This window comes from Exiguobacterium sp. s192 (assembly GCF_018618795.1).
In the GTDB taxonomy this organism is placed as follows: Bacteria; Bacillota; Bacilli; order Exiguobacteriales; family Exiguobacteriaceae; genus Exiguobacterium_A; species Exiguobacterium_A undae.
The window spans coordinates 854284-909444 of sequence record NZ_JACSMS010000001.1; the positions used below are offsets into that span (position 1 = coordinate 854284).

Genomic DNA, 55161 nt, shown 5'->3' on the forward strand with positions numbered 1-55161 from the left:
ACATTGATCTGCTGTTGTATCCGGAAGGCTATTGCCGACACACGGATCTTGAGACGCTTTGTCAACTCGCCAAACAGTATGCGACCATCATCGTCACCGGTTACCGTAACGCGGATCGTTTGGATCAGGCATTGATCATCGATGCAGCCGGCGACATCGTCCTCGACCGGGCAAAAACGCCGGAAGCCGGTCCGCTTTATACACCGTCGACTGCCGTCATTGACGGTCAATCAACCGGTTATCTGCTCTGCCGCGAGATTTTTCTCGGACTCGATGGTCTGAAGAACGACAACGTTGATCTCATCTTTAATCCGATTGGGGTCGGGATGTTCAGCGAGGAACAATATGCGGACTGGTCGGGGGAAGCCCAGAAAATCAGCCGCCAGCAATCAGCACTGTTCCTCGGAACGAGTCACGCCGACGGCTCTTACCGCAATTGCGGCTTCTCGATTCCGACGGCATTTGCGTTTGACGCGACCGGTGAAGCCATCTTCCTTTCAAAAGATGATCCGCGGACACGAATTCTTGATACCGTGACGAAAACGGTTGAAATCGTAGATGTTTCTTCCGTCGAGCAGACACTTTGATCAGAAAAACCCCCAATCCGGTTCGCCGGATTGGGGGTTTCGTCTCATTGATGCTGTTTATTATTGTACTCCGAACCTTGACGCATCGTGACGTACTCGTCACGTAACAGCGAATACATCTTAACGTCATGGAATGCTTCTTTGATAAAGATCAACCGGCGCAACGTTCCCTCGTACGTCATGCCGACTTTTTCCATCACCCGTGCTGAACCGATGTTGCCTTCCATGCACCGGGCCTGGATCCGTTCGAGTTTGAGTTCTTCAAAACCGTACGCCATGACGCATTCGACCGCTTCCGTGACGATGCCTTTGCCCCAGAACTGACGCGATAACGCATAACCGAGTTCCGCTTGTTTATTCTCATCCAGCAACAGATGAATGAAATCGATCGTTCCGATCATCTTGCCGGTTTCTTTCCATTCAATGGCCCACGGTGCTTCTTTCCCTTGCGTGTAGTTTGACAGTACATAGTTCAAAAACTGTTCGGCCTGTTCGATCGTCTGATTGGCATTCCAGGTCACATAACGAGCAGTTTCCTCGTCTTGTGTATATTCGAATAAGTCATCACGATCGCTTGCTTGAAGCGGCCGCAGGATCAATCGTTTTGTCTCAAGGACCGGTAAGTGCTGGTAAAATTCCGTTGTCGTCATGTCAGTTCCCCCATTTCTTTTTACCATTATATAGAAAAAGTATCAGGAATGCGATACAGTGAAGACAGAATCTTTTAGGGAGTGTTTTGAAATGATCCGTAAATGTACAGCCTGTCAATCGGATATGGTTGAAGATTGTGAAGTCCATGTCAAAGGAGCCATGTACGGCTTAAAAATTAAAATACCAGGATGGCTGTTCAGCAAAGCATCAGCCGAAGCAAAAGCTGCTGTCTGCCCCCGTTGCGGTCATGTTGAGTTGTATGTCGAAAATCCCGGTGACTTCCTCATATCTTAAAGGAGATGAACTATGCCAATTACAACCCGCATCGTCAGTCTCATTACGATGAGTTCAATTTTACTGCTTCTTTTATGGACCACGGAGATCATTTCACCGACACTATTCGTATTGGGGTTTATTCCTCTTTCCCTTGCCATGTTATTCATCGGTCTCTTCGAACTGAAACAAGTACTTACGTCATAACGAGGTGAAAAAATGAGCAAACACCATCTATCAAGCATCCGCTTGCTGGTTATAATCGCGATTACTACTCTTGTCTGTGTCTATGGCTTTGGTATGGAGCTCGGATACGGCATCGTCATCATTCCGGTCACGGTCGGCTACACGATTTACTTGAATTTCAAAGCAGCACAAGCCGAAAAAATCGAGTCCGAACAGAACTAGGAGGCAGTACATATGCATCTGCAAGTCACATCCCTGACGTTCGATCAGGCAACAACGATCCTGCACTGGATCTATCCATCCCCCTATGACTTTTACAATATGGAAGTGTCGGACGAAGCGTATGCAGAATTGCTCGACGGTTCCTATCAGGCAGTGGTCGATCAAGCACAACTGGTCGGCTTCTTCTGTACCGGTCGTTCGGCTCAAGTTCCGGCCGGTCTTCCGCTCGGTCTGTATGCTGACGATTGTCTCGATCTCGGACTTGGCAGACATCCTGACGTCACGGGTCAAGGTACGGGATTCGCGTTTTGTTCGTTTGTCCTTGAAACAGTTAAAGCCGAATCATCTTTACCAATTCGTTTGACCGTCGCGACCTTTAATGAACGGGCGATTCACCTGTATGAACAGCTCGGATTTCGACAGCAATCAACTTTTTCTACAGCTCACGCCACTTTTATCGTCATGACGCAATTTCATGCATAAAACGCCATTCCGATTCTATGCCGGAGTGGCGTTTTTTTGTTACTTCTGTGTTTTGTTCTTTACCGTTTCCACCGTTTGAAAGACATTCGAATACATGGCGGTAATGTGTCCCTTCGTTTTAACATCGTTGTATAACCCGTATGTCCAAAACATGGTCGTTTTCCCATTCAAGTAACCGGCTGCATAATCCGTCGTTTCACCTGCTGCTTCCTTATAAGAAATCCAGTCTGCGATGAACGGCACGTGGCCCTTGTTCGATCCGATGAAAAATGTTGGAATTCTCATCTTCAGATATATGTCAGCATACTCCCCTTGATCCGCTTCCAGTAACTTGTTCGGCATGATCAGTACAGCGTCGAACGTTGAAGCGATCTGCTTGCGATTCTTTAATTCATCGAACGAAATCTTCTTTAGACGGACGTTATCTTCCCGGACTTCCGGTGTTTTTCCGATATAGGCAATGTTCAACGGTTCACCCGTATACTGAGGAACGTTTGGCTCGTTTGGCTGTCCGATCCCACATCCACCGAGCATGAGGGTCAGCGGAATCGAACAAAGAAGTCGTTTTTTCATATTGCCGCTCCTTTAAATAAATAACGGAAGATACTCGTCAAAAATCCGTGTCATGACTTTTGGTGTGTTTTCGATGTAGACATTGATCTGTTCCTGATTCGACTGAAGCGGATCAAAATCCGTCTCATCCGTCGGAACGTCCGAAATCCCCTTGATGATGATGCATTCGACTTCATTTTTCCGACAGATGTAGGCGATTGCCCCGGCTTCCGTATCAGCAACCGTGATGCCGTTTTCCTGCAGTTCCAGATAATCGCGCCACATGACGACGGCGCGGTCCGCCGTTCCAATCGTCCCGGTCCGACAATCAATCCCGTATTTCGTGACATCGATTTCAACGATGAACGACGGTTTCAGCAACGGTTCGACTTCCTTCACCGTACAGTCATATTGAACGGCACGATCCGGAATAATGATGTCGAGCACCTCAAACCGTTCATCGATCCCGGCGCACGTTCCGACGACGAGCACTTTTGTGATCGGAAAATGTGACAGCATGTACTGATTACCGCCGACACCGTTCACTTTCCGGACACCGGTGCTGTAAAAAATGACAGGTTTCCCGTTGATTGTCCGGCAAAAGTATTCCCCGTACGGGTACGTAATCCGTTCCGTTTCTTGTACATGAAAGTAATCCAGCGTCGCCTCAAATTCCCAAACCGTCGCGATGCTGATACCCACCATCAAGCGATTCTTGGCAACCGTCTCCGAACTCAATCCCATTTTTCCTCTTCATCCATCCAAATCTGCCGCTTCAAATCAAACGTTTCTCCTTCATCGTGGACATTAAAATAAGCTGGCAGTTGAACCCGCTCTCCACCGGCTTGTTGCCAACACGTGCTGAACCACTCCGTAAAGAGTCGTCGTTCCTGCTCAATCAAGATTTCTTCATGTTCCTCGTGGAATACATCAAAGTCATCTGATGACTTTGATGTAACGTGATAATACACCGCCTCATCGAGCATCGATTCACTGCCGGCAAACCCCGGTGTCCCGGCTTCTTCAAACACTTCATTGGCTTCCCGGTCCATCGAAAAGAACATGATGGATAGATCATGCCGCGACGGTTCGATAAACGCAGAAAAATCCAGCAGTTCGACATCCGGTGCAAAGGTTGCCCCCGCGATTGCCTTCAAATTGTTGACCAGCACGTCTGTGTGCTGCGCAAGATTCGTTTTAATTGAAGCTAAATACTCATCCACTGTAAACATAGTTATTACCTCCATTACTGTTCTGAACCATCCTGTATTTAGGATGATATTCGACTATCCATACAAATACTGGATGCTATCTTCTTTATCATACGTCTTTTCGTTGTTCAAGCAAGCCTTTTTTAGACTCAAACAACCTCCACCCGATTCGGATGGAGGTCTGTTTGATTGATTAACGTTGTGTTGCTTTGTCATATGCCAAGTCTTGTCCATTTGTCGCAATGACCTGTTTGTACCAGTCGAACGAATCCTTTTTCATCCGTTCCATTGAACCGTTGCCTTCATTGTCCCGGTCAACGTAAATCATGCCGTAACGTTTTTTCATCTCACCCGTCGTAAACGACACGATGTCGATGATGCCCCATGGCGTGTAGCCCATCAATTCGACGCCGTCTTCCGTGACCGCTTCCGTCAACGCCTCGATATGCGTCTTCAGATAATCAATCCGCGCTGCGTCATGAATCTTACCGTCTTCAATCGTATCGACGGCACCAAAGCCATTTTCGACGATGAAGAGCGGGAGTTGGTACCGGTCATACAGACGGTTCAGGACGTAGCGGAGTCCGACCGGATCAATCGCCCAGCCCCAGTCGCTCGACTGGATGTACGGATTCTCGACACCGTTCGCGAGTCCGCCGTTGACGATGTTGCCTGTATTGTTGACCGTCGCGTCGTGCTTGACGGTCGTCGACATGTAGTAACTGAAGCCGATGTAGTCGACTGTTCCGTTTTTCAGGATCTCGTCGTCACCGTCGAGAATCGGAATCTGATACCCTTCGCGCTCGAACTCTTTTAAGGCATAGTTCGGATAATAACCGCGCGCCTGGACATCCGGGAAGAAATAGCGCTGACGCATCGATTTTTCCGCCAGCATGACGTCTTCCGGATGCGACGAGTACGGATAGATTGGGACGTGTGAAATCATCGCTCCGATTTGGAAATCGGGATTGATTGCTTTTCCTTTTGCGACGGCAAGAGCACTGGCAATCAACTCGTGGTGACCGGTCTGATACATGACTTCCATTGCGTTTTCATCCGGCTCGACTTTGACACCGGAGTTCGTCCAGAGGAACAATGGGTTTTCCACATCCATCTTGTTGTTGATTTCGTTGAACGTCATCCAGTACGTCACTTTGTCTTTGTAACGCGTGAAGCAGACTTCAGCGAACCGCTCGAAGAACTCGGCGACTTTCCGGTTGCGGAACCCGCCGTATTCGCGGGCCAGATGCAACGGCATCTCGAAGTGCGACAACGTGATGATCGGTTCGATGCCGTGTTTCAACAATTCGTCAAACACATCATCATAAAACTGCAGTCCTGCTTCGTTCGGTTCCGTTTCGTCGCCGTTCGGGAAAATTCGGCTCCAGCCGATTGACGTCCGGAGACATTTCAGACCCATCTCGGCAAACAAGGCGATGTCTTCTTTATAACGGTGATAAAAATCGATCGCTTCATGGTTCGGGTAAAACGTCCCGTCTTCGATCGTATCGGTGATCCGGCGGGCCACCCCGTGTTCACCTGCCGTCATGACGTCGACGACGCTTGGTCCTTTGCCGCCGGCGTTCCAGCCGCCTTCAAATTGATGGGCAGCCAGTGCCCCGCCCCATAAAAAATCGTTTGGTAATGTCTTCATCTTCGTTTCCTCCTTGTATCTCTCTGTTATTTAACGATCGTTAAAATCGCTGTATTGGTTTCGACCGTTTCGTGTTGTCCGACGATCACTTCCGCATAACTCGACGCGTTCGTGACGATGACCGGTGTGATGGTCTGTAAGCCGTGCTGCTCGATGGCAGATGCGTCAAACGTCAATAACGTTTGTCCGGCATCGACACTCGCTCCGTCTTCGACATGTAACGTAAACGGAGTCCCGTCTAAGCCAACGGTTTCCAGCCCGACGTGAATCAAAACTTCGACACCGCTCGTCGACCGCAGACCAATCGCATGTTTCGTCGGTGCAATCATGACGACCGTACCGGTGAACGGTGCAACGACCGTGTTTCCGGTTGGACGAATCGCGACACCTTGCCCCATCGCTCCCGATGCAAAAACTTCATCCGGTACGTCCGACAGTGGCACGACTTGTCCGGCAAGTGGTGCTTGAATCGTTTCTTCATTCGTCAACGTTGCACTGACTTCTTGTGCCGGAACAGGTGCTGCCGGCGTCGTCGTCACCGGGACGACTTTCTCTTCGCCAAAACCGAGAATTTGAATCAAGACGATCGGTAAAATCAAGGCAATCGCCGTTCCGATCAATAATCCGACGATCGAAGACGGATAGTCGGAACTGATACCGTTGACGAGCGTCAATGGTCCCGGCAGACCGGCGTAGGCGAAGTAATACGGTTTGAAGAAACTCGCGACGACGGCTCCAACCGCGCCCGAGATACAGCCGTAGATGAACGGTTTCTTAAAGCGTAACGTCACGCCGTAAATGGCCGGTTCCGTAATTCCGAAAATCCCGGTCAGACCAGCTGAGACACCAACCTTTTTCGTTTCCTTGTTGCGCGTTTTTAAAATGACACCGATGACGGCACCGACTTGAGCGATGACGGCAATCGTCTGATAGGCTTGGAACGAATCCCGCCCGTACTGTTCGAAGTTTGCCAGTACCATCGGCGTCACGCCCCAGTGAACGCCGAAGATGACGATGATTTGCCAAAAGCCGCCGATGATCAGTCCGGCAAGTGCCGGTGCATTTTCGGCCAGATAATTGTATCCGTTTGCAATTCCTTCCGCTCCGAGTGTCGTGATCGGACCGATGACGAGAATCGTCAGCGGCACCATGATGACCATACAGAAGAACGGGACGAATAATGGTTTGATGACGTCATTGATTGTCCGGTTCAGGAATTTTTCAAGATAAGACAGCAACCAGACGAGGAACAACGGTGGTAAGACCGATGACGTGTAGGTCGTTCCCGATAAGGCGATGCCGATGAATGAAATTGATTCACCGGACGTGATCCGTCCGGCCATCTCGGCCCACGTCGGACTGACGAGTGCCGCACTACAGGCAACAGCGATGAACTGATTGACTTTAAAGTGATTCGCTGCCGTGATCGCAATGAAAATCGGCAGAAACGTAAACGGTGCCCAAGAGATAAAGCTGAACACTTCATATGTTCCCGTCGCGGCAAAGTCTTTAAACACAAGTGAAATTAAGATGAGTGCCCCTTGCAGGATACCGGCTGCTGCCAAGATATAGACGAACGGTGCAAAGACGGCTGACATCGTTGCGATGATCCGGTTCAAGATGGTTCCTTTGGGTGTTTCGGTTCCCTGATCCGAATTCCCGTCTTCTAATGAAACAAGTGGTCGAAACGCTTCATAGACTTCCCCGACATGTTGCCCGATGACGACCTGGAACTGACCGCCTGATTCGACGACCGTGATGACACCCGGTAACGCAGCGACCTGGTCTTTCGCCTTTGCATCCGATCGTTTCAACACCAACCGTAGCCGGGTCGCACAACGCGCGACACTGATGATATTGTCCTCGCCACCGACCGCTTCCAAAATCGAATGCGCCAGTTGCTGATAATCCCGCACTTTACTCATCCCTGAACCTCCTTTATTCTGTTGACCCCAAATCGTACATCCTCATTATAATTGTACATGTACAATTTATCAATCCATATTTAATTTAATTATTCGTATGATTTAGTTCAAATCAGTCGTATGCTATAGTAAAAAAGTAGAACAATTACTGGAAAATGAGGGTGAACCATGCTGAAATACCAACAGACGGCGACGGAAATCGAAGCCTATATCGAACAACACGCATTACAGCAAGGCGATAAACTACCGGTCCTCGATCAACTGATCCGTCAATTTGCAGTCAGTAAAACGACGATGACGAAAGCACTGGAACTATTGGAGCGAAAAGGTACCATCTTTCAAGTCCGCGGCAGCGGGATTTTTGTCCGGAAGACGAATCGGAAAGGCTATATCGAGCTGTTTTCGACGCAAGGATTTAAACAGAATCTCGTCGAGCACGACATCCAGTCCAAAGTCCTGTCGTTCGAGCTGATTCCCTGCCCGGACGAAATCATCGAAAACCTTGGTAGTGCTCCCGGGGAAATGGTCTATGCCATCAAACGGATCCGCTACATCGACGGGAACATCATGTGCCTTGAAGAATCGTATTACCGTCAAGCAATCGTGCCCTATCTGAACCGGGAAATCGTCGAACAGTCGATTTTCGAGTACCTCGAGACGGCGCTCGGACTGAACATCGGGTTTTCGGACATGTACATGCATGTCGGTAAGTTACCTGACTCGATTGCAAAACACTTGGAGCTTAAAGCCGGTGATCCGGCATTGACGGTCGAAACGATCTTCCACTTGACGAACGGCCGGCCGTTCGACTATTCCGTCATCACCTATCATTACGAGCACTCGCAATTCGTCGTTCAGGCGAACGGCTTGTATTTATGAGGGGACTTCGCACATGAATGAAGAAGTGCTTTTCTATTACGCGATTCTCGCAGGCGGTATCATCTGTATGGTGCTGAGTGTATTGTTATATTTCTGGCTCCGTGAAGATAACGGAATCGAATTTCCCCTGTTTTTCCGACTCGTTTTACTGTGTTTATTCGGTGTGGGACTGGTCTGGTATTCGGCGCCGAGCCTGAAATATGTCGTCTATCATGACTATGTGACGACTAAAGGAGTCTGTACGGTAGAGTACAATGATGAATCCAAACCGCGGACGATTGATCTTTATTATGATGAAACAGGTGACTACTTCAGTTTCTTTGATCGTGCCGAACTCGGCGCATACGGACCGGACGTCCCGTATACCTGTCACGTGACGACGACAAAAGATCATGAATTTGAGAATTCTTACCAGATATACGATTTCAAGACGGATAAGTTATTGTATTCATCTGAATGACCGAAACTACTTCGAGGGTAGGAATGTGACCATGACCATCCAAACTAACCGATTGACGATTGTACCGTATACGACTGAATGGGCAACGCTCGTTTTGAAACAATGTTACGAGAACGGTCCTGAACTTGAGAATCACTTAATTGAACTGGCAGAAACACCTGCCCTGCTCCTCTGGGGCAGCTGGCTCGTCATCTCCCAAGCTGACGGCAACATCATCGGGGACATCGGCTTCAAAGGAAGACCATCCGCCAATAAGAACGTTGAAATCGGCTACGGCTTATTGGAACGTTATCAGAACAATGGTTATGCGACAGAAGCCGTCGGTGCTCTTGTCGATTGGGCTTTGTCCCGCCCGGACGTTGCCACTGTCTCTGCTGAAACAATAGCGACGAATCGTGCTTCGATCCGGGTCTTGGAGAAAATCGGATTCCAAAAAACTTGTGCATCCGATACCACCTTTCATTGGTCCCGCCATCAGACGGACGTATCCAGATGAATGCTGAAATCATCACTTACTTTTTTATTTTCTTGTTAGGTGTTTCATTTGTCTTACCGGTCTGCTATTTTCTTGTCCTTCATTTTGACAACAAACAGTATTCCTTTTTCAAAAAACTCAAATGGACAGGGATCCTATTACTCGGATTGTTATGTCTCTGGGTAACGGTACCGAGCTTTACCGAGATGGTGTTTCGTGATTATCGTGTAATGGAAGGTTCATGCTTTCTAGAACCGTCTGAATCAAAAGGAACATCCGTCGAAATCACGTTAACGGAAACCAACAACACGTTTTCCTTCCGTGACGCACCTGATCTTGATGCTTATGGTAAAAAGATTCCGTACTATTGTCAGGTAACGACGACACGAAACGGAGACTTCGAAATCGATTATCGTGTCTATGATCAAGACACGAAAAAGCTGCTCTATGCGAATTGAGGATACAAATAAGCGGAGTTCCTGTGAATAGGAATTCCGCTTATTTTACTGTTCGATACCCGCTCGCACAGCCGGTTCAAGAAACAGTTCATCATCAAATGTCGTCAGCTCAATCATCCGGCCGTCTTTTTCATACCAGGCGGCCAGACCTTCCCGATCGACCACGTTCCAGCCGTCTTGTCGAATCCGCATCACGTACAATACGCCGGGTCCATCGACTTCCGATACGAGGTGCGTCTTGATGAACAAGCCGTCCGGCTTTTCCTGAACGGTCCCTGTCCGTGGAACCGGAAAACCATTCACTTCCGACGTCTCAAACAGATAATACCAACCCGTTCCACTGATGATTAGCACCCCCAATAAAACAGCCATCCACTTTCCCATGCGTCGTGTGTTTATGTCATATTGCCCCTCCGTAAATCATCTATGTATCGATTTAACTTTACCAATCATTTCCTTACCTTAACCTCCTGCTTAAGGCGGATTCTTGGCAAACAGAGGGAATGAAAACGAATGAAAAGCATGTCATTTTTGTGAAAAGAACTGAAAAAAATTATTATTTTTTCATAAATCTTTACGACAAGACGTCCTGCTTAGAGCATCAACGGTTTGACAACTCCCGGCATAGAGCCGTTTTTACCTGTTATCAAGTCATTAAGTCGCTTAACGACTTGACTTCATTTCCTGCTATGTTACGATACGAACTTATTAAAGGGAGTGAATAGAACTTATGAAATTCAGAAAAGAAAAAGTCAATGTCGTCGACATGAAGCAAACCAAAAAAAGTGTCTACGCGACCGGAATTGGGAATGCGATGGAATGGTTCGATTTTGGTCTTTATTCGTATCTCGCAATCATCATCAGTCAAAACTTCTTTAGTGCCGTCGAGAACGATGAACTGAAGCTCGTCTTTACCTTTGCGACGTTTGCGATCGCTTTTTTAATGCGACCAATCGGCGGAATCGTCTTTGGACGCATCGGGGATCGGCTCGGACGAAAGGTTGTCTTGACGACGACCATTGTCATGATGGCCGGTTCGACCCTCATCATCGGATTATTACCAACGTATGATCAAATCGGGATTTGGGCACCGATTTTACTGTTACTGGCCCGGATTTTACAAGGTTTTTCAACCGGCGGTGAGTATGCCGGTGCAATGGTCTACATCGCTGAATCGTCACCTGATAACAAACGAAGCGCCCTCGGAAGTGGTCTTGAAATCGGGACACTCGCTGGTTATATTCTGGCGTCAATTCTGGCAACCGTCTTGTTCGTGACGTTATCCGATGATCAAATGGCATCATGGGGATGGCGGATTCCGTTCATTTTAGGGGCACCGCTCGGACTGTTTGGTCTGTACTTGCGCCGCCATCTCGATGAGTCACCGATCTTCGAAAACGAAATCAACGAAAATACGGAAGAACCGGCGTCGTTCCGGGAAATCATCCGGGACCATAAACGCGATATCATCGTTTGTTTCATCGCCGTCGCGTTCTTCAACATTACGAACTACATGTTACTGTCGTATATGCCGTCTTACCTGAATGAAGTCATGGGCATCTCCAGTTCAACGAGTACGATCTTGATTACCGGTGTCATGGTCATCATGATTCCACTCGCTTACTTCTTCGGTAAACTCAGCGACAAAAAAGGTAACCGTAACATCGTCTTGTTTGCCTTGGCAGGTCTCTCGATTCTGTCGATTCTCTCGTTCTACCTGATTGGTCTGAAACCACTCTTGTTCGTCGGAATCGGAATCTTCATTCTTGGCTTCTTCCTCGCAATCTTTGAAGGCACGATGCCAAGTCTGTTGCCAAGTATCTTTTATACGGATGTCCGCTACCGGACACTGTCTGTCACGTTTAATGTCTCCGTCTCGATTTTCGGCGGAACGACGCCGCTTGTCTCGACCTGGCTCGTCCACGCGACACAAAACCCGCTCGCACCGGCTTATTATTTGACGGCGGTCAGCGTCATCGGCTTCATCACGTTCTTCTTTTTCTTCAAGAGTACGTCAGGCAAGGCCTTAAAAGGTTCGCACCCGACCGTCTCGACAGAAAAAGAATTACACGCTGTCGCGAAAAAACCGGAAGATGCCTTATGGTGGGCAGAATAATTCCATTTCAAAAGACCGGCGTCGCTTTTGCGATGCCGGTCTTTTGCTTACTTAGCGATCGAGGTGTTGGTCAGTGCTGCACCATTTGTCGCAATGACCTCTTTGTACCAGTAGAATGAATCTTTCCGCGACCGGTCAAGTGTCCCCGAGCCGTCATCCTGCTTGTCGACATAGATGAAACCATACCGTTTGCTGTACTCACCGGTTGACGCACTGACGAGATCAATGCAACCCCAGCTCGTATACCCCATCATGTCAACGCCGTCCTGGATCGCTTCCATCATCGCTTTCAAATGACTTTCGAGATAGGCGATCCGGTACGAATCATGAATCGATCCATCTGCTTCCACCTCGTCATAAGCACCAAGACCGTTTTCGACGATGAACAACGGAATCTGATACCGGTCGTACAGTTTATTTAAAATGATCCGCAATCCGTCCGGATCGATCTCCCAGCCCCAGTCGCTCGCTTTCAAGTACGGATTTTTGACACCGCTCATGATATTGCCACCGGCATCGTCGCCGTCTTTTTCCGCCTTCTCGGTCCGAGACATATAATAACTGAGTGAGAAGAAATCAACGGTGTAGTCTCGTAACAGATCAAGATCGCCGTCTTCCAAGACAAGCTGAATGCCGTTTTCAGCGAAGAAACGATCGGCAAATGCCGGATAGGCTCCACGGACATGAACATCCCCGCAGAAATAGTTCATCATCCGTTCTTCTTCTAGCGCATACTGAACATCCATCGGATTTGAACTGTAAGCATAGACCGGTGCAGCAATCAACATACAACCGATCTGCATCGTTGGATCGATTTCGCGTGCCGCTTTCGTCGCCAGGCTGCTCGCAACGAACTGATGATGCAAGCCTTGATAAGTCGATTGCAACATGTTTTCCCCGTCCCGAATCGCCATGCCGAGACTGAGCATCGGCATGAACTGTGCCCCGTTGATTTCGTTGAATGTCAGCCAGTACTTGACCTTTCCTTTATATCGCTTGAACAGGACACGACTGTATCGTTCGAAAAATGTTACGAGCCGGCGGTCGCGCCAGCCGCCGTATTCTTTCGCAAGATGGAGCGGCAGTTCGTAATGGGAAATCGTCACGAGCGGTTCGATATCGTGTTTTAACAGTTCATCGATGACGCGGTCATAAAAGCGGAGACCTTCTTCATTTGGTTCCAACTCGTCCCCGTTCGGGAAAATCCGGCTCCAGGCAATCGACATCCGGTACGTCTTGAAGCCCATTTCGGCAAATAGGGCAATGTCTTCTTTATAGTGGCTGTAAAAATCAATGCCGTCATGATTCGGATACGTAAACTCTTCTTTTAGCTCAAAATCAAACTGTGGATCGTGGATGACCTGCATCCGGTGTTTTCCGCCCGGCATGACATCGGCAATCGACAATCCTTTCCCGCCCGTCGCGTAGGCCCCTTCGAGTTGATTCGCAGCCGTTGCGCCGCCCCATAGAAAATCGAATTTGATCTGTTTCATGAATAACTCCTCCTCTGATTGGTTTTAGACTAAAATGCGTAAGACGTCACGTCACGTGACGGTTCGACCGTTCCTTGATACGTCGGCAAGACATCGAGATAACTTGCTGTATTCGTCACGATGATCGGTGTGACGACATCATAACCAGCCTGCTTGATCTGCTCGATGTCGAAGCGGATCAACGGATCACCGACCCGGATCGCCTGGCCGCTCTCGACGAACGACTCAAAGTGTTGTCCGTTCAACTGGACGGTGTCGAGACCGATGTGGACCAAAATCTCGACGCCGGTGTCCGACCGTAAACCGATGGCGTGTTTCGACGGATAAACCGTCACGACTTCCCCGTCAAACGGGGCATAAACGATACCTTCATCCGGAATGATGGCCAACCCTTTCCCCATTGCACCGCTTGAGAAGACGGCATCATCGACTTGTTCCAGCGAAATGATTTCGCCTTTGACCGGTGCGAGGACCGGTAAGCCGACTTGTTCACTGATGACCGGCATATCTTGTGTCACCGGCTGTTTTTCATTGGCGAAGAAATACGTCAGTGTGAAGGCGACGGCCGCTGCGACAGCTAGTCCGATGAAAGCCCCCCAAAACGTCAGGCTGATGCCATCCTGCGGAATCATGACCGGAATACTGAAGACACCGAGTCCGCCCATCGCATAGGAAGCAGTACCGAGCCCGCCACCGACGAGTCCGCCAGCTGCTCCACCGACGACACCAAAAATAAATGGTTTTTTACGCGGCAACGTCAAACCGTACATCGCCGGTTCCGTGATCCCGAAGATCCCGGCAATCGTCGAAGACGTTCCGAGTCCTTTGATTTTTGGATCCTTCGCCCGCAACGTGATGGCGAAGACGGCACCGACTTGGCCGAACGTTGCCATCAGGACACCGACCGTGATTGTGTCGAATCCATTGACGGACAGGTTGTTGATGATAATCGGGACCAGTCCCCAGTGGAGACCGAACATGACGAAAATTTGCCAAAAGGCACCGATGAAGGCAATCGCGATGACCGGGCTCAAGTTATAGAGGAACGAGTAACCGGCTGCAAGTCCCTGACTCGCATATGTCGCAAGCGGTCCGATGGCAAGGAACGTTACCGGAACGACGATCATCAAAACGAGCATCGGTGTCGTGAAGTTCTTGACCGCTTCATGGGAGTGACGATTGAAGAATCTTTCAAGTTTCGAAGAGACATACGTCGCCAGAATAATCGGGATGACGGATGAGGCATAACTCATCAGAACGACCGGGATCGTCAGGAATGTCAGACTTTCACCGGAAGCTTGCAGGGCGACGATCGACGGATAGACGAGCGCCCCACCGATAATCATCCCGATATACGGATTGCCGCCGAATTTTTTCGCTGCCGAGTGACCGAGGACGACCGGCAGGAAGTAAAACAGGGCATCGGCTGTCGCGTTCAAGACGATATATGTGCCCATCGTCGGTGTCAACAAACCGGTCGCGACCAGTATCGCAAGTAATCCTTTTAATAGTCCGCTCCCTGCCATCGGTCCAAGAATCGGTGTGAAAATACCGGCAATCGTGTCGATAAAGCGGTTGAATAGACTGGTCTTTTCCGTTTCTTCTGCGACGTCCTGACCGATTCCGTTCAGTTCGTTATAGACCTCTCCAACATGATTTCCGATGACGACCTGAAATTGTCCGCCACTTTTAACGACGGTGATGACTCCGTCCGTCTGTTTCAGCGTCTCCGCATCGGCTTGTTGTTCATCTTTTAATTTAAATCGCAGGCGTGTCGCACAATGAAATACCGTTTTCACGTTCTCTTCTCCTCCGACCAGCCGGACGATGTCTTGCGCGAGTGTTTGATACTTGCCCATCTGTCTCACTCCATTCTGATTTTTGGAATAAAAAAACCTAAACGACGACAAGTGAAAAACACTTGTAATCATTTAGGTTTGGCCCGTCGATGCGGTAACCATCCTTTAGGATTGATTCTGTTTCATCAAGTTCTCGATATGAATCATCAAGTAAAGCCGTTCATCTTTCGAAACCATGTAGTCATACTTCCCGGTAATCAGATTGGCGATCTTTTCGACACATTCAAAAGCTTTCGGATAGCGGGATTTCACCATTTCATACAGTTCTTCATCTCCGCCGGAGTTCAGCTTTGTCTTTGAGACAATACGTTGTACAAAAAACTTAAGATGGGTTAAAAACCGGGCGTACGCGTGTGACTCTTCATCCAATTCCACTTGGAAGTGGTAGGTGATGATAGTCAAGATGGCTTGCGTTGCCTTTGTCATCTCGGTGACGATGTGCAGGCTTTCACCTTTAACCCCTGACATGGAGGCGTTCACAAGATGCAAAGCAATCGAAACGGCTTCTTCTTCCTCAAGTCGGACAGCGTGACGTTCATTGATCAGACGAACGGCTTCTTTCCCGATTGCGAACTCTGGTGCATAAAATCGTTTAACTTCCCAGACCAGCGGATTTCGAATGAGGACACCTTCCGCATAACGTGATAATGCATAGTGAATGTGATCAGCAAGTGTTACATAAATCGTGTCGTGCAAGGACTTGTTCAGTCTGTGTTCCGCCACCTTGACGATTTCCTTGACCGTTTGATTCAATCGCCACGACATTGTTGTTGAATACCTTCACGATCTGCACGGAATCCTTCACCTCCATCCCTGAGAATTCATGAAAAGAAAAAACCTAAATTCATATCCATCGCCGCAACACGCAACAGATATCAATTTAGGTTTTGCCTGCTTTCGCAGTAACAATCCTGAATGGTTTATTCTTTTCATTATTAGAATACGATGTAAAAGGGTGGTCGTCAATCTTTTTATGAAGCGCTTTCAAAAAAATCTGATTATTCTGGAGTATAAGAAAAACGCTCCTCCCGCAGGAGAAGCGCTTGTTGCATTAAGACGTTTGTTTCAACACAAGTTTGACTTGCTGGATTTGGTAGTTCTCGACGTGCAACAGTTCAAGATCATACGTCTCCGTCTCAAGTGTTTCACCGACCTGATAGTCCGTTCCTTGTGCTTGGATGAAACCGGCAATCGTATCGATTTCCTCGGCGTCAGCAAACGTCAGGTTAAACCGTTCTTTTAAATCTGCCAGTAATACGGTCCCCGACAGATGATATTCTGTCTTCGAAACCGTCTCGATGTCGGCTTGTTCATCTTCGTCGAATTCATCACGGATTTCACCGACGATTTCTTCAAGCAAATCTTCCATCGCGATCATACCGGCAGTTCCACCGTACTCGTCGATGACGAGTGCGATGTGGGAACGCGTCACCTTCATCTTCAGCAACGTTTCCTGAAGTGGTGTCATCTCGGACACAGCTGGTATCTCTTTCATATACTTCTGTAAGTCCCGTTGTTGATCGTTTGCTTGATCCGTCAAGACTTCCTTGACGTTGACGTACCCGATGATTTTATCTTTATCAAAATCCTCGATGACCGGGTAACGCGTGTATTGATTGTCCGTCATGATCTGTAAGACTTCGGCCCATGTCATACTGAGCGACAGCGTCGTTACGTTCATCCGGGGCACCATGATATCCTTCGTCACCCGCTCGTCGAACGCAAAAACGTTTTGCATCAACGCGAGTTCCGTCTGATTGATTTCACCGCTCTTGAAGCTTTGCGACATGATGATCTTCAACTCTTCTTCCGAGTGGGCTTGTTCGTGCCCTGCCGGCTGAACGCCGAACAGACGTAAGAAAATCCGTGCCGAACCGTTCATCACCCAGATGAAGGGATACATGATTTTACCGAACACATACAACGCTGGTGCAAGAAGTAAAGTCATCCGTTCTGCATACTGGATCGCCAGTGTCTTTGGTGCGAGCTCTCCGATGACAACGTGTAGGAATGTGACCGAAACGAAAGCAATCGTGTACGACAGGATCGTCGACAGCGCCGCTGCGACACCAAATTCATCAAAGACCGGTCCGAGCAACTTTTCGACGGTCGGTTTCCCGAGCGCTCCAAGTCCAAGTGCCGTGATCGTGATTCCGAGCTGACAGGCTGACAAGTAATAGTCGAGGTCACTGGCAACTTTCTTTGCCAGGACCGCGCCCTTGTTTCCTTCCTGAATCATCTGATCAAGCCGCGACATCCGAACCTTTACGACAGCAAACTCCGATCCGACGAAAAACGCCGTCAATACGATCAACAATACAAGCAACGCCAAATTCAATACCAACAATATGTCCAATTCTTTCCCCTGAAACAGGGGGTCACCTCCAATAAAATAATTTGAATCGTTAAAATGATTCCATAATCTAAAACCGTACAGTAAGACGTTATAGTTTATATAATAGCGGACAGGTTTCTGAATATCAACTGTTTTGCCTGTGGTAATGATGCGATTATTCTGAATAATCCGATTACAGTTTCTAAAAGGAGTACTTTTGATACTAGGTTTGTTTGACCAGTTTAACGGCTATATAAGAGCTATGCACATCAACATCTCAAGTTAAAGTAGTTCAACACAAAGCTTCTTGAAGTCGAATGATGTTCGTAAAATCGTAAGTGGAGAGGTAGTGGATTATTATGGAAAAAACAAGAAAAGGTTTCTCGTCGTACTTACGACCAGAAGCAGATGGTGCAGGTCGAAACATTTCCTGGAGTTCGATCATCGCCGGAGTCGTATCATTTTTCGCACTCTTAATTACATTCAGTTTAATCGGTTCAGCAATTGGTCTTGGCGTTACAGACGTCACATCCAACAACCCGTTTGAGGGTGTTGGAATCGGTCTTGCCATCTGGGCAATTCTTTCATTACTCATTTCACTGTTTGTCGCTGGATTCGTTTCAGGTGTCACATCATCACGCGCCGGACTCGTTCATGGTTTTCTCACATGGTCAACAAGTGTTATCCTCTTGTTCGCCCTGCTGACATTCACGACAATCAACACGTTCCAAACAGTTGGTTCAGTGCTCGGAACAGTCGGCGGCGCAGCCGGTCAAGGGGTCGGTGCCATTGCCAGCACGACACAAGATGCGGTCTCTAAAGGATTCGGTTCAATCACAGATAACGTCTCAAACGTGGATACAAAAGAACTCGAAGGTAATGTCGATGAGATCCTTAAAGATACGGACATTCCTGAATTGCAACCAAACTACTTGCAAGGTCAGCTCGATGCCGTTCAAGATGACGCTACGCAAGCTGGGAAAGACGCGTTAACAAAACCTGAAGACTTCGACAAAATCGTCAGCGACCTTGGCGATTCGTTAACAGCTCGTGCAGAAAAAATCGAGAAATCCGTCGATGAAGATAAAATTGCAGAAGCGGTTGCTCAAAATACCGACCTCTCACAAGCTGAGGCAGATGAAGCAACACAAAACATCGTCGATGGTCTGAACCAGGCGACAAGCGAAACAAGCAAACAAATCGAAAATGCTAAAACAACGCTTGACGAAACATCAGCTGATCTGAAGAAAACAGTTGAAGATGTTCGTCAACAAACAGAACAAGCCACACAAACAGCATCAAAAGTTTCCATCTGGGGCTTCGTCGCTCTGATTTTAACAATGATCGTCACATCAATTGCTGGTATCACTGGTTCACGTGTCGCGACACGCGGTCGGATTGCCAACAAATAATGAATCATCTCGCCGAGGGTCCACGTGACCTTCGGCTTTTTTGTTTGACAATCGTTTTAAATCTGTTAGGCTGTTAACTAACGACCGTTAGGAAGGTGAATCAATGAAAGCGACTTTATTACTCCAGACCGCGTTGCGCCATTTTGCCCAACATGGTTACGAAGGGGCATCCTTACAGGAGATTGCGCAGGACGTCGGGATTAAGAAACCTTCGATTTATGCCCACTACCGCGGGAAAGACGAATTGTTTTTAACTGCGATGACGTATGCGCTTGAAACCCAAAAAACACATCTCGCCACGTACTTCATCTCGACCCGCCATCTTTCACTCGAACAGAGTCTGAAAGGTTTTTTTGATTGGTTTCTCGAAGAAAGCACCGAAAACGATCAACTGAAGTTCATTTTACGCATCGCTTATTTCCCGCCGGTCAAGCTCGAACGGGAAGTCACGGATTTAATCAATCCTTTTTTCGATACGATGCAACGTCACTTAACACGTCTCCTGCGGGAGCGCGACCGAACGGAACACATTCTTTACTCCGACGACTACCAGAGTGCCGCCCTCGCCTACTTGACGGTGACGGAAGGAACGATGACCGAGTTCGTCTACAACGGGGTCGCCGCATATGAACGGCGTTTCACCGCCATATGGCCGATTTTTTGGCGGGGACTCGTCCGGTAACAAGTCAAAACAGAAACAGAGGATCCTATCATGCAAAACAATAAACTCATCTTAAGTACACTTTTACTCAATCTTTTCATCGCATTTTTAGGGATTGGTCTTGTCATCCCTGTCACACCGACGATCATGAACGAACTGAATATTTCCGGTTCGACCGTCGGGTACATGGTATCGGCATTCGCCTTTGCCCAGCTTATTTTGTCGCCACTCGCCGGGCGGGCGGTCGATAAATACGGCCGGAAACCGATGATCATCATCGGTCTGTTCATCTTCAGCATGTCGGAATTGCTGTTTGGACTCGGGCAGTCCGTTGAAGTGTTGTTTGCATCGCGGATTCTAGGAGGCGTCAGCGCGGCCTTCATTATGCCGGCCGTCACCGCCTTCATTGCCGACATCACAACAAACGAAACCCGACCAAAGGCACTCGGCTACATGTCGGCTGCAATTTCGACCGGTTTCATCATCGGACCCGGCATCGGTGGTTTTTTGGCGGATATCGGCACCCGTGTCCCGTTTTTCTTTGCCGCTGCATTCGGTCTCTTCGCGATGATCTTGTCCGTGTTTACGTTACGTGAACCGAAACGGCATTACGAAAACTCGACTATCCCGAAACAGAAAACCGGTTTCCGGAAAGTCTTTTCTCCGCTTTACTTCATCGCCTTTATGGTGTTGTTGATTTCTTCGTTCGGACTCGCTTCGTTTGAGTCGCTGTTTGCCCTGTTCGTCGACCGGAAATTCGGCTTTACGGCAAAAGACATTGCTCTGGCGATTTCGCTTGGTGCAATCGTCGGTGTCATCGTCCAGGTCGGACTATTCGAACGTCTGACACGGTGGTTCGGCGAGATTCGCCTCATCCGTTACAGTTTGATTGGTTCAACCTTGCTGGTCCTCGTCATGACATATGTGACCAGTTACTTGGCCATCATCCTCGTCACAATGGTCGTCTTCGTCGGCTTTGACTTGATGCGCCCTGCCGTCACGACCTATTTGTCGAAGATTGCCGGGAACGAACAAGGTTTCGTCGGCGGGATGAACTCGATGTTTACGAGTATTGGGAATATTCTCGGACCCATCATCGGTGGGATTCTGTTTGATGTCGATCTCAACTATCCGTTCTATTTCGCGACGGTCATGCTTGCAATCGGGATTGCCTTGACGTTTGTCTGGCGGGAACAGCAACCAACTGAACAAACGCTTGAACAAAAATCATCATAATGAAATAAGCCCGAACGGCTTGTGTATCCGAGTAAGAATACACAAGCCGTTTGGGCTTTTTGGGGTTATGCCTTAGCGCGCAAAAGCGCCGACAACCGGTTGAACGTCTGGATCGTATAAGTCGCAGCGGTTGCTTTCGGAACTCTCTCCGTAATGAGACACGAGTCGATTCCCGCACGATGTCCCGCTAAGACATCCAGTTCGCGGTCCCCGATCATGATCGTTTCTGCAGGAGACAGATCGTATTTTTCCATCAAATAACGAATCGCCGATGGATCCGGTTTCCGGGCAAAGGATTGCTCCGCCGTCACGACTTCCCGGAAGACGTCCGTTAATTCTTGAGCCTGTAACAAGTCAAACGTTGATGATCCTCTGTGCGTCAAGATGTAGTTGTATCCATCGTGCTCTTGAATGAAGCGGCAGATTTTCGGAATGTCCGGAAACGGACGGACTGTTTGCAGTTCATCCTGTGCTTTCCGTGTTTTGTACTCTGAAATGGAATCGGGATCAAACCCATACTTTACATACGTCGTATTCGCAGAGATTTTCATCGTTTCGAGAATCGTTTCCAACGGTTCCTCCCGTCCCTGTTCCCGCAACATCTGTTGAAACACGGATGCCATGACGGGATACGTATCAAACAACGTCCCGTCAAAATCCCAAATCACATGCCGGTACATGACGCTACCTCCTGCTTTACGATCCAGTCCTCGACGTGCATGACAGGTGCGGTTTCAGGATTCGTCAAATACTCAAAGGCTTTTAAGACGAGCGGCGAGGCGTTATCCGGATTGACCTGTTCTTGACTGACCCAGGACGAGCCGGTGGAATCCTGTCCGTCAAATTTGTCAGGTACCGTGCGTTCACCGGAAGTTTGGATGATTTTATAAAAGACACTAATGTGATGGAGATGCGACGCATGGTGCCAATCGGAATGAACGACGAACTCGAATGTCCCGAGTGCACGTTTCTGAAGAACCGTCAGACCGGTCTCTTCTTGAAACTCACGGTCCAGCGCTTCCGGTACGGTCTCAAAGTCTTCCAAGCTGCCGCCCGGCAGATCAAACCAGTTCGTGTACGGTCCCCCTTTTTTATGAATGACGAGTAGTTTTCCTTCATTGAAATATAATCCGTATGTACCGAATGCGCGGTGAAAGGTTTTTGCTTCAATCATGAAAGTGTATACCCCCTTTTGAATTATATCGATTGTTCTTCTAACCAGCGTTCCACCGATTGTAACGCCCCTTCTAAATGCCCGCCGAACGCCTGATCACTCTCCGTTCCGAGCAGCGTCACCCCGTCGCGCCATGGTTCTTCCAACTGGATCGGACGATACGCCGGAAAATCTGTCAACGGTGCCGCGTCCGCAACGGTTGCTGTCTCCGGCTCAGCGGCCCAGTCCTGATACAACACAGCAATCGGATGCCTGGCGGCTTCTCCGAACAACACCGCCAACTGCTCGATGACCCGTTGTTTGATTTCTGCCTCTCCTAATGCTGCGCGCTCCGTTGCCGTCAGACGGAAAAAACCAAATAATGCGCCGGGTCCCGATTGTGGGGAAGCATCGTGTATTTCCTGCAAAATCCCTGACCAGCTGATCGCAAATCCGGACCGGTCCATCTGTTTCCAAAATGGTGTTTTGTATACGACGACGATTTTAGCCTGTCCGGCCATCCAGGTCGGTGTCCCCTCCAACTGACGTTGCACCTGTTCTGACAGTTCCGGACGCCATGATACCTGTGCTGCAAGTCGTGGCGGAATTGTCACCAGAACATGATCAACTAGTTGGCGTACACTTGTCCCGTCCTGCTCGATCGTCAGTTCGACATGATCGTTTTTGGTCAGAGTGGTGACACGACTCAACAGTTGAACCGTTCCCGGTGCGAGTCGGCTTGCAATCGCATCTGTCAGACCTTGCATCCCCGTCACGAGACGATGGGAACGCACCGTTTGGTCCTCCGGCAACCGGTGTTCCTCGATTTGACCCGGTGTCCGCTCAAGCACCATCTTCCCGTCCGTTGACTGAACAAGCGTTGGGAGGCGCAGTTCGTCCACCAACTGCGTCATCAGCCGTTCGGAGTCCGGCCAATACCAGGTCGGACCAACGTCAAAAGCATATTCTCTTCCTGCCTCGGTCAAGGTTTTCGTCAGTACCCGTCCACCAACCCGGTCCCGTGCCTCGAAGACCGAAACGTTGTATCCCGCTTCTTGCAGGCGCCAAGCGGCGTAAAGTCCGGTGATACCGGCACCAATGATGGCGATTCGTTGCATGGATCATCCCTTCTTTCCAGTGTTTTCCTTCTTCAGTGTACCGAAAATCCTTCCGACCGCCTATTCCTGGATACCGACGGACAAAAAAACAGAGCGTCGCCTGACACTCTGTTTCCTGCTTCTTAAGATGATTGCGCATGCTGCCAGTCGTCTTCATCAAAGACTGACTGGACCCACTCGATGGACACAAATAATGATCGGGCGATGGCATCGTCGGATTTCCCGAGTTTACGCAGCGTATGGACGATTCGAATCCTTCGCTCTAATTCACGCTCGTCAGGCAACAATTCCGGCATCATGTCGGCGCCTCCTTTCTCTCTTTAAGCCAACCATCATCGTTTTGTCTAGATTACCCGTTTATCGACTGAATATTCCGATAATTGAATAGTTCCGATGATTTTTGATAAATTGTCTAAAAAAAGTAACAGCATCTTCTCGACAAGGAACTCTGTCTCAGCTGTCGAACACCATAATTATCCGGTCAAAAAAGGAGTGTTCCGACATGTCTGCCTCTTCTCTGCGCATCGTCCGATTAGGTTTTGGTCTGCTTGGTCTTTTGGCCGTCAGCTATCAGTTTTATGCCAGCACAAGTCGGCCCGGTTTCAATCCGGTCAACTACTTCAGCTATTTTACGATTTTAAGTAACTTGTTTCTCGCACTTGTCTTACTGATCACCGCCAGTTCCAACAAGATGTTTCAACGCGCAACCAGTGTCCGTGGAGCTGCGGCTTTATACATGACCATTACCGGCATCGTTTACTTCGTATTGCTGCGGGGTCTCGAAGAAAGTTTACAAACACCGATCCCCTGGGTGAACACGGTCCTTCATTACGTCATGCCGCTTGTTGGATTACTTGACTGGCTGCTGGTTCGATCGACGGTTCGTCTTTCGCGAAACCAACTGGTCAGCTGGCTTCTCTTTCCGCTCCTGTATCTGGTCTACAGTTTGGTTCGAGGTAACTTGACCGGTTTCTATCCGTATCCCTTCCTCAATGTCTCAAAACAAGGACCGCTCATTGTGACTGTCATCTGTCTCATAATCATGTTCGCTTTCATCACAGTCGGAAGCCTATTACGCTGGTTGAACAATCGTCGTCATCACGAAATATGATTCATATTTGATAAAAGGGATGATCCGTTCTTCAGATTATCCCTTTTTTGATCAAACTAAATGTAAAATCAACTTTACAAATTGTAAAGCAGACTATACAATTTACCTTATAATGGATGAAGGAGGTCCGAAATGAAACTGATCAACCGGGTCAAATCGTTGCGCAGCAGCAACGGATGGACACAGGAGCAGTTTGCTCAAATGATCGGAGTCACGCGCCAAACGATCATTTCACTGGAGAAAGGGAGCTACACGCCTTCGTTACTACTCGCCATGCAAATTGCCCGTGTTTTCGAACGTCCCGTCGAATCGATTTTTTACTTAGAGGAGGAATCGGAATGAAACGTGTCATCATTCAATCGTGTTTAAATATTTGTATGTACTTTTTAAGTGCCGCATTGATCAGCTCTATTAATGAACAGATTCGATTTTTTGATAACGATCCGGTTCAAGGAACTGGATTTAATCTCACACTTGAGCTTCCATTGGTTCTGCCTTTGATTTTCATTATCGTCACCTTAACCGTCATGGGCTACTTGAATCGGACAAATAAAGAAAGCACTTTTTCGGAATGGTCCGTCGGCATGACGGAATTTTCCGATCAAGACGAACGGGAGGAAATCATTACCGGTAAAGCGACACGTGTCGCTTATACCACGCTGTTAACCTCCTTAACCGTATCCATGATTCCATTCTCGGTTTATGCCCGCTTCCCTGAAGGCTTCTCAAGTTTCCCGTTCTATGCGATTGCCACTATCCTCTCACTTGGAACGTTTTCCTACATGGCGGCCTGGGTGTATCATTACCAGGAGTGACTTTCTTTCGTCAACTGCTTCACAAAAAAGTACTGCGTTTGACCTTCCGTCGGATGATCAGCCAGACGACCATATTCCTCAAACCCGAGCTTTTCATAAAATCCGGGTGCTTGGAAACTGAACGTATCGAGTAAAATCTTACTGCATGATTTTTCTTCCGCAAGCGATTCGATCTGTTCCATCAGCTGCTTTCCGACACCCCCCGCCCGTTGTTCCGGGTCGACCCATAGGAAATGAACCTGCAGATGGTTCCAGACATAGCTTGCGGTCACACCACCAAGGAGTTCCTCGTCTTCGTCCCATGCCAAAAAGCAATATTGTTCCGATTCCGTATAGAGTGCTGCCGGGACGTGCTGGCGGTTATATGTAATCAATTGTTCCCGGATCCATTGTCCGTCTTCCGTTGTGCCGATCGTGATTTCCATCCATCAAAACCCCTTTTGAAATAATTTACAAATGTGTATCATCCTGTCATAATGATACCATTAATATTAAAGGAGCGAAAATCATGCAGACGACCCACCGACCGTTTGATGCCGACACCTATCACGTACGCTGTGCCACCGTATCCGATGCAGCCGAACTGGCACGGTTACGTGTACAGCTCGATGCCGAGACCGAGCACTTTGATCGTTTTCCCGGCGAAGCAGTCCTCGATGAAGAAGCGTTTCGTACGATACTCACCGGTTCATCCACTGTCCCCGATCGGATTCTCGTCGTCGAACGGTCTTGTCAACTCGTGGCCTACAGCCGGTGCACAGGTTTTTCGTTACGTCGTTTTGCCCATAAAGCGGAATTCGGGATTGGTGTTCAAAAAGATCACTGGGGCCAAGGCATCGGCAATCAGCTGCTGACGCAGACAATCGATTGGGTCAAGACTTCAGAGCTCAAGAAAATCCAACTGTCCGTCATCGAGACGAATCACGGGGCGATTCGGTTGTATCAACGGCACGGTTTTCAAGAAGAAGGTCGATTGCGGCATGACCGGTTGCTTCAAGACGGCTGCTACTATGATACTGTCTTGATGGGCTTACAATTGATCTAAAAAAAGAGGTGCCGCGGCACCTTTTTTTACTTCATGAATTCTTTTTCCGTTCCATCAGCGAACTCGATCTCGACTTCGAGTCGGGTCGCATCCTGAATATCAAACACCTTCTCGATTTCAGCAATTGCGTCATCGTTTGACGTGTTGGCATCGATGTTGAGTTCATCCAGTTTTGGATCAAGGATCTTCATCGCATCATTCCCTTGTGCACGTTCGCCGTCCATTTGATAATCGGCTTCCGTTCCGTCATTGTCCCGGTCATAACTGATGTCGACAAGATCCATCGTATCCGCATCATCTGCCTCAATCGACAAACTGACGAATCCGTAGTCCTTATCTGCATTATCCGTCACCGTATCTTGATCTTGTGTATTTGACGAATCATCATTCATCGTGCTGTCATCATTCGTGGAGTTATCATCACTCATCGTGTTGTCATCCGTTGTTGTCGTTTCCTCGACCTTTTCTGTTTCTTGGTTGTCTGAATTGCCGCACCCTGCCGCAAACAAGGCAAGACCAAGAACCGGTACTAAATAAGTTTTCTTCATTTAATAACCCCCTTCTTTTTTAGTATGCCCACTTCAGGACTCGACGAATCGGACCAATGTGTTAAATGTCATCCATCCAGACTCTGATGTATTTGGACCGTGCCTTGTGAAAACGGTACGGTTCATCTTTTACTTGGAGCAAATAATACCGATCTTTTGAGATGAAGCAGTCTTTCAGATATTTTTCAAGCAGATGAATGTCCTCATCTGATTTGATGAGATACAAATTACCATGCAGATGTTTGATATCGTGAAGCTTTTTTAAACGGGACTGAATGCAACGGTCTGTTCCTTCTGATTCTCTTGATTCATAGGAAAACAAAAAAATATTTGAAGCCACTGGCTCCCCTCCTTTTTATCAGTATGTTCCCAAGTCGCTTCTCGAGTAATCGTTTTATAACGAAATAACAAAAACTCTTCACTTCAAACAGATGTCCATGCTCATCCGTTCAGTGAAGAGTTGTCTAGTTTATTACTTAACGATCATGACCGGACTTTTGACCCGTTTGGCAATTTTATGACTGACACTGCCGAGCACCATCTCTTGCAACCCATTTAGTCCCCGGCTGCCGATAATCGTTAAGTCGACCTGTTTTTTATTTGCATGGTCAACAATCATTGGACCCGGTTCACCCCGGAGAATCGTTACGTAATACGAGACATCGGCCGCTTCTAATCTTTCTTCGACTGGGGCGAGTTTTTTTCGACGTGCCACTTCAAGCGCTTCTTTGCCTTCCGAATGTAGAACGTCGTCTTTAACTTTCGAAAAATCAGCGACGAATACGACTTCAATCTTACTTTCTGAACTGAGAGTCGCTATTTTAATCGCTTCTTCCGTTGCCCGAATCGAGTGTTCCGAACCGTCGACGGCTAATAGGATATGTGGATACATTGTGTTCACTCCCTTATTTTAATGGGTGGAAATCTTCGGTGTTGGATCGTTATGAATCGCCAAACGATCGATTAATTTTTTACTTTCTGGATTCAATCCCATCATCTCGACATTATTCTGATTCGCCAGCAAACGAATCATTACCTTGTCAATCGCACCGACTGCAGAATCATCCCAGATTTGAGTGGATGAAAAGTCAATCAGGATATCTTGTTCGTTTAGTTCATAGTCAAATGAAGCAATGAAATGATCGACGGAAGCAAAGAACAAGGGTCCTTTCACCGTATAGACGGTTTTCCCCGACTCGAGACGTTGTTTGACGTTAATTTTCGAGACTTTCGCGACAAAGAACAAGGCGCTTAAGATGACACCGGCGATGACACCAATCGAGAGATCGTGTGTCGCGACGACGATGCTGACCGTTGCAAGCATGACAAATGCATCGGCTTTCGGGGCTTTTCGGATATACGTAAACGACGACCAGTCAAACGTTCCAATCGAGACCATGATCATGATTCCGACGAGAACCGGCATCGGAATTTGGACAACCAAGTTGCCGAGAACGATAATCAAGAACATCAAAAACACACCAGCAACAAGCGTCGACAATCGACCGCGACCTCCCGATTTGACATTGATGACCGATTGACCGATCATGGCGCAGCCTGCCATCCCTCCGAAAAATCCGGTGATGAAATTCGCAATCCCCTGTCCCCGAGCTTCCTTGTTTTTTTCACTTTCCGTTCCGGTCATGTCGTCGACAATTGTTGCTGTCAACAACGATTCCAGTAAGCCGACGATCGCAAGCGCCAGTGAATAGGGGAAGATGATTTGAAGCGTCTCGAAATTTAGCGGAACGTTCGGTAAGAAGAATGACGGTAACGAACGTTGAATGGCCCCAAGATCGCCGACCGTCCGTAAATCAAAGTTCAGGTAAATCGCCGCAATCGTCAGGACGACAATCGCAATCAATGGTGCTGGAATCGCCTTAAAAAAACGAGGCAATAAATACACGATGGCAAGCGTAATCGCGACGAACACATACGTCATCGTTGAAATCCCGATAAAATGCGGGACTTGAGCCATGAAAATCAAAATCGCCAGTGCGTTAACAAAACCAATCATGACAGCACGCGGAATGAATTTCATGACTTTTGCAACTTTAAAGACCCCGAATAAAATTTGGATAATTCCGGTTAAAATCGTCGCGGCAAGCAGATAATCGAGACCATGTTCCTTGACGAGCGGAACCATCAGGAGTGCCATCGCCCCGGTCGCTGCTGAAATCATGCCTGGTCGTCCACCGACAAAGGCAATGATGACGGCGATACAGAACGAAGCATACAGCCCTACCATCGGATCGACGCCAGCGATGATCGAGAAGGCAATCGCTTCCGGAATCAACGCAAGTGCAACGACAATCCCGGCTAAGATATCTCCTCTGATATTTGAGAACCATTGTTCTCGTAAACTCATATTCACTTGATTTTTCCACCTTTCCTTTAATTAAAAGTCTATTTCCTCTATACTGGAGAAGACCTTAGAATATAGATACTGCCAATTGACAATAATTTATTGTAGCATCTTAATTCCCTAAAAGGAACGTTATTGATTCTATTCTTTTTATTTTTTCAATCAGTATCTTAACGTAGATAGGAGAATTCGATGAATGTTGTTTATCTGAGACCTTATTTTGAAGACCCGACATGTGACATCCAAAAAAGTCGATTACAAGCATACGATGCTAATCAAACCATCGTTGAAGAACATCCTTCTTCTAAAAATCGAATAGGTTTACAGCAAGCACTTGCTGATTTACAACCTGGGGATACTTTAATCGTTTCCCACCTTTATGTGTTGGCCGATTCGACTCGACATTTGATTGAATTGCTTGAACAGCTGGCTTCAAAAGAAGCTTTTTTGATTTCTGTACAAGAGAGAATTGACACACATCTGCCTCTATCGCACTCATTTCTAGAAATTACTCAACATCTTGTTCAATTGCAAAGTGATGTCGTCAGTATGACTACTCGAGAAGGATTAACGAAAGCAAAGGAACAAGGAAAGCAGACCGGTCGACCACGAAAAGCAGATAAAAATGTGAAGCGTGCCGTTGAGATGTACCAAAGCAAACAATACAGTTTGTCAGAGATTCGGGAGCAGACTGGAATAAGTAAAAGCACATTATACAGATACCTTGAAAGTTAATAGTACCTAAAGGAGTATTAAAAGAAGGAAATCACTTTAAAACACCTTGAAAAACTCAATCTTGCTTCGACCACATCACTTTCCTGTACATATGACAGATCAGTGAATCCAGCGTGTAGTCGATTCGGAGATTGCTTGAATTTCGAGGTGTTTTTTGTGTACCTTACTTTAAATTAAACATGTTTATTTAACGAATCGGAAACAGACGCTGAAACCAATCAATTAATGGGCCATTCACAATAAGAAAAACAAGCGTACCAACTCCAATTCCTATCCATTCCTGTTTAAACAACGACAGTAGGCAAGCAAGTAGGAACGGGATTGCTAAACTGATGGTCGCTCCAATTGATGTCTTTTTGAACTTGACGATTAATGACTTCATCAAGTAATCAGGCGGCATTAAGATATATCCGATTTGAAGATACAGTGATAACCCTAATGAAATGAGAGGAACTCCAATCAAAAAATAACTGACGCGCCCTATCAACGCAGTTGGAATGTAAAAGACCTCATGGATCAACATGAAGGCATCGATTGCTAATCCGAACACTACTGCAAGTAAAAAACTTTCCACGATTGTCCATAAACGAAACGTACTTCCAATCGATAACGCGATTAATAGTGCAATAGTATGGAGAACCACTACAGAAGTTCCGACCGAAAAAGGTGAAACCTCGGACAGCGCTTCACTAGCAGCGGTCCAAGGAGCACTTCCGACTGTTGCCACAATCATAAAGCTGTTTCCCAATGCATTAATCAAAATCGCCATTAAATACAACGACATTTTTTTGGAATCTATTTGTTTTTTCATTTCTTTGTTACCTTTCGATTTCCATTTGCGACGCTTGTTCGTCATGACGAACTTTTTCAAGGTATTCTTCGAGAAAACGTACTGTCACTGTCGGAATGTATCCAAAACGTTCTCGGAGTAAGTTTTCTAAGATGTATCGTTTTTTCCTTTTCCACGTCAAAGTCGTTGTTTCAAGGACTGAATCGTAAGATATTTGTTCATCGTCATTCAAATCAGCTGCTAACGTCACTAATACTTCAGCTGCTTGCTCTTCTGTGCGAATGTAGTGATATAATTCAAGCAATTCATAAGTTGATAACTTCTTTAAGAGTCGTGTCGATTGTTCCAGTTGAGTAATTTGTGTGAATTCACGTTTGCGAATGACTAAGCGTTTTCCCTCCGTTTGAGTGATATGCTTAGAAACTTTCATTTGACAAAAGGAGCAGAAAAAGATACCTTCGGTTTTCATAAGTGTTGATCCACAATATGGACAAGTTACTCGATTCATTTTTAATACCTCCTCAAAAAAAATATCAATCATTTAATTAATTAGTCCGAATCGATGGTTTGCGTGCTGATAATGAAGCAATGACTCCAATCAAAGGAAATACCATCGACCACCAGATGACTTGTGTATAATTACCGACAGCATCAAAAGCCAAACCAAAAGGTAAGGGTCCTATAGCTGAACCGAGTACCATGACGGATGTTGCAATCCCACTGATACTGCCGAGAGCAATTCGCCCAAAATAAAAAGGCCAAACGTAGTTCAAAGCAATTCGTTCAAATCCGTTACTTATTCCCCAAATCACTCCAAACAAGACGGCAAGAAGCGGTGTCGTGGTTATTTGCAACACCATCATGAAAATAAGTTCAGTAACAAAAATTCCTGCTAATACATAATTGATTTTGACGGTATCGATGATTCGACCTGCGATGAAGGTGATTGGAAAACCAATGATTGCCATCAGACTCAACACAAGTGCCGCAACCGAGGGGCTCAGACCTTGTTGATCAAAAATCGAAATCAAATGAAATGTAATTGCCGTATTAACGAGTGCAGGAATGCCAATACACGATAAAATCAACCAAAAGGCCGGTGTTCGTAACGTTTCTCTTAATGTAAAATCCTGTTTAAATTGCACTATTTTAGAAGAAGAAGCCGTATCATGCGATTCTTTATGTCCATCAGGTAACATACCGATATCTTCCGGACGGTTTCGGACATATCGATAAGCAATCGGTGTGAACACTACTAGAATCAATCCACCCCATAACCACCATGTTCGTTCCCAACCGATTTGACGAACGAGCCAAACATTTATCGGAGGAAAAGCAGCTGCACTTAAAAATCCGCCAATTGCCATATAACTCAAAGCTTGTCCTCGTTTCACTAAAAACCATTGAGGGACGAGTGTATTCGGAATTAACGTCATCGAACCTTGACCAAACAACCGTAAGACGAAGATACCAAAAAAGAGCATGGTTAAGTTCATAACGAATCCATTATAATAACAGGCACAAGCCAATAAAATCGAAGCACCTGTCAACATGGTACGCTGTCCTAATCGATCGACAAGACGTCCGATGAAAAACAAGCAAAAAGCTGACATCAAAGTCGCCGCGGAATAGATGACAGAAACTTCTGAACGTGTCCAGTCGAACTCCGTGATATATCGATCAATAAAAACAGAAATAAAGTACGTTTGGCCAGGTCCTGAAAAAAACACACCTAGGCCAGCCACCATGACCATGTACCAGCCATAAAATAAAGGAGGACGCGTCTTCTTTTTATTCATGTTCTTGTTTCTCCTTCATCCGACTCACACTCTCAAGTTGATTTTGGGGATTTGGAATGTATTGATCAATCGCTCGGTCGAGTTGAATTTTTCCATTCCCACGACATTCCGAGCAACGTGTTCGTAGGATCAGATATTTCCGGATACTTCCCTCCCCCTCACACTTTGGACAACCGATATAGATACTCATCATTCTCACCCTCTCCCGATTCTAAAAAGTGCGGACACCCTCTTTCAAGAGGAGCTCCGCACCCTGACATACTATTGATTTTTACTCGTATTATACTTTAACAGTTATGATTGACCCCACATACACTGAATAATAAATGACTTATTTTACAAGTAAAACCGGACACTCGACTCGTTTAACAATTTTGTGACTGACACTACCTAACATCATTTCCTGAAGTGAGTTTAGTCCACGACTGCCTACGATGACTAGATCCGCTTGACTGTCGTTAGCATATTCGACGATGGCCGGGCCAGGTTCCCCTCGAAGGAGTTTTAAGGTGTATTCAATCCCTTGGGCATCGAGCGCTTCTTCAATCGGCAATAATTTCTTACGGCGTTTAACCTCTAGTGCTTCTTGTCCCTCTGCATGAAGCACTTCATCTTTTGATTTAGAGAAATCAGATACATAAACGATCTCGACGACCGTTTGTGTCCCCTTTACTAATTTAATGGTTTCTTCTGTTGCACGAATGGAATGATCCGATCCATCTGCTGCTAAAATAATGTGTTGATACATATGTCCACTCCTCTAATTTTTAGTCCTATTCTACTTAATAAATCTTTTGATTAATGGGCCGATAATTTCGCATTCGGATCATTATGAATCGCTAACTTATCAATCAAACGTTTGCTTGCTGGATTTAAACCATGAATCGTCACGTCATTATGATTTTCAGCTAACTTGATCATGACTTTATCAATCGCTCCGACCGCTGAATCATCCCAAATTTGAGTGTCTGTGAAGTCGATGATGATTTTTTCATCGTGTCTCGAGAAATCAAAGTGCTTCACAAAACCATCGACTGATGCAAAGAATAGAGGTCCTTTGACATGAAAACGTGTCAAATTGTCTTCGACCTTTGTCTCAATTTTAATCGTCGAAACTTTAGCGACAAAGAACAAGGCGCTTAAGACGACACCGGCGAGTACACCTTTTGATAAATCATGTGTTGCAACGACGATGATGACGGTCGCAAGCATGACGACAACATCTGTTCTCGGCGCGTTTTTCATATACTTGAAGGACGACCAGTCAAAGGTTCCGATTGATACCATGATCATGATACCGACGAGTACTGCCATCGGAATCTGGACGACGACGTTCCCAAGAACAATAATCAGGAACATTAAGAAGACACCCGCGACAAGGCTTGATAATCGACCACGTCCTCCAGATTTGACATTGATGACCGATTGACCAATCATGGCACAACTAGCCATCCCACCGAAGAACCCGGTAATGAAGTTTGCAATCCCTTGTCCTCGCGCTTCCTTGTTTTTATCTCCTTCTGTCCCCGTCATGTCATCAACAATCGATGCTGTCAGAAGGGACTCAAGCAGACCAACAATGGTTAGTGCCAATGCATATGGGAAGATGATTTGAAGCGTTTCGAACGTGAACGGTACATCCGGAAGGAAGAAGGATGGTAATGTTCGTTGAATGGCTCCAAGATCTCCCACCGTCCGTAAGTCAAATCCACTAAATATGGCTGCTGCTGTCAGGACGACAAGCGCAATTAGTGGAGCTGGGATTGCTTTGAAAAATCGCGGAATAATATAGACGATAGCGAGGGTCACTGCGACAAAGATATAGGTCATTGTCGAAATACCAACGAAGTGAGGTACCTGTGCCATAAAAATTAGGATGGCAAGCGCGTTGACGAAGCCAATCATGACTGCACGTGGAATGAATTTCATGATTTTCGCAACTTTAAAGATTCCGAAGATGATTTGAAGGACACCCGTCAGAATCGTTGCCGCAAGCAAATAATTTACTCCGTGATCCCGTACGAGTGGGACCATCAAAAGTGCCATCGCTCCGGTCGCTGCTGAAATCATTCCAGGTCGTCCTCCGACGAAGGCAATGATGACGGCGATACAAAATGACGCGTACAGACCTACCATCGGATCGACACCTGCAATGATCGAGAAGGCGATTGCTTCTGGAATTAAGGCAAGTGCAACGACGATACCTGCCATGACGTCACCTCGGACATTAGAAAACCATTGTTCTTTAATTGATGTTAACAAATTTTTTCCACCTTTCTTTTAATTGTGTTTCATGAATTTTCATGTGTCATAAATCAAGTTATGAAAAATGAATGCTTGTTTTCAATATCCACAGTCTAGCACCATAAGTTTCAAAATGGAACACTTTTGGTCTTTTTTTTTAAAAGTTCTCGTGATATGATTCACACATAAGCTACTAAAAGGGAGGATTTATTTCGATGATAGGTTTTGTCCGTTCACTTTATACGGATCCGGATTGTCAAAAACAACTAGCCTTATTGAAAAGCAAAGATTGTCTCGTTATTCTACAAGGATCATTTACGCCACATGATTCTCAGTTTAATAGTCTGGATATAGCGAGAAGCCTTCTTCCAAAAGAAGTTCTGATAGTTTCTCATCTTGCTGTATTAGGAGGTTCTTTACAGGAAGTGATGGAAAACTTAGCAATTTTGCATACCCGTCAAATTTCTGTCATTACGATACGAGAACAACTAAACTTGGATCCTTTTACAAATGAGTTATTTATAGAATTTCTTACTATCATGGAAAACTTTCAAAAAGATGTTCATAGTGAACATACAAGAAGAGGATTAGAAGAAGCGAAAATAAAAGGAAAAAAATCTGGTCGGCCTAAAAAAAACGAAGCTTTGATTGAAGAGGCACTTATGCTGTACCATTCAAAAAAATTAAGTTATGAAGAAATACAGGAGAGAACTGGAATTGGTCGCTCGACCCTTTATCGTTATCTAAATCAATCTTAACTACACAACAAACCCGCCCTAAGTATAACTAGGACGGGTCGTAACTTAAGACGGATTTGTTGTAATACTTTATCCCGATGACTGTTCGACGAAATATTAATATATTTGTTTCGTCATCAGGATTAGTTTGATTATAACGAACAAGCTCCATTTTTAAAAATAAAAAGGAGACCATGTTTGATCCATCCGCTTCATACTTATCATATTAATTTTAAGGAGAATTTTTTATGAAACCACTTAAATCGCCCATTACCAGGCGACTGATTCCATTAGGAGCAGATGTTAGACAGACATATCGAGAGCATAGACTTTTTTGGATTGCTACTCTTTTACTTTGGTTGAAGACATACTTGGCATATCGTTTCTTTTTTGATGTTCCTGTTGCTAACTCCGCTCAAGCTTTCATTTTAGTGATCAATCCGATTAGTTCTGCTTTGTTCATGTTTGGATTTAGTTTCTTCTTTCGTGGAAACGTTCAAAAATGGTTAATCTATGGCACATTGATTCTGGCTACTTTCATTTTGTATGCAGATATTCTCTTTTTCCGTTTCTTTAATGACTATTTGACATTACCAGTGTTGTTTCAAACATCAAATGCTCAAACACTTTCTGCATCGCTTGGATCTATATTAACTTTTAAGGATTTAATTATTTTAGGAGATTTATTGATTCTCCCGTTTTTTTTAAAGAAATGGGACATGTCGAACAGAAAAGCATCCCGAAAAAGAGGTATCCGAACTTTTGTTGCAGCGATTGTCTTATTTTTATTTAATTTGACACTTGCAGAAACAGAACGCCCAGAATTACTGACACGTGCCTTCGACCGTGAATTGCTTGTCAAAAATATTGGAACTTTCAACTTTCATATGTACGATGCATTGATTCAGTCAAAAACATCAGCTCAAAAAGCTTTGGCTGACAGCTCTGAATTATCGGATGTTGAGCACTTTGTTGCATCGAAATATGCGCCACCTAATCCAGCCTTCTTCGGAAAGTATGAAGGGAGAAATGTAATCGTCGTTTCTTTTGAATCTACACAGTCCTTTGCGGTTGGGTTGAAAGCACCAAATGGCCAAGAAATCACACCACATCTCAATCAATTAATTAAAGAATCCCACTCATGGGATAACTTTTATCACAATACAGGGCAAGGAAAAACAGCAGATACCGAATTTCTTCACGAAAATTCGTTGTACCCGCTCGGTCGCGGAGCCGCATTCTTTACAAACGGTGAAAATGAATTTCAAGCCATTCCAGAGTTGTTAAAAGAGGAAGGTTATTATTCCGCCGTCTTCCACGCAAACAATAAATCATTTTGGAACCGTGATGTTGTCTACAATAGCTTTGGAGTAGATCGCTTCTTTTCTGAAACTGATTACGATTTAGGAGATCCAGAAGATTTAACTGAGTGGGGACTACTCGATGATAAGTTTTTTGCCCAGTCTGTCCCGATGCTTAATGAATTACCACAACCGTTTTACTCTAAGTTCATCACATTAACGAATCATTACCCTTTTGAACTGCCAAAACCAGAACATGAACTTGTCCCTCCTTTAGAAACAAGTTCAACGACACTCAATCATTATGTCCAAGCGCTCGCTTATCAAGATATGGCACTCGGAAAATTCATAGCAGACCTTAAAAAAGATGGTTTGTGGGACGAGACGATATTCATGTTGTATGGTGATCACTATGGTATTTCAACAAATCATAATGAAGCTATGGCCCAAGTGCTTGAAAAAGATGAATTGACACCGTTTGACGTCGCACAACTCCAACGTGTTCCCTTTGTCTTACACCTTCCTGGACAAACAAAAGGAGTCGAACATGATGCCGTTGCTAGCCAGATTGATATCAAACCAACATTACTTCATCTGTTGGGGAAAGATGTCAAGCAACAGATTGTGTTCGGGACAGACTTATTTTCTGATGACCACAAGGACTATGCTTTATTCCGAGACGGTTCTGTCATCACTGATCACATCGTGTACACTCAAGAAAAATGTTATGATCGACAAACTGGTTTCGAAGCAACCGATGAAAAGCAGAACGGATTATGTGATGATGCAATGAAGCAATCCGAAAAAGAATTAGGTCTGTCGGATAAAGTCATCTATGGTGATTTACTGCGCTTCTTAACTTCTAGCAACTCATCAAATCTTTAAAGAAATAAATTGTCACGTCAAGTTGTATTCATACGAAGAGCGGTTCTTCCAAAAGGAGGAACCGCTCTTCGTATGAAATGATTAATTAGCTAAACACTTTTTACAATGCTGATAGTTTTTATTACCGCCAGATAAATTACAAACATCCGTAAAACCTAGGTTCTTGAGCACGTTTTGAGCGGCGTTCCCGGTCACCCCTTTGTTGCAATAAACGATCGTCGGCAACGTCGGATCAAGTTCTTTCGCCCGTGTCCGCAGTTCACCGAGCGGGATATGAATCGCGCCATCGACGTGATTTTTTTCGAACTGAGCTTTCGAACGGGTGTCGATGATTTGGAACGACTTGCCGCCAGCGACTTGTTCGATCAACTCATTTGGCGTCATCAAACGGGCTGTTTTTTTAATCGCATTGTCGAGTGCCATCCCGGTATAGAGCACCGGATCCTTTGTCGTCGCAAACGGCGGCGCATAGGCAAGATCGAGGTGGAACAGATCTTCCGCTCTTGCCTTAAACGTAATCGCTGTCGCGAGGACATCAATCCGTTTGTCGACCCCTTGCGGACCAACGATTTGTGCGCCAAGGACCCGTCCTGTCGCCCGGTCGGCAATCGCCTTGATGACCATTTCTTTTCCACCCATATATTCCGGACGATCCGGTTTAATATTGTGGAGAACTTCGATGTCGTATCCGGCTTCCCGTGCTTCTTTTTCCGTCAAACCGGTCTGTGCGACCGTCAGATCAAAGGCTTTGAAGATCCCGGTTCCAAGAATCCCGCGGTGTTCCGCTTCTTCCCCGGTGATGACCATCCCGGCAATCCGGCCCATCTTGTTGGCGGTCGAGCCGAGCGGACGATAAATGGCTTCTCCGGTAATGACGGAGAAACTTTCCGCGACGTCGCCGACGGCATAAACATCGGACAGATTCGTCTGCATCTTCCGGTTGACGGCGATTGCGCCCGTCTGCCCGAGTGCAACGCCGATCTGCTTGGCGAGTTCCGTATTCGGTTTAACCCCGACTGACAGAATGACGAGGTCTGTTTCAATCGACTTGCCGCTCTCGAGGGCAACTTCCGTCACACGCGACGTCCCGTTGAATGCCGTCACCGATTCACCGAGCAACAGTGAAACGCCTTTATCTCTTAAATGATCAGCAACCCGTTCCGCCATATCACGGTCAAGCGGCGGCATGACTTGCGGCAGGCGTTCGACGAGTGTCACCTGAATCCCGCGATATGTCAGTTGCTCGGCCATCTCAAGACCGATGAAGCCGCCACCGACGATCGTCGCCGTTTTGGGATCATGGGCGTCGATGTACGAGCGAATCGCATCGGCATTCCGGACATTGCGCACCGTAAAGACGTTGTCGTGATCAACACCTGGGAATGGCGGGACGATGCTTGACGCACCGGTCGCCAGCACCAGCGTATCGTACGTATCTGTAAACTTGTCACCGGTCGTCAAATTAACGATCGTCGCCGTTTTTGTTGCATGATCAATCGATTCGACTTCGTGACGGGTGTGGATGTCGATGTTATACCGTTTTTTAAAGAATTTCGCATCGCGTGGTGTCAACTCATCGATGTCGGCAATTTCGCCGCCGACGAAGTACGGAATCCCGCAGCCGGAATAGGAGATGTCCTGATCGCGGTCGTAGATCGTAATCTGTAAGTCTTCACTGTTGCGACGTGCTTTTGCGCCGACCGATGTTCCGGCGGCGACTGATCCGATGATCAATAATTTCATGTGAATTTCCTCCTAAAAATCAATAAAGTAATAAGCTGATGTATAACCCGAGTAACGTGATGGTCAGGGTCGGAATCGTCAGAATCGTTCCGATCTTAAAGTATTGTCCCCAGCCGATTTTGACACCTTTTGTCCGGAGAACGTGTAACCAGAGTAAGGTCGCAAGGCTGCCGATCGGTGTGATTTTGGGTCCAAGATCGGATCCGATGACGTTGGCATAAATCAAGGCTTCCCGAATCGTTCCAGTCGCTTGGCTAAGGTCGATGGCGAGCGCATCAATCATCACGGTCGGCATATTGTTCATGATCGATGACAAAATGGCGGCGAGGAAGCCCATGCCGAACGTCGCAGCGGCCAGATTCGTTGCAAAACCGTCAATGACATCCGCGAGAACTTGCGTCAATCCGGCATTTTGCAGACCATAGACGACGATATACATCCCGAGTGAGAAGAAGACGATTGCCCATGGTGCACCGGCGATGACTTTTTTCGTCGGTACGCTTGGTGAACGACGTGCCATCAACAGGAAGAACAAGGCGATGACACCAGCAACCAAACTGACCGGAATTCCGATGAGGTCACTCGTGAAGTAACCGACGACAAGCAACACAAGCACGAGCCACGATAACTTGAACATCCACTGATCCTTGATCGCTGTATGCGGGGCGACGAGTTGCGAAGCGTCATACGTCTTTGGAATACTTTTTCGGAAGTACAGATACAATACAAGCAAACTGCCGATGACGGAAAAGACGTTGACGAACACCATCCGTGAGGCATATTCCGTAAAGCCGATGTCAAAGAAGTCGGCCGAGACGATATTGACGAGGTTCGAGACGACGAACGGCAGACTCGCCGTATCGGCAATGAAACCGGAGGCGAAGACGTACGCCAAGACGACATAGTCCGGTAACTTCAAGTGCCGGACCATCGCGAGGACGATCGGCGTCAAGATCAAAGCCGCGCCGTCATTCGCAAACAACGCGGCAACGACGGCGCCAAGCAATGTCATGTACACAAATAGTTTGACACCACCGCCTTTTGCGATCCGTGCCATATGAAGTGCCGCCCATTCGAAGAAACCGATTTCGTCCAAAATCAACGAGATGATGATGAGGGCAATAAAGGTAAACGTCGCATTCCAAATGATGCCCCAGACAGTCGAGACATCATCGAGATTCACAACGCCGGTCAGTAAGGCAATCAATGCCATCCCCATGGCGGAGTAGCCGATGCCGAGACCTTTTGGTTGTTTGATGATTAAAAATAACGTGATCAGGAAAATCCCGATCGCAAGTAGATGTGTGCCGGTCAATACGTTCACTTCATTTCTGTATTAAATTTCGATTTACTGTTTAGCAGTTGGATGCACCGAGGAGGACGATTTGTGGACCTTGGTCCGTCTCTTCCAGTGCGAGCGTGATGTCATGACTGACATCCGCTAAATTTCCGTCGATTGCCAGCGCCAATCCATCAAAGTCTTTGACTTGATCACCGGTTTCGCCGGCCCCGAATCCGAGTCCGAAACTCGGTCCGCAACAGCCTTGTCCGGCTTGATAGAGACGGATGCCGGGTGCTTGTTCGTGTTCCACTTGTTCTTTCAGGTACGTGACTGCTTCAGGTGTGATTTGCATAAAATTCATCCTTTCGAAAGTGCGAGTAGGTGATGATATCCGGAAACCGGTTCGGTCTGCCAGGCGACGACAGCCACCTGCCGGCTCAACCGGTCGACTTCTTCCAACCAGATGCGTTCCGCTTCTGCTTTGTGACCAAGAATCGGATCACGTGTCGCTGTCGCGGCAAAAGATTGATTGACAATCCAAGCCATCGGTTCAATCCCGGCACGACGCAAATCTTCCTGCAGGCGTCCGGCTTCAAAGACCGGTGTTGCTTCCGCGAGTGTCGTGATGATGACATGCGTCCGGCTGGCGTCACGCAGTTGCGGTAATAACGTCTTGACTGCCTCCGGTACATCTCCGGTCGCCCGTTCCATTTCCTGATGATAACTTTCCGTCGCATCAAGCAACAATAACGTATGACCTGTCGGTGCTGTATCGATGACGACATAACGGTCGTTTGCCCGGGCAACGGTATCGGCAAAGGCGCGGAAGACGGCGATTTCTTCGGTACACGGTGACTTTAGATCTTCTGCGAGCAAGGCATGGGCTTCTTCCGTCACTTCACCCGCCGCTGCGTAAACCTGCTGCGTATAACGGTCAATTTCGACCTTCGGATCAATCCGGCTGATTTCAAGATGCGGGTTTTCGTTCGTCTCAATCGTCAGTTCGAGGTGCGCTGCCGGGTCCGTCGTCGTCAAAACGACATCGTGTCCCCGTTCTGTCAAAGCAATCGCAATCATCGATGCCATCGTCGTTTTCCCGACCCCTCCTTTTCCCATCGTCATGACGACACCCGGTCCTGCCGCATCCAATTGATCAACCAGACGTGACAACGGCGGAACGTTTTGTTGCTCGCGTTCCATCAACATTTCCGGGTGTTCCGTTTCTGTCAACCAATCGCGGAGTTGCGCGACGCCGATTAAACTCGTTGGGGCGTAAGGCAAACTGAACAACGGGACTTCTCGTAAAAAAACATCCGGTAACGTCGAAAGCGCAGCCTGCTGACGATGCAGGAAAGCTTGATAATACGTATCCTGACTCGCTGTCACCGGCAGCATGCCGTTGATGACCAAACGGGCATTTCGAATCCCGAGTGCGTGCAGTTCCTGATAGGCGTGGGCTGCTTCCGTCAATGTCGAGGATTCCGCCCGGGCGACCAAGATTAAGGTCGTCTCCGCTGGATTCGCCAACAGCTCCGTCGCTTGTTCGTACTGTGACTTTTTCTCCGTCAATCCTGCTAACGGACCAAGGCAGGACGTGCCGGTCGTGTTCTCATCGAGATAGATGTTCCAGGCATTCGGCAGACTGAGCAACCGTAACGTGTGCCCTGTCGGTGCCGTATCAAAAATGATGTGATCGTACGTCTGTTTGGCGTCCGGTGCTGCCAATAATCCGGTAAATTGATCAAAGGCGGCAATTTCGACGGTACAGGCACCGGACAATTGTTCTTCCATCGATCGGACGGCCGCATCCGGCAAAATGCCCCGGTACGGTCCGACGACCGCTTCCTTGTAGTCCGCCGCTGCTTGTTCCGGATCAAAGTTTGCGACGAACAGGCGCTCGACACCGGGAACGGCAGTCGGTTCTTCCGTCAGGTCCATCTTAAAGACATCTTGCAAATTACTGGCCGGATCCGTCGAGACAAGCAAAACACGTTTTCCGCTGTCTGCCAGTTTGATCGCGAGGAGTGATGCCGTCGACGTCTTACCGACACCGCCTTTTCCGGTCAAAAATAAGTAACGGGTCAATTTTAGTCCATTCAAGGTTAACGGTTCCATCTTCGTCACGTCCTTACTTTAGCGTCAGGCGAATTTTCGGTTTTTGACCATCAACGACTGCGAAACTTTTTTCTTCTACACCTGTCAGCTCCGCAAGTTCCGCATTTGACAAGTACCCGTTACGACGGACAATCGCTCCGTCGACGAGAGTGATCGGCAGGGTGTCGACACTGTCCGTGATCGCTTGCTTAATCAATTGATTTTCGACGAATGCAGCCGGCTCGTTTGCCAAATTAAAGCGCTCGATCGGATAACCCTGCTGTTTCAAGGCATGGACGACGGTCGCCATCCGGGTCAGTTCCGGATCAATCGACGGTCCACATAAACCGGTCGGACAACACATCGCCGGATCGTAAATCTCAATTTTCTTCATCTTTCTTCAACTCCTCATCTTTATATAACCGATTTGTTATATATAACATAACCTTATTGTTATATGGAATGCAAGGGAAACCGTCCCTTCTTGCCAACAGATCCACTCAGCAACTTTTTTCCGGAATCGCCGGTAATTCCATCGCGTTCAAAATCGTTAACAGCAATTCATGCTGCGGATGGTCCGGATTGATCCGGAAATGAATCCACTGCCGTTCACGCCGCTCCAGGATGATTTGCGACTGGCGTAATAATTTTAAGTGACGGCTGACGGCGGGCTGTGAGATATCAAACATCTCGACAAAATCACAGACACAATGTTCCCGGACGTGCAATCGCCGCAAAATTTCTAGACGTGTGCCATCGCTGAGCAGTTTTAAGAACTGACTCATCTCGTCAACACGGTTCGTCGTCTCGATCATAGCTATTCCTCCTTTCAAGTTCAGTTACTTGCCTCTTCATTAGCGAATCGTTGAATCCGTTCTCCGATTTGATCGCGAACCCGTTGGAAGACAGCCCATTGTTCCGCTTCCGTTCCGGTTGCGCGTGCCGGATCATCAAATCCCCAATGTTCTTGCCGGACGTGCGAAGGAATGACAGGACAGTTATCACGGGCATCCCCACACAAAGTGACAACGATCGTCGCCCGTTTCAAGAGATCCGAATCAATCAAATCGGACGTTTGCCCGGAAATGTCAATGTTTTGTTCCTGCATCGCCCGGACAGCTTTTGGATTCAAGCCGTGTTGTTCGATCCCGGCCGAATGGACGTCCCAGTCTGGCAAATAGTGTTTCGCGAAGCCTTCTGCGATTTGGCTCCGGCATGAGTTTCCCGTACAAAGAAAATAAATCACTGGTCGTGTCATGATTAGCCCCTCCGCTCTTTATATAACGATTGTATTATATAACGTATGGGTTATTCAATAGGTTTAATCCATCTTTCGACTTCTTCGCTCCAACAACAACGTATCCCGCCATCGACCAGCATGTTGCGCGATTTTTTCACGTCTGCCGACAATCCTGAATCCTGCCTGCTGTTGGATGGTCAGACTGGCTTTGTTTTCCGGGAAGATGTGTGACTGTAGTGTCCAAATCCCATGCTCCTCAGCAAAATGAATCACGTGCTGTAATAACAGCCTACCGTATCCTTTTCCCCGTTCCGCCCGGTCGACATAAAGGCTCAGCTCTCTTACTCCCTGGTAAACGGGTCTTGCTGAAACGAGCATCATCTTGACCCAACCCACGACGACCGTCTGTTCCTCAATCACGAACACGTCTGCTTCTTTCATCTGCCGCCACCACTTCCGTTCATCAACATCCGTTTCAAAAGTGGCATTCCCTTCTTCCACTCCTTGCAAATAAATGTTGAACAGTTGTCGTCGATCATCTGCATTCATTTTCCGAATGATCATGATAAGACCTCCTTCGTCTATTACTAATTAGTTAAAAACAATTACTTGCAAATTGCAAATTAATCCATTATAACTAAGATAATCAATCACAAGACAAAGGAGAAGTTGCCCATGCAAGAACCCCGTGAAATTTTTCAGACGTTCACGCGTCGTTTTGGACTGTTGAATAAAAACTGTTGTTCCGTTCTGGATCAAGAGGTTTCGCTCGTCCAGAGCCATATCTTGTTTGAAGTATCGAAACACCCCGGGTCAGCGATGCAGGAAATTGCAGACTCATTAGGCATGGATATTACAACATTTAGCCGGCAAATCCAGACGTTGATCAAACGGGAGCTTGTTTTAAAATCCCCCTCTTCCGAGGACCGCCGGATTCAACTACTTTTTTTAACTCCACTCGGTCAACAGATGGCAGACGAAATTGATACTGAAATGAACGCTTACCTTGAAGAAATCTTTCAAAAGATGACTTCGTTTGAGAAAGCAACCGTTCTTCAATCCATCGAACTGTTAAACGATGCGATGCTCAACAGTGATTCCTGCTGTAAAACGTTATCTTAAAGTTTGTAAACTACAAATAAAAGGAGTGATTTTATGCCTACTCAATCGTTTTCTCATCCAATTTTCATCATCGGTGCCGGTCCGATCGGACTCGCTGCCGCCGCACACCTGTCTCAGCAAGGTCTTCCTTTTTCTATTCTCGAAGCCGGTCCCGATATCGGAACGCATATCCAGACATGGTCACATGTCAAAATGTTTTCAAATTGGGAATACAACATCGATCCTGTCGCCGCTGCCCAATTACGTCAGAGCGGGTGGGAGCATCCGGAAGCAGAGGCTTTTCCGACCGGTCATGATTTACTCGAGGACTATTTGCGCCCGCTCGCCGCCTTGCCGACCATTTCAGAAAATTTGTATCTAGAGCATCAAGTCATCTCGATTTCGCGTCAAGGCATCGATAAAATGACGACAACGGATCGTCAACTGTCCCCCTTCGAAGTCATCGTCCAAACACCAACGGGGCGACGCCGTTTCTTAGCCGCTGCTGTTTTAGACGCGACAGGTGTATGGGGGCAACCCAATTCCATGTATAGCGCGGGACATCCGCACGATTCGCTCATCGAACGCGTCACGCATACGATGCCGAATTTCCGACAAGAAACCAATCGATACGCCAATCAACGTCTTGCGATTATCGGGAGCGGACATTCCGCTCTGACGGCATTAATGGGTGCGGTGGCATTAAAAAAAGACTATCCTGAGACGGACATCCACTGGATTATCCGTAAAACAGACGTAGTCGAAACGTTTGGTGGAGAAGAAAATGATCAGTTGGCTGAGCGTGGGCAACTCGGATCAACGGCACGTACTCTTGTCGAGTCTGGTCTCGTCACTGTTCATTCCGGATTTAAAGTCGCGGAAACCGTATCGACAAACGAGGGCATTTCACTGATTAGTGCCGATCACCGACAGGTCGCTGTACAGGAAATCATCGTTTTGACCGGAAGCCGACCCGACTTTACATTCCTGCGTGAAATTCGGTTGGATGTAGACTTCATTACCGAAAGCACCCGTCAGCTTGCTCCGTTAATTGATCCCAACCTGCATAGTTGTGGAACGGTACGACCACACGGCGAAGCTGAATTAAGACAACCGGAGAACAACTTCTATATCATCGGTTCCAAAAGTTACGGACGCGCCCCTACCTTTCTTTTAACGACCGGTTATGAACAGATCCGGTCAATCGTCGCGCATTTAACAGGGGATACGCTAAGCGCAAAACAGATCCGGTTGAAATTACCGGAAACAGGTGTTTGTCGGATTTCTTCAACGGACACATCATCCAGTTGTTGTTAAGATCCGCCTTACATTCTCAACTGGATACAACAGATGATTTCGGCACCAAAAAGGGAAGCGGATTTCGTCCACCTCCCTCTTTTAATTTTAAAAATTACCGTATGTACAAGACGTTAACGGTTCTTCTTGTTCGATCTTCTGGCATGAACAAGGTACACGATTAAAAAATAGACAAAGAACGCAGAAAAATAAAAGGTGATGAATTTGTTCATTTCCGTTGTACTCGGCCAGATTGATTCATCGTACATCAACCGTCCCGATGCCGTGATGACAACAGGATGCGTCGCAAGCGTCAGACCGATCAGGACGAATAAACAAACACCAAGATCATTGAGCCAGACTTGGGTGCTGCCTTTTGAATTACGAAACATGTCCTTGTTCTCCTTTTGAAGTCAAGATCGTCCAGTCTGGTCGCAGCAAGGAAAAAATCCGTCCGTCGTGCGACGAGCCGTCTTGATAAAGGTAACCGCGCAAAATCCCTTCCTCCTCGAAACCGAGTCGTGTCAGTAATTGAACGGATGCCTCGTTTTCTAAAAACGTCACGGCGCCCATCCGGTGTAATGTCAGTGTCTCAAACGCATATTCCAACACAGCTTGAATCGCTTCTGCTGCATAACCACGCCGCCAGTGCGCAGGATCCAGCTCAAAGCCGATTTCTGCCTTTTTGCTGTACAGGCTTAAATGGTTCAGACCAAGCGTCCCGATGAACGTCCCGCTGTCGCGGATCAGGATTCCCCAACGGATGCCTTGTTGCGTGTCATACGTCTGTTTGAAAGACGCGATGATGTTCAAGGCGTCGTGTTGCTCACGCAACGGATTCATTCCGTAAAAGCGCGTCACGTTTTCGTTTGCGAGAATATGAAACAGGGCCGGTGCGTGTTCAGGCGTCACTTCCACCAGTGCGAGACGTGATGTTTCTAAAGCGGGAAAAGGCATATTGATTCCTCCAGTTTTGATGTCTTCATTTTAATTTAAATCTTTCGTCTAACTTGTGTCTTTTCAGCACCTCACCGCACATCACGGAACGGTTGAAGCACTTCATTGTTGCCGGCATCGTCCTATACTAAATGTATAGAAGCGCGTGTTTTGTGTAATGAAGGAGTGACTGATCATGGAAGAAGTCAATTTACTCGTTCTTGCCACGCAGTATATGTTTTGGGTCGGATTCGTCGGAATGGCTGCCGGGACACTCTATTTCTTGGTCGAGCGAAACTCGCTTGCACCGGAATACCGCTCCACCGCAACTGTCGCTGCACTCGTCACCTTTGTCGCTGCCATTCATTATTACTTCATGAAGGATGCCGTCGGAACGTCCGGTCTGTTATCGGAAATCGATGGTTTCCCAACAGAAATCCGCTATATCGATTGGCTCGTCACGACGCCGTTGTTGCTCGTCAAGTTTCCGTTGTTGCTCGGTCTGAAAGGTCGGCTTGGCCGGTCTTTGTTAACAAAACTGGTCATCGCCGATATCATCATGATTGTCGGAGGCTACATCGGTGAATCATCGATCAACATCGCCGGTGGGTTCACGCAACTCGGACTGTGGTCGTATCTGATTGGTTGTCTCGCTTGGATTTATATCATCTATCTGCTGTTTACGAACGTCACGAAAGCCGCTGAAAACAAGCCGGCTCCGATTCGCGATGCCCTGTTGAAAATGCGGTTGTTCATCTTGATTGGTTGGGCGATCTATCCGATCGGCTACGCCGTCACGCTGTTTGCGCCGGGCGTTGAAATCCAGCTCGTCCGCGAATTGATTTACAACTTTGCCGATTTGACGAACAAGGTCGGGTTCGGTTTGATTGCCTTCTTCGCCGTCAAAACGATGTCGTCCTTATCGTCGCAAAAAGACAACACGTTAACCTCTTGACGAAAGGTTTGAACCAGTTTTGCCAGCAGGCGGAGCTGGTTTTTTTTGATTTGATTACTTGTGTTCTTCCAAGTGCTTAAACCCATCTAACCGATCATCTGGCGTGCTCGGAAATCCGCTCAATTCGACTGTTCCGTTATCTTCAACCGAATAGGTGTAGGTGGCGTCGGCTTCGTTGGCAAACACGACGTCAATTTTATACGGATTCAGGTGTTTGTATCCTTCTTTCCAGTACGGGACCGTCGTTAACGTAAAGCGTTCATCCGGATAGGTTTTCTCGAGATGTAACTCGACTTGTTTCGCATTATAAGCAACTTTCTGATCGACGAAATAAGGATGGACGATCAAGTAGACACCGTATGCGACACAGATGAGACCCGCGAGAGTGAACATCATTGCGCGTCCACGTGACTTCAACTTTATTCCGAGCAGAACGATTGGCAACACGATTACAGACAGCATTATCCATTCAATGAGTTCATGTGGTCCCATATCCGTACCCTCCTTTTCATTCTTTCTACACTATTACGGTTCCGCCTTCGATATCCCTGCTTTTTCCAATAAAAAAACAGGCATCCGTTTGGATACCTGTCTCACTCTTTATACTTGAAAACGACTTGATAATCGTTTCAAATCTTCCGCCATCGTCGCCAGTGACTGCGACGCCGATGAGATTTCCTGCATCGAGGCCATCTGTTCTTCCGTCGAAGCCGAGATGTTTTCCGTTCCGGCAGCCGTACTTTCCGTCACCGATTGAATCTCCCGCATGACGGCAGCAATCTGTTCACTGCCGGCGGCCATCTCTTGGACGGCACCGGATACTTCTTCGACTTGATCCGTCACATCCCCAATCGATCGTTCGATTGCTTGGAACGAAGCGCTCGCTTCTCCGGCCACTTGAATCCCGTTCGTCATCTGTGCCGTCACCTTCTCCATCGACGTAACGGATTGCTCCGTTTCGCGCTGGATGACTTGAATCAAGCTTTCGATTTGTTTCGCAGCAAGCGCCGATTGCTCAGCGAGCGTCTTGACTTCCGCTGCGACGACTGCAAATCCACGTCCTTGTTCGCCGGCGCGGGCCGCTTCGATGGCAGCGTTAAGCGCCAACAGATTCGTCTGCGCCGCAATCCCGGTGATTGAATCGGTAATCTGTCCGATTTCCTGTGACCGGTTGCCGAGTCCGACGATGACTTGACCCAGTTCCGTGAAATCGGTGTTGATTCGTTCCATCTGCTGACCGAGTTGGCTGACGACTTGTCCGCCGTGCATGACTTTCCCCATCGCGTCACTCGTCACATCCGTCATTTGTTGCGCATTGCCGGCGACTTGATTCACACCGGACGTCAAGTCTTGCACCGTCCGTGATGCACCGGACACTTGATTCAATTGTTGACCGGCGCCACTGGCGATTTCCTCCATCGTCACGGCGACCATCTCCGTTGCTTTTGTCGTCGCTTCCGCATTGGTACTCAATTCGTCCGACGCCGTCGCCACATGTTTTGACGTGTCCGTCATTTCAATGATGACGTGGTGCAACTGTTCCGTCATCGTATTGAATGACGTCGTTAATTGACCAAGTTCGTCTTTCGAAACGTAATCACCGCGGACCGTTAAATCACCGTCACCGGACTGTTTCATCCAGCCCTGCAGTGAACGGATTGGTTGTGTGATCAGACGCGTGATATAGATGGCAAGACCGGCAAACAACAGCAGGGCGATGATGAAAATCCCAAGCATGATGTAGAGTGCGGTTTGTTTTTCGTGCTGGTTCGACGCATTCAGGTCTTTTGCCTGCTTCGTCATCGACATCATCAGACTTTTCGCGGAGTCCGCCACATTGTCCCGCGTTTTTTCCAAGCTTTCCGTATAGACGCGGTATGCTTCGTCTTTGTTGTCTTGGACGGCTAAGTCTTGAATCGTGCTCAGACCATTGTCGTAAGCGAGAACATTATCTTTTAACGCTTCCACTTGTTCTTCCGATTGTTTTGTCGGTACCGCAGTCCGCTCGAACTTATTGAGGGACGAACGGATTTGTGCTTGCCGCTGATCGATCTGACCTTGCAGATCTTCGACACGCGCCGGATCTTTCGTCAACATCATCTCGGTCAGAAACGAGTCGAGCGCCCGGGTGTCAATCCGGATTTGTGCTACCTCTTGGACCGGTATCAGATTTTCCTGATACATCGTTTGTGACGCATTCGCCATCTGATTCAGGAAATAAAGTCCGGCACTGGCCAGGAGAATCATCGCAATGATGGCTGTCGCAATCAACAGTTGAATCTTTCTTCGTACACTTACATTTTTCATCTATGTATCCCTCCCCCTCCTTTATCGGTAATTCAGCTGAAAATTTCAGTGTTTTTTGATTTTTTGACACCTGGCCCTTCCGTTAATGTGTTCGGTCGAGGTCTCGCTTACGACAAAAAATGCCGGATTCGATATAATCAGAATCATACAGAAACCAAAGGAGTGAACGCTGTGCAGTCTGTCTCAAATGAAATCACGCAGTTCCGCGGAACGCATTATGAGTTTGGTCGCGAACAGGGACGCTACGTGAAACGGAATGAACTGCTTCATAACCGCGAAGACAACTGGAAGATCCGTGTTCCGCGTTTTCAAGTCGATCCGGCAGAAACAAAAGAGATGTTTCTGCGGTACGCCCCGCATATCTGGGACGAGTTACTCGGCTTGCAGGATGAACTGGAATTATCACTCGCCGATACATTGCTCCACTTTGGTCATTACCGGGTCGAAGGACCAAAAAGTGGCTGTTCGATCATGACCGGCGATAATTTCCTCGTCCGCAACTACGATTATCATCCGATGACATACGACGGCCGCTTTTCCGTCTTCCAACCGACCGACGGCGGTTCTGCCATCATCGGTCCAGCTTCCCGCGTCACGGGACGAATGGACGGGATGAACGAACATGGTCTTGCGATGGGCTATAATTTCATCAATCGCCGTCGCCCGGGCGATGGCTTCGTCAGTTTCATGATCGGACGGATCATCCTCGAGATGTGTACGTCTGTCGATGATGCCATCTCGCTTGTCAAAGAGATGCCGCACCGGGGATCATTCAGTTACGTCGTCCATGACCGCTCGAACCGGTCGTTCGTCATCGAGGCGACGGCACGGGACATCGAAGTCCGGGAAACGAATCTCTGTACGAATCACTTTGATTTGTTGCAACACGAAAACCGGTTCCACCTCGACGACTCGAAACGGCGGATGATGGAGCTGAAGACGCACCAACACATGATTCAAGATGCCGAATCAGCGTTCCGTCTGCTGAACGATTCCGATAAAGGTGTCTTTTCCGATCTTTACAGCCACTGGGCGGGGACGATTCATACGTCAGCCTATTTCCCGTCGGACATGAAAGTCTGGTTTGCGTTAGGGGGCGACCAGCAACCGGTCGAGTTTGACTTTAAGGACTGGCTGGCTGGAAATGACTTTACGCTCTCGCACATCAACGGTGAAATCGAAACGGATATTCAGTTCGCCAACACCCTTCAGACTTGGCGCTGAAGATGCTAAAACCCCTCTGTTGTCCAATTGGAACAGCAGAGGGGTTTGTTCGTCAGTTGACCGTCATCTCCATATGTAAATCCGTCGTGACGAATCCCGTTGTTTCATACAAATGAATCGCTCGGGTGTTATGGGCGAAGACATGCAACTTGATTTTTTTGATGTTCATCCGACGTGCGACCTGCTCGAGCATCTGAATCGCTTGCCGCCCGTATCCTTTTCCTTGATGAGCGTCTTCGATTTTAAAATCAAAGATGAACGCCGTCCGCCCCTGTATTTCCTCACTGACCTGAAACCAAATCATCCCGACCGGTGCCTGTTCCGTCTCCTCGATGATTGAAAACAGATAATGCTGTTTCGTTTGAATCCCGTCCGGCAACAACTCGGCATAGTCTGCCGTCGATCGTTCGACAGCCTCGACCTCCGCCCACGTTCCTGCCTTGACCTTCTCTGCTGCGTATTCGTCGATTGCTTCCGGTAAATACGCGTCATAGGCTGCTTCCGACATTTTTTCAAATTTGATCATCATTCATCCTCCTTTGTTTCAGTTCGAACGGGTGTCTGTTTGCAAATCGGTCCCGCTGAATAAGCCTGACCAATCTTGTGCGAGCATCGCATAAACAGCCAAATCATGATAGGTACCGTACAGCCGTTCCGCATCGCGTAAGATTCCTTCTTGCTGATAGCCGAGTCGTTCGGGAATTTTCCGGCTCCGCGAGTTGCCGACTGCACATTCGATGACGACACGATTCAGTTGCAACGTCGTAAAGCAATAGTCCGTCACAAAGGCCATCACCTTCGTCATCAATCCTTTACCGCGCCCGTTGCCGGTCAGGTAATAACCGATGGAGGTTTGGCGTAACGTCTGATTGATTTCGTGCAAGGCAACGGTCCCGACGAGTTCGCCTTCCAAATAAATGCCGCAGGTCAATCCGTTGCCCTTCGCATAAGCCGTCAACCAGGCCGGAATGATTTCGTCCCGGTATCCATCCGGTCCGGTCGTCCCATCGACCCAGCCGAGCCACTCCCGCAAATGTTCCCGATTGGCGTCGACCAGAGCATACAGTGCCTCTGCATCCTGGCGCTCAATCAACTTCAAACTCAATTGATCCGTGATGTGGTGCATGAACATCCGTCTTCACTCCTTATGTAACGTCTAAAGTTATACTTTAGACGTTGACCGTCAAAACACCTGCTTGAGAATCTGTTGTTGGCTGGATTGGGACAAATTTTTATGAATGACTTCTTTTGGTTTCGTCGTTAACGCCTGTTCAAGGAAGTTCGCTTGCGACCGTTCCCCGATGACGACAATTTGTTCCCAACCAAGGGAACGATTCAGTTTTTCAACCTCTCCCGACAGTTCCCGGTAAAATCGTTCCGCCTGCTTTTCGACCCGATCCCGGAAATCATCCGTTTGACTGCTGCTTGAGGCCCCACTGCGGCTGCTCCGTCCCTGATAACGCCGCCATTGTCCTGTATCGAGATCCAGTTCATAGTCGTGCGTCGCGTCGACTTCGCCGAGCCGAACGTCGAGCACAGTCGCCGAATCCAGATTCGTCAGCACGATACCGGTCCGCGGGAATTGCTGATCGAGCACTTCGAGTTGATTGAGATTCGGTTTTGCATGATAACTGATTTCATCCGTCACATCGAGTTGCAAAAAATATACTTCATGAAGCGAGTCGTCGCTTGAGACAAAGGCGATGATGCTGCGGAGTAAACTCGTCCGCTCGTTATTGATCGCTTGTTCGAGTTTCGCAAAAGCCGATTCAACATCTTTTTTATTCTCCTGCTCCGTCAAAAGGCGTTTTTTCTCATTCCGTAAAATCGTTTCCCATTGATTCCGCTTATCCGGTGCCGTACTGAGATACACCGACAAGATGTGCGTCGAACCGTCAAAATCCTTTAGCCGTTTGATATCTTCTCCAAGTCCCATGATAATGCCTCCCTTTAGTAAATGAATGACGCTAATATACCGGTGATGAAAACGGATGTGATCGTGACCGTCGAGAAGCCGGCAACGACCATCTTCGGTAAAATTTCATCTTCGATGATTTGGACCTCGTCTTCCGTCTCCCCGATATTTTTAGCCGCTTCTTGACTGAGAATCAATGTACCTGGAAAACCATATAGTGACGTCAAACCGATTGCGATCGCCATCGGGTACGAATAACCGAGGAATTTCCCGGCAAGCATCGCGAACAATACGATCCCGAGTACACCCAAGATGAAGGCGATCAACAGTGGCACAAACAGTTCGACGAGATCCGCAAATGACGTGGTTGCGAGTGGTCCGAAGATGATCAATAGAATCGCGAGCATCATCAAACCGTACGCATCAATTCCGTTCAAGACATTCGGTTTCAAGACGCCGGTCGCCCGTAAGGCAATCCCGAGTAATAAGGCGATGACGAACGTATTGAGCCAACCGTTCGTCAAGCCGCTCAGGAACGACGAGACGATGACGACGACACCGACGACAAACAACGTTCCCGCCGTCGTTTGGAACGGCTCCGGCAAAATCGTTTGTTTTTCCGCTGATTCCGCCGGATCAAGGGCGGCTTTTTTCGTGATGCTGCCATCCCGGACCCCATCCCGGATCCGTAACGCTTCCTTGCGCAGGATGACCGATGTCAGCGGAAAACCAATCAAGCCTTGCAACGCCGCAATCAAGACCGGAAAGACAGCGACCGAGATCAATCCGGCATTCAACGCTTGTTCCTGAACGATGATGACGGAAATCGTTCCGCCGCTGACCGCGGCAATCGCGCTGAGGACATAGTTCGTATCGAGGAACAGCCGACCGATCGTAAAGAGCAACACACTGATCCCGATCACCGCTGATACCCCGATCAGAAACGTTTTCCACTGCCGTTTAAATTCATCGAGACTGATGAGCGTGCCGAGATGGACGATGATCATCCCGACGACGGTTTGTCCGAGTGGCAGCAAAGAGGACGTCGGTAAGAGATCTTCCGGGAACAGGTTGGTCTTGAATCCGATCAAGAAGATGATGGAGGCAACAAATAAGGAAGATAATAAGGCCTTTGTTTTTTTCGAGATATAATCACTGACCGTCCAGATGAGCATGATGATCGTAAAGGCAATAATCGGTTGCATACGTATTCCTCCCTTTTAAACGACCGGTTGGTAGTTAAACCCGAGACCATGAACGTCGGCGACATTGTAAACGATGATGAAGGAACCGC

Annotated in this window: 66 protein-coding genes (2 of these 66 cut by a window edge); 24 read left to right on the plus strand and 42 right to left on the minus strand. The window is 47.4% G+C overall.

Going from position 1 to position 55161, the window contains the following annotated elements; translation table 11 throughout:
• A protein-coding gene (locus tag KNP87_RS04495; RefSeq protein ID WP_026833038.1) for a hypothetical protein crosses the window boundary here: on the plus strand, positions 1–587 show its 3' portion. Its footprint begins 76 nt before the window's first position; the window shows 587 of its 663 coding nt (coding positions 77–663); its start codon lies off the left edge, out of view; it ends in the stop codon at positions 585–587.
• Positions 588–631: 44 nt separating this feature from the next.
• On the opposite strand, the gene KNP87_RS04500 is transcribed toward KNP87_RS04495, so the two are convergent.
• On the minus strand, positions 632–1237 hold the full coding sequence (locus KNP87_RS04500; RefSeq protein WP_214720961.1) for a GNAT family N-acetyltransferase: 606 nt from the start codon (positions 1235–1237) through the stop codon (positions 632–634).
• A 91-nt stretch (positions 1238–1328) separates the two neighbouring features.
• On the opposite strand from KNP87_RS04500, the gene KNP87_RS04505 reads away from it, so the two are divergent.
• The 4 genes from KNP87_RS04505 to KNP87_RS04520 are packed head-to-tail and all read left to right on the plus strand — an operon-like array spanning position 1329 to position 2402.
• On the plus strand, positions 1329–1532 hold the full coding sequence (locus tag KNP87_RS04505) for a hypothetical protein (RefSeq protein ID WP_051524838.1): 204 nt from the start codon (positions 1329–1331) through the stop codon (positions 1530–1532).
• A gap of 12 nt (positions 1533–1544) precedes the next feature.
• On the plus strand, positions 1545–1718 hold the full coding sequence (locus tag KNP87_RS04510) for a hypothetical protein (RefSeq protein WP_214720962.1): 174 nt from the start codon (positions 1545–1547) through the stop codon (positions 1716–1718).
• A 12-nt stretch (positions 1719–1730) separates the two neighbouring features.
• Complete coding sequence (locus KNP87_RS04515; RefSeq protein ID WP_214720963.1) at positions 1731–1919, plus strand: hypothetical protein; 189 nt, start codon at positions 1731–1733, stop codon at positions 1917–1919.
• A gap of 12 nt (positions 1920–1931) precedes the next feature.
• Positions 1932–2402 carry a GNAT family N-acetyltransferase gene (locus KNP87_RS04520; RefSeq protein WP_214720964.1) on the plus strand — a complete coding sequence of 157 codons (471 nt, stop codon included), beginning with the start codon at positions 1932–1934 and terminating at the stop codon, positions 2400–2402.
• A gap of 39 nt (positions 2403–2441) precedes the next feature.
• Here KNP87_RS04520 and KNP87_RS04525 read toward each other — a convergent pair whose 3' ends face one another.
• The 5 genes from KNP87_RS04525 to KNP87_RS04545 form a co-directional block, all read right to left on the minus strand.
• A complete protein-coding gene (locus KNP87_RS04525; protein WP_214720965.1) occupies positions 2442–2975 on the minus strand; it encodes a hypothetical protein in 534 nt (177 codons plus the stop codon).
• 12 nt (positions 2976–2987) lie between these two features.
• Positions 2988–3659, minus strand: coding sequence for a phosphorylase family protein (locus KNP87_RS04530; RefSeq protein ID WP_214721039.1), 672 nt, complete (start codon positions 3657–3659; stop codon positions 2988–2990).
• A gap of 29 nt (positions 3660–3688) precedes the next feature.
• The gene (locus KNP87_RS04535; RefSeq protein ID WP_214720966.1) at positions 3689–4186 is read right to left on the minus strand and encodes a hypothetical protein; all 498 of its coding nucleotides are present in this window, start codon (positions 4184–4186) and stop codon (positions 3689–3691) included.
• A gap of 172 nt (positions 4187–4358) precedes the next feature.
• Entirely contained in the window at positions 4359–5819 is a 1461-nt protein-coding gene (bglA, locus tag KNP87_RS04540) for a 6-phospho-beta-glucosidase BglA (protein WP_214720967.1), read from the minus strand.
• 26 nt (positions 5820–5845) lie between these two features.
• Positions 5846–7744 (minus strand): beta-glucoside-specific PTS transporter subunit IIABC, encoded by a 1899-nt coding sequence (locus KNP87_RS04545; protein WP_214720968.1) that lies wholly within the window; start codon positions 7742–7744, stop codon positions 5846–5848.
• Between the two features lie 168 nt (positions 7745–7912).
• Here KNP87_RS04545 and KNP87_RS04550 point away from each other — a divergent pair, with 168 nt between their 5' ends.
• From KNP87_RS04550 to KNP87_RS04565, 4 genes are read left to right on the plus strand one after another with little or no spacing between them, the layout of a single operon-like run.
• Positions 7913–8623 carry a GntR family transcriptional regulator gene (locus KNP87_RS04550; RefSeq protein WP_214720969.1) on the plus strand — a complete coding sequence of 237 codons (711 nt, stop codon included), beginning with the start codon at positions 7913–7915 and terminating at the stop codon, positions 8621–8623.
• A gap of 13 nt (positions 8624–8636) precedes the next feature.
• The gene (locus KNP87_RS04555) at positions 8637–9083 is read left to right on the plus strand and encodes a hypothetical protein (protein WP_214720970.1); all 447 of its coding nucleotides are present in this window, start codon (positions 8637–8639) and stop codon (positions 9081–9083) included.
• A gap of 31 nt (positions 9084–9114) precedes the next feature.
• On the plus strand, positions 9115–9579 hold the full coding sequence (locus KNP87_RS04560) for a GNAT family N-acetyltransferase (RefSeq protein ID WP_214720971.1): 465 nt from the start codon (positions 9115–9117) through the stop codon (positions 9577–9579).
• Entirely contained in the window at positions 9576–10016 is a 441-nt protein-coding gene (locus KNP87_RS04565; protein ID WP_214720972.1) for a hypothetical protein, read from the plus strand. Before KNP87_RS04560 ends, KNP87_RS04565 begins: the two co-directional genes overlap by 4 nt.
• A 45-nt stretch (positions 10017–10061) precedes the next feature.
• Here the strand turns inward: KNP87_RS04565 and KNP87_RS04570 are convergent, their stop codons facing one another.
• Positions 10062–10370, minus strand: coding sequence for a hypothetical protein (locus KNP87_RS04570; RefSeq protein WP_214720973.1), 309 nt, complete (start codon positions 10368–10370; stop codon positions 10062–10064).
• A gap of 376 nt (positions 10371–10746) precedes the next feature.
• On the opposite strand from KNP87_RS04570, the gene KNP87_RS04575 reads away from it, so the two are divergent.
• Positions 10747–12132: an MFS transporter gene (locus tag KNP87_RS04575; RefSeq protein WP_026833053.1), complete on the plus strand. Its 1386-nt coding sequence runs from the start codon at positions 10747–10749 to the stop codon at positions 12130–12132.
• A gap of 47 nt (positions 12133–12179) precedes the next feature.
• Here KNP87_RS04575 and KNP87_RS04580 read toward each other — a convergent pair whose 3' ends face one another.
• From KNP87_RS04580 to KNP87_RS04595, 4 genes are all read right to left on the minus strand, one after another.
• Positions 12180–13625 carry a glycoside hydrolase family 1 protein gene (locus tag KNP87_RS04580; RefSeq protein ID WP_214720974.1) on the minus strand — a complete coding sequence of 482 codons (1446 nt, stop codon included), beginning with the start codon at positions 13623–13625 and terminating at the stop codon, positions 12180–12182.
• A 29-nt stretch (positions 13626–13654) separates the two neighbouring features.
• Positions 13655–15484, minus strand: a complete 1830-nt coding sequence (locus KNP87_RS04585) for a beta-glucoside-specific PTS transporter subunit IIABC (protein ID WP_214720975.1) — start codon at positions 15482–15484, stop codon at positions 13655–13657.
• A 105-nt stretch (positions 15485–15589) separates the two neighbouring features.
• Complete coding sequence (locus KNP87_RS04590; RefSeq protein ID WP_214720976.1) at positions 15590–16249, minus strand: PRD domain-containing protein; 660 nt, start codon at positions 16247–16249, stop codon at positions 15590–15592.
• Positions 16250–16535: 286 nt separating this feature from the next.
• The gene (locus KNP87_RS04595) at positions 16536–17840 is read right to left on the minus strand and encodes a hemolysin family protein (protein WP_119922859.1); all 1305 of its coding nucleotides are present in this window, start codon (positions 17838–17840) and stop codon (positions 16536–16538) included.
• Between the two features lie 338 nt (positions 17841–18178).
• On the opposite strand from KNP87_RS04595, the gene KNP87_RS04600 reads away from it, so the two are divergent.
• From KNP87_RS04600 to KNP87_RS04610, 3 genes are all read left to right on the plus strand, one after another.
• Positions 18179–19231, plus strand: coding sequence for a hypothetical protein (locus KNP87_RS04600; protein ID WP_251135406.1), 1053 nt, complete (start codon positions 18179–18181; stop codon positions 19229–19231).
• 103 nt (positions 19232–19334) lie between these two features.
• Positions 19335–19913, plus strand: a complete 579-nt coding sequence (locus KNP87_RS04605; RefSeq protein ID WP_214720977.1) for a TetR/AcrR family transcriptional regulator — start codon at positions 19335–19337, stop codon at positions 19911–19913.
• Between the two features lie 30 nt (positions 19914–19943).
• Positions 19944–21128, plus strand: a complete 1185-nt coding sequence (locus KNP87_RS04610; RefSeq protein ID WP_214720978.1) for an MFS transporter — start codon at positions 19944–19946, stop codon at positions 21126–21128.
• 65 nt (positions 21129–21193) lie between these two features.
• Here the strand turns inward: KNP87_RS04610 and KNP87_RS04615 are convergent, their stop codons facing one another.
• The 4 genes from KNP87_RS04615 to KNP87_RS04630 all read right to left on the minus strand — a co-directional run bounded on the left by KNP87_RS04615 (position 21194) and on the right by KNP87_RS04630 (position 23698).
• Positions 21194–21808: an HAD-IA family hydrolase gene (locus tag KNP87_RS04615; protein WP_214720979.1), complete on the minus strand. Its 615-nt coding sequence runs from the start codon at positions 21806–21808 to the stop codon at positions 21194–21196.
• Positions 21793–22302, minus strand: coding sequence for an NUDIX hydrolase (locus KNP87_RS04620; RefSeq protein ID WP_214720980.1), 510 nt, complete (start codon positions 22300–22302; stop codon positions 21793–21795). Before KNP87_RS04620 ends, KNP87_RS04615 begins: the two co-directional genes overlap by 16 nt.
• A 23-nt stretch (positions 22303–22325) precedes the next feature.
• Entirely contained in the window at positions 22326–23399 is a 1074-nt protein-coding gene (locus KNP87_RS04625; RefSeq protein ID WP_214720981.1) for a flavin monoamine oxidase family protein, read from the minus strand.
• 122 nt (positions 23400–23521) lie between these two features.
• Entirely contained in the window at positions 23522–23698 is a 177-nt protein-coding gene (locus KNP87_RS04630; protein ID WP_167331058.1) for a hypothetical protein, read from the minus strand.
• 203 nt (positions 23699–23901) lie between these two features.
• Between KNP87_RS04630 and KNP87_RS04635 the strand changes: the two genes are divergently transcribed.
• The 3 genes from KNP87_RS04635 to KNP87_RS04645 all read left to right on the plus strand — a co-directional run bounded on the left by KNP87_RS04635 (position 23902) and on the right by KNP87_RS04645 (position 25325).
• Positions 23902–24510, plus strand: a complete 609-nt coding sequence (locus KNP87_RS04635; RefSeq protein WP_214720982.1) for a Pr6Pr family membrane protein — start codon at positions 23902–23904, stop codon at positions 24508–24510.
• 132 nt (positions 24511–24642) lie between these two features.
• Positions 24643–24852: a helix-turn-helix transcriptional regulator gene (locus tag KNP87_RS04640; RefSeq protein ID WP_026833061.1), complete on the plus strand. Its 210-nt coding sequence runs from the start codon at positions 24643–24645 to the stop codon at positions 24850–24852.
• Positions 24849–25325, plus strand: coding sequence for a hypothetical protein (locus tag KNP87_RS04645; RefSeq protein WP_214720983.1), 477 nt, complete (start codon positions 24849–24851; stop codon positions 25323–25325). The genes KNP87_RS04640 and KNP87_RS04645 overlap by 4 nt, the downstream gene beginning before the upstream one ends.
• Here the strand turns inward: KNP87_RS04645 and KNP87_RS04650 are convergent.
• Positions 25313–25750, minus strand: a complete 438-nt coding sequence (locus tag KNP87_RS04650) for a GNAT family N-acetyltransferase (protein WP_214720984.1) — start codon at positions 25748–25750, stop codon at positions 25313–25315. The genes KNP87_RS04645 and KNP87_RS04650 overlap by 13 nt on opposite strands.
• 83 nt (positions 25751–25833) lie before the next feature.
• On the opposite strand from KNP87_RS04650, the gene KNP87_RS04655 reads away from it, so the two are divergent.
• The gene (locus KNP87_RS04655; protein ID WP_119922850.1) at positions 25834–26370 is read left to right on the plus strand and encodes a GNAT family N-acetyltransferase; all 537 of its coding nucleotides are present in this window, start codon (positions 25834–25836) and stop codon (positions 26368–26370) included.
• A gap of 26 nt (positions 26371–26396) precedes the next feature.
• On the opposite strand, the gene KNP87_RS04660 is transcribed toward KNP87_RS04655, so the two are convergent.
• The 4 genes from KNP87_RS04660 to KNP87_RS04675 form a co-directional block, all read right to left on the minus strand.
• Positions 26397–26918, minus strand: coding sequence for a YusW family protein (locus KNP87_RS04660; RefSeq protein WP_051524841.1), 522 nt, complete (start codon positions 26916–26918; stop codon positions 26397–26399).
• 61 nt (positions 26919–26979) lie between these two features.
• Positions 26980–27258 (minus strand): hypothetical protein, encoded by a 279-nt coding sequence (locus tag KNP87_RS04665; protein WP_214720985.1) that lies wholly within the window; start codon positions 27256–27258, stop codon positions 26980–26982.
• Positions 27259–27390: 132 nt separating this feature from the next.
• Positions 27391–27810, minus strand: a complete 420-nt coding sequence (locus KNP87_RS04670) for a universal stress protein (protein ID WP_214720986.1) — start codon at positions 27808–27810, stop codon at positions 27391–27393.
• Between the two features lie 18 nt (positions 27811–27828).
• Positions 27829–29286, minus strand: a complete 1458-nt coding sequence (locus KNP87_RS04675) for a SulP family inorganic anion transporter (protein ID WP_251135458.1) — start codon at positions 29284–29286, stop codon at positions 27829–27831.
• A 189-nt stretch (positions 29287–29475) separates the two neighbouring features.
• On the opposite strand from KNP87_RS04675, the gene KNP87_RS04680 reads away from it, so the two are divergent.
• A complete protein-coding gene (locus tag KNP87_RS04680; RefSeq protein WP_214720988.1) occupies positions 29476–30018 on the plus strand; it encodes a recombinase family protein in 543 nt (180 codons plus the stop codon).
• A 187-nt stretch (positions 30019–30205) separates the two neighbouring features.
• Here the strand turns inward: KNP87_RS04680 and KNP87_RS04685 are convergent, their stop codons facing one another.
• The 5 genes from KNP87_RS04685 to KNP87_RS04705 form a co-directional block, all read right to left on the minus strand.
• On the minus strand, positions 30206–30874 hold the full coding sequence (locus KNP87_RS04685; protein ID WP_251135407.1) for a YczE/YyaS/YitT family protein: 669 nt from the start codon (positions 30872–30874) through the stop codon (positions 30206–30208).
• A complete protein-coding gene (locus KNP87_RS04690; protein ID WP_214720989.1) occupies positions 30837–31316 on the minus strand; it encodes a hypothetical protein in 480 nt (159 codons plus the stop codon). Before KNP87_RS04690 ends, KNP87_RS04685 begins: the two co-directional genes overlap by 38 nt.
• Positions 31317–31353: 37 nt before the next feature.
• Positions 31354–32607: an MFS transporter gene (locus KNP87_RS04695; RefSeq protein WP_214720990.1), complete on the minus strand. Its 1254-nt coding sequence runs from the start codon at positions 32605–32607 to the stop codon at positions 31354–31356.
• 331 nt (positions 32608–32938) lie between these two features.
• Positions 32939–33355 (minus strand): universal stress protein, encoded by a 417-nt coding sequence (locus KNP87_RS04700; protein ID WP_214720991.1) that lies wholly within the window; start codon positions 33353–33355, stop codon positions 32939–32941.
• Between the two features lie 50 nt (positions 33356–33405).
• Positions 33406–34818, minus strand: coding sequence for a SulP family inorganic anion transporter (locus tag KNP87_RS04705; RefSeq protein WP_483299336.1), 1413 nt, complete (start codon positions 34816–34818; stop codon positions 33406–33408).
• A 248-nt stretch (positions 34819–35066) separates the two neighbouring features.
• Between KNP87_RS04705 and KNP87_RS04710 the strand changes: the two genes are divergently transcribed.
• Both KNP87_RS04710 and KNP87_RS04715 read left to right on the plus strand, forming a co-directional pair.
• Positions 35067–35609, plus strand: a complete 543-nt coding sequence (locus KNP87_RS04710) for a recombinase family protein (RefSeq protein WP_214720993.1) — start codon at positions 35067–35069, stop codon at positions 35607–35609.
• A 227-nt stretch (positions 35610–35836) separates the two neighbouring features.
• The gene (locus KNP87_RS04715) at positions 35837–37774 is read left to right on the plus strand and encodes an LTA synthase family protein (RefSeq protein ID WP_214720994.1); all 1938 of its coding nucleotides are present in this window, start codon (positions 35837–35839) and stop codon (positions 37772–37774) included.
• 81 nt (positions 37775–37855) lie between these two features.
• On the opposite strand, the gene KNP87_RS04720 is transcribed toward KNP87_RS04715, so the two are convergent.
• The 8 genes from KNP87_RS04720 to KNP87_RS04755 all read right to left on the minus strand — a co-directional run bounded on the left by KNP87_RS04720 (position 37856) and on the right by KNP87_RS04755 (position 44697).
• Complete coding sequence (locus KNP87_RS04720; RefSeq protein WP_214720995.1) at positions 37856–39517, minus strand: FAD-dependent oxidoreductase; 1662 nt, start codon at positions 39515–39517, stop codon at positions 37856–37858.
• Between the two features lie 19 nt (positions 39518–39536).
• Positions 39537–40841 carry an arsenic transporter gene (locus tag KNP87_RS04725; protein WP_214720996.1) on the minus strand — a complete coding sequence of 435 codons (1305 nt, stop codon included), beginning with the start codon at positions 40839–40841 and terminating at the stop codon, positions 39537–39539.
• Between the two features lie 31 nt (positions 40842–40872).
• Positions 40873–41151: a hypothetical protein gene (locus KNP87_RS04730; RefSeq protein ID WP_026833070.1), complete on the minus strand. Its 279-nt coding sequence runs from the start codon at positions 41149–41151 to the stop codon at positions 40873–40875.
• A gap of 5 nt (positions 41152–41156) precedes the next feature.
• The gene (gene arsA / locus KNP87_RS04735) at positions 41157–42914 is read right to left on the minus strand and encodes an arsenical pump-driving ATPase (RefSeq protein WP_214720997.1); all 1758 of its coding nucleotides are present in this window, start codon (positions 42912–42914) and stop codon (positions 41157–41159) included.
• A gap of 13 nt (positions 42915–42927) precedes the next feature.
• Entirely contained in the window at positions 42928–43287 is a 360-nt protein-coding gene (arsD, locus tag KNP87_RS04740) for an arsenite efflux transporter metallochaperone ArsD (RefSeq protein ID WP_214720998.1), read from the minus strand.
• A gap of 106 nt (positions 43288–43393) precedes the next feature.
• Entirely contained in the window at positions 43394–43708 is a 315-nt protein-coding gene (locus KNP87_RS04745; RefSeq protein ID WP_026833073.1) for an ArsR/SmtB family transcription factor, read from the minus strand.
• Positions 43709–43728: 20 nt separating this feature from the next.
• The gene (gene arsC, locus KNP87_RS04750; protein WP_028106363.1) at positions 43729–44151 is read right to left on the minus strand and encodes an arsenate reductase (thioredoxin); all 423 of its coding nucleotides are present in this window, start codon (positions 44149–44151) and stop codon (positions 43729–43731) included.
• 63 nt (positions 44152–44214) lie between these two features.
• Positions 44215–44697 carry a GNAT family N-acetyltransferase gene (locus KNP87_RS04755; protein ID WP_028106364.1) on the minus strand — a complete coding sequence of 161 codons (483 nt, stop codon included), beginning with the start codon at positions 44695–44697 and terminating at the stop codon, positions 44215–44217.
• A gap of 111 nt (positions 44698–44808) precedes the next feature.
• Here KNP87_RS04755 and KNP87_RS04760 point away from each other — a divergent pair, with 111 nt between their 5' ends.
• Both KNP87_RS04760 and KNP87_RS04765 read left to right on the plus strand, forming a co-directional pair.
• The gene (locus KNP87_RS04760) at positions 44809–45255 is read left to right on the plus strand and encodes a MarR family winged helix-turn-helix transcriptional regulator (RefSeq protein ID WP_214720999.1); all 447 of its coding nucleotides are present in this window, start codon (positions 44809–44811) and stop codon (positions 45253–45255) included.
• A gap of 33 nt (positions 45256–45288) precedes the next feature.
• Complete coding sequence (locus KNP87_RS04765) at positions 45289–46551, plus strand: NAD(P)-binding domain-containing protein (RefSeq protein ID WP_214721000.1); 1263 nt, start codon at positions 45289–45291, stop codon at positions 46549–46551.
• A gap of 113 nt (positions 46552–46664) precedes the next feature.
• Here KNP87_RS04765 and KNP87_RS04770 read toward each other — a convergent pair whose 3' ends face one another.
• Together KNP87_RS04770 and KNP87_RS04775 are read right to left on the minus strand one after the other, a co-directional pair.
• Entirely contained in the window at positions 46665–46922 is a 258-nt protein-coding gene (locus KNP87_RS04770; protein ID WP_214721001.1) for a hypothetical protein, read from the minus strand.
• A complete protein-coding gene (locus KNP87_RS04775) occupies positions 46912–47487 on the minus strand; it encodes a GNAT family N-acetyltransferase (protein ID WP_214721002.1) in 576 nt (191 codons plus the stop codon). The genes KNP87_RS04770 and KNP87_RS04775 overlap by 11 nt, the downstream gene beginning before the upstream one ends.
• Positions 47488–47662: 175 nt before the next feature.
• Between KNP87_RS04775 and KNP87_RS04780 the strand changes: the two genes are divergently transcribed.
• On the plus strand, positions 47663–48421 hold the full coding sequence (locus KNP87_RS04780) for a bacteriorhodopsin-like (RefSeq protein ID WP_026833079.1): 759 nt from the start codon (positions 47663–47665) through the stop codon (positions 48419–48421).
• A 54-nt stretch (positions 48422–48475) separates the two neighbouring features.
• Here the strand turns inward: KNP87_RS04780 and KNP87_RS04785 are convergent, their stop codons facing one another.
• A complete protein-coding gene (locus KNP87_RS04785) occupies positions 48476–48913 on the minus strand; it encodes a hypothetical protein (protein WP_147511267.1) in 438 nt (145 codons plus the stop codon).
• A 108-nt stretch (positions 48914–49021) separates the two neighbouring features.
• Positions 49022–50728 (minus strand): methyl-accepting chemotaxis protein, encoded by a 1707-nt coding sequence (locus KNP87_RS04790; protein ID WP_214721003.1) that lies wholly within the window; start codon positions 50726–50728, stop codon positions 49022–49024.
• Between the two features lie 171 nt (positions 50729–50899).
• Between KNP87_RS04790 and KNP87_RS04795 the strand changes: the two genes are divergently transcribed.
• Complete coding sequence (locus KNP87_RS04795) at positions 50900–51952, plus strand: C45 family autoproteolytic acyltransferase/hydrolase (protein ID WP_147511262.1); 1053 nt, start codon at positions 50900–50902, stop codon at positions 51950–51952.
• A 52-nt stretch (positions 51953–52004) separates the two neighbouring features.
• Here KNP87_RS04795 and KNP87_RS04800 read toward each other — a convergent pair whose 3' ends face one another.
• The 5 genes in view from KNP87_RS04800 to KNP87_RS04820 are tightly spaced (at most 51 nt apart) and all read right to left on the minus strand, a layout consistent with a single transcriptional unit that may run on beyond the window.
• Positions 52005–52478, minus strand: a complete 474-nt coding sequence (locus KNP87_RS04800; protein WP_147511261.1) for a GNAT family N-acetyltransferase — start codon at positions 52476–52478, stop codon at positions 52005–52007.
• Between the two features lie 18 nt (positions 52479–52496).
• Positions 52497–53084 (minus strand): GNAT family N-acetyltransferase, encoded by a 588-nt coding sequence (locus KNP87_RS04805; protein WP_214721004.1) that lies wholly within the window; start codon positions 53082–53084, stop codon positions 52497–52499.
• Positions 53085–53135: 51 nt separating this feature from the next.
• Complete coding sequence (locus tag KNP87_RS04810; protein WP_214721005.1) at positions 53136–53888, minus strand: VLRF1 family aeRF1-type release factor; 753 nt, start codon at positions 53886–53888, stop codon at positions 53136–53138.
• A gap of 14 nt (positions 53889–53902) precedes the next feature.
• Positions 53903–55072, minus strand: a complete 1170-nt coding sequence (locus tag KNP87_RS04815; RefSeq protein ID WP_026831274.1) for a hypothetical protein — start codon at positions 55070–55072, stop codon at positions 53903–53905.
• Positions 55073–55087: 15 nt separating this feature from the next.
• Positions 55088–55161, minus strand: partial view of a YitT family protein gene (locus KNP87_RS04820; protein ID WP_214721006.1) — the 3' end only. Its footprint extends 763 nt past the window's final position; the window shows 74 of its 837 coding nt (coding positions 764–837); the start codon falls outside the window, past its right edge; its stop codon occupies positions 55088–55090.

Excerpts from the sequence above, each read along its gene's own strand:
- KNP87_RS04500 (WP_214720961.1), bottom strand. The coding sequence starts at position 1,237 with ATGACGACAACGGAATTTTACCAGCACTTACCGGTCCTTGAGACAAAA.
- KNP87_RS04505 (WP_051524838.1), top strand. The coding sequence starts at position 1,329 with ATGATCCGTAAATGTACAGCCTGTCAATCGGATATGGTTGAAGATTGT.
- KNP87_RS04510 (WP_214720962.1), top strand. The coding sequence starts at position 1,545 with ATGCCAATTACAACCCGCATCGTCAGTCTCATTACGATGAGTTCAATT.
- KNP87_RS04515 (WP_214720963.1), top strand. The coding sequence starts at position 1,731 with ATGAGCAAACACCATCTATCAAGCATCCGCTTGCTGGTTATAATCGCG.
- KNP87_RS04520 (WP_214720964.1), top strand. The coding sequence starts at position 1,932 with ATGCATCTGCAAGTCACATCCCTGACGTTCGATCAGGCAACAACGATC.
- KNP87_RS04525 (WP_214720965.1), bottom strand. The coding sequence starts at position 2,975 with ATGAAAAAACGACTTCTTTGTTCGATTCCGCTGACCCTCATGCTCGGT.
- KNP87_RS04530 (WP_214721039.1), bottom strand. The coding sequence starts at position 3,659 with ATGGTGGGTATCAGCATCGCGACGGTTTGGGAATTTGAGGCGACGCTG.
- KNP87_RS04535 (WP_214720966.1), bottom strand. The coding sequence starts at position 4,186 with ATGTTTACAGTGGATGAGTATTTAGCTTCAATTAAAACGAATCTTGCG.
- bglA (WP_214720967.1), bottom strand. The coding sequence starts at position 5,819 with ATGAAGACATTACCAAACGATTTTTTATGGGGCGGGGCACTGGCTGCC.
- KNP87_RS04545 (WP_214720968.1), bottom strand. The coding sequence starts at position 7,744 with ATGAGTAAAGTGCGGGATTATCAGCAACTGGCGCATTCGATTTTGGAA.
- KNP87_RS04550 (WP_214720969.1), top strand. The coding sequence starts at position 7,913 with ATGCTGAAATACCAACAGACGGCGACGGAAATCGAAGCCTATATCGAA.
- KNP87_RS04555 (WP_214720970.1), top strand. The coding sequence starts at position 8,637 with ATGAATGAAGAAGTGCTTTTCTATTACGCGATTCTCGCAGGCGGTATC.
- KNP87_RS04560 (WP_214720971.1), top strand. The coding sequence starts at position 9,115 with ATGACCATCCAAACTAACCGATTGACGATTGTACCGTATACGACTGAA.
- KNP87_RS04565 (WP_214720972.1), top strand. The coding sequence starts at position 9,576 with ATGAATGCTGAAATCATCACTTACTTTTTTATTTTCTTGTTAGGTGTT.
- KNP87_RS04575 (WP_026833053.1), top strand. The coding sequence starts at position 10,747 with ATGAAATTCAGAAAAGAAAAAGTCAATGTCGTCGACATGAAGCAAACC.
- KNP87_RS04580 (WP_214720974.1), bottom strand. The coding sequence starts at position 13,625 with ATGAAACAGATCAAATTCGATTTTCTATGGGGCGGCGCAACGGCTGCG.
- KNP87_RS04585 (WP_214720975.1), bottom strand. The coding sequence starts at position 15,484 with ATGGGCAAGTATCAAACACTCGCGCAAGACATCGTCCGGCTGGTCGGA.
- KNP87_RS04590 (WP_214720976.1), bottom strand. The coding sequence starts at position 16,249 with ATGTCGTGGCGATTGAATCAAACGGTCAAGGAAATCGTCAAGGTGGCG.
- KNP87_RS04600 (WP_251135406.1), top strand. The coding sequence starts at position 18,179 with ATGGAAAAAACAAGAAAAGGTTTCTCGTCGTACTTACGACCAGAAGCA.
- KNP87_RS04605 (WP_214720977.1), top strand. The coding sequence starts at position 19,335 with ATGAAAGCGACTTTATTACTCCAGACCGCGTTGCGCCATTTTGCCCAA.
- KNP87_RS04610 (WP_214720978.1), top strand. The coding sequence starts at position 19,944 with ATGCAAAACAATAAACTCATCTTAAGTACACTTTTACTCAATCTTTTC.
- KNP87_RS04615 (WP_214720979.1), bottom strand. The coding sequence starts at position 21,808 with ATGTACCGGCATGTGATTTGGGATTTTGACGGGACGTTGTTTGATACG.
- KNP87_RS04620 (WP_214720980.1), bottom strand. The coding sequence starts at position 22,302 with ATGATTGAAGCAAAAACCTTTCACCGCGCATTCGGTACATACGGATTA.
- KNP87_RS04625 (WP_214720981.1), bottom strand. The coding sequence starts at position 23,399 with ATGCAACGAATCGCCATCATTGGTGCCGGTATCACCGGACTTTACGCC.
- KNP87_RS04630 (WP_167331058.1), bottom strand. The coding sequence starts at position 23,698 with ATGATGCCGGAATTGTTGCCTGACGAGCGTGAATTAGAGCGAAGGATT.
- KNP87_RS04635 (WP_214720982.1), top strand. The coding sequence starts at position 23,902 with ATGTCTGCCTCTTCTCTGCGCATCGTCCGATTAGGTTTTGGTCTGCTT.
- KNP87_RS04640 (WP_026833061.1), top strand. The coding sequence starts at position 24,643 with ATGAAACTGATCAACCGGGTCAAATCGTTGCGCAGCAGCAACGGATGG.
- KNP87_RS04645 (WP_214720983.1), top strand. The coding sequence starts at position 24,849 with ATGAAACGTGTCATCATTCAATCGTGTTTAAATATTTGTATGTACTTT.
- KNP87_RS04650 (WP_214720984.1), bottom strand. The coding sequence starts at position 25,750 with ATGGAAATCACGATCGGCACAACGGAAGACGGACAATGGATCCGGGAA.
- KNP87_RS04655 (WP_119922850.1), top strand. The coding sequence starts at position 25,834 with ATGCAGACGACCCACCGACCGTTTGATGCCGACACCTATCACGTACGC.
- KNP87_RS04660 (WP_051524841.1), bottom strand. The coding sequence starts at position 26,918 with ATGAAGAAAACTTATTTAGTACCGGTTCTTGGTCTTGCCTTGTTTGCG.
- KNP87_RS04670 (WP_214720986.1), bottom strand. The coding sequence starts at position 27,810 with ATGTATCCACATATCCTATTAGCCGTCGACGGTTCGGAACACTCGATT.
- KNP87_RS04675 (WP_251135458.1), bottom strand. The coding sequence starts at position 29,286 with ATGAGTTTACGAGAACAATGGTTCTCAAATATCAGAGGAGATATCTTA.
- KNP87_RS04680 (WP_214720988.1), top strand. The coding sequence starts at position 29,476 with ATGAATGTTGTTTATCTGAGACCTTATTTTGAAGACCCGACATGTGAC.
- KNP87_RS04685 (WP_251135407.1), bottom strand. The coding sequence starts at position 30,874 with ATGACGAACAAGCGTCGCAAATGGAAATCGAAAGGTAACAAAGAAATG.
- KNP87_RS04690 (WP_214720989.1), bottom strand. The coding sequence starts at position 31,316 with ATGAATCGAGTAACTTGTCCATATTGTGGATCAACACTTATGAAAACC.
- KNP87_RS04695 (WP_214720990.1), bottom strand. The coding sequence starts at position 32,607 with ATGAATAAAAAGAAGACGCGTCCTCCTTTATTTTATGGCTGGTACATG.
- KNP87_RS04700 (WP_214720991.1), bottom strand. The coding sequence starts at position 33,355 with ATGTATCAACACATTATTTTAGCAGCAGATGGATCGGATCATTCCATT.
- KNP87_RS04705 (WP_483299336.1), bottom strand. The coding sequence starts at position 34,818 with ATGGCAGGTATCGTCGTTGCACTTGCCTTAATTCCAGAAGCAATCGCC.
- KNP87_RS04710 (WP_214720993.1), top strand. The coding sequence starts at position 35,067 with ATGATAGGTTTTGTCCGTTCACTTTATACGGATCCGGATTGTCAAAAA.
- KNP87_RS04715 (WP_214720994.1), top strand. The coding sequence starts at position 35,837 with ATGAAACCACTTAAATCGCCCATTACCAGGCGACTGATTCCATTAGGA.
- KNP87_RS04720 (WP_214720995.1), bottom strand. The coding sequence starts at position 39,517 with ATGAAATTATTGATCATCGGATCAGTCGCCGCCGGAACATCGGTCGGC.
- KNP87_RS04730 (WP_026833070.1), bottom strand. The coding sequence starts at position 41,151 with ATGCAAATCACACCTGAAGCAGTCACGTACCTGAAAGAACAAGTGGAA.
- arsA (WP_214720997.1), bottom strand. The coding sequence starts at position 42,914 with ATGGAACCGTTAACCTTGAATGGACTAAAATTGACCCGTTACTTATTT.
- arsD (WP_214720998.1), bottom strand. The coding sequence starts at position 43,287 with ATGAAGAAAATTGAGATTTACGATCCGGCGATGTGTTGTCCGACCGGT.
- KNP87_RS04745 (WP_026833073.1), bottom strand. The coding sequence starts at position 43,708 with ATGATCGAGACGACGAACCGTGTTGACGAGATGAGTCAGTTCTTAAAA.
- arsC (WP_028106363.1), bottom strand. The coding sequence starts at position 44,151 with ATGACACGACCAGTGATTTATTTTCTTTGTACGGGAAACTCATGCCGG.
- KNP87_RS04755 (WP_028106364.1), bottom strand. The coding sequence starts at position 44,697 with ATGATCATTCGGAAAATGAATGCAGATGATCGACGACAACTGTTCAAC.
- KNP87_RS04760 (WP_214720999.1), top strand. The coding sequence starts at position 44,809 with ATGCAAGAACCCCGTGAAATTTTTCAGACGTTCACGCGTCGTTTTGGA.
- KNP87_RS04765 (WP_214721000.1), top strand. The coding sequence starts at position 45,289 with ATGCCTACTCAATCGTTTTCTCATCCAATTTTCATCATCGGTGCCGGT.
- KNP87_RS04770 (WP_214721001.1), bottom strand. The coding sequence starts at position 46,922 with ATGTTTCGTAATTCAAAAGGCAGCACCCAAGTCTGGCTCAATGATCTT.
- KNP87_RS04775 (WP_214721002.1), bottom strand. The coding sequence starts at position 47,487 with ATGCCTTTTCCCGCTTTAGAAACATCACGTCTCGCACTGGTGGAAGTG.
- KNP87_RS04780 (WP_026833079.1), top strand. The coding sequence starts at position 47,663 with ATGGAAGAAGTCAATTTACTCGTTCTTGCCACGCAGTATATGTTTTGG.
- KNP87_RS04785 (WP_147511267.1), bottom strand. The coding sequence starts at position 48,913 with ATGGGACCACATGAACTCATTGAATGGATAATGCTGTCTGTAATCGTG.
- KNP87_RS04790 (WP_214721003.1), bottom strand. The coding sequence starts at position 50,728 with ATGAAAAATGTAAGTGTACGAAGAAAGATTCAACTGTTGATTGCGACA.
- KNP87_RS04800 (WP_147511261.1), bottom strand. The coding sequence starts at position 52,478 with ATGATCAAATTTGAAAAAATGTCGGAAGCAGCCTATGACGCGTATTTA.
- KNP87_RS04805 (WP_214721004.1), bottom strand. The coding sequence starts at position 53,084 with ATGTTCATGCACCACATCACGGATCAATTGAGTTTGAAGTTGATTGAG.
- KNP87_RS04810 (WP_214721005.1), bottom strand. The coding sequence starts at position 53,888 with ATGGGACTTGGAGAAGATATCAAACGGCTAAAGGATTTTGACGGTTCG.
- KNP87_RS04815 (WP_026831274.1), bottom strand. The coding sequence starts at position 55,072 with ATGCAACCGATTATTGCCTTTACGATCATCATGCTCATCTGGACGGTC.